The sequence below is a fragment of the Yersinia sp. 1252 StPb PI genome, assembly GCF_048593885.1.
Taxonomy (GTDB): Bacteria; Pseudomonadota; Gammaproteobacteria; order Enterobacterales; family Enterobacteriaceae; genus Yersinia; species Yersinia enterocolitica_E.
Window position 1 is genome coordinate 1 of the sequence record NZ_JAZGQE010000011.1, and the last position, 52,637, is coordinate 52,637.

Genomic DNA, 52,637 nt, shown 5'->3' on the forward strand with positions numbered 1-52,637 from the left:
CTCATTATTTAGTGGTAATTAAATTGGAGAGAAATAAGATGACTGAATTAATTCATGAAAAAAGTAAGTTTTTTCTGCATGGAGTTAATGACAAGGTATTGATTAATATCTTGTTAATATATGGACTGATAGTGACAGGCTTTGGTGTGTTACTCATTCTCGATGTATTAACTTTTTCTCTGACGACGCACATTGATACTGTTCAACCAGTAACCCGTAATATAATAGATTATCACCCAGTTGAAGTTAAAATGCCTACACTTCCTATGGGGCCAAGTTGGAATGGTAGTAGTGGTGGTGATATTCCACAGAATGTGGAAATATCAGAATTGCTTTATACCGTTAATCGGCATTAAATTAATTAAGCGCATTAAACCTCTGGGCTTTAATTTATAACCACCTCCAGTGTTTTGGCGGTGGTTATAGTATCTATAGATATTAAAGTTTGGCAAAACACCGGCGGGCAGCATCGACGGTTCTCTGGATATCGTCTTTGCTATGTGCGACGGACATAAAACCGGCTTCAAACGCAGAAGGGGCCAGATAGACGCCTTCTGCCAGCATCAAATGGAAGAAACGTTTAAAGCGTTCGACATCACAATTCATGACATCCTGATAGCAGGTGACAGTTGGTGAATTGCTAAAGAAGATACCAAACATGCCACCCACGTGGTTAACCACCAGCGGGATGTTCTCTGCTTGTGCCGCATTGAGCAGGCCAGTTGCCAGTAAATCGGTTAACTCGGTCAGGGTTTCATGAATACCTACCTGTGCCACTTCAGTCAAACAGGCATAACCCGCCGCCATAGCGATAGGGTTCCCGGAGAGAGTACCCGCCTGATAAACTGGTCCAGTCGGTGCCAGTGCCTCCATGACATCACGGCGACCACCGAAAGCACCCACCGGCATACCACCACCGATAATTTTCCCCAGACAGGTTAAGTCAGGAATGACATGGTAGTAATCCTGCGCCCCGGCTAATGCCACCCGGAAACCCGTCATGACCTCATCAATAATCAGCAATGCACCAAATTCATCACATAGATCACGCAGCCCCGGCAGGAATTCTGGCTGCGGTAATATGCAGTTCATATTGCCAGCGACAGGCTCAACAATGATACAGGCGATTTCTTGTGGGTATTGCTCAAAGGCTTCGCGTACAGAGGCTAGATCGTTATAAATACAGGTCAGCGTGTGCTTAGCGAAGTCAGCCGGTACCCCCGGAGAGTTTGGCTGACCGAGGGTCAATGCGCCAGAGCCCGCTTTTACTAATAGGCAGTCGGCGTGGCCGTGATAGCAGCCTTCAAACTTGATGATTTTATCGCGCGCAGTGAAACCTCGGGCTAGACGAATGGCGCTCATGGTGGCTTCGGTACCGGAGTTAACCATCCGTACCATATCCATGGTTGGCACTAATTCTGTCACCAACTCAGCCATTTTGACTTCCATCGCTGTCGGTGCGCCAAAGCTTAGGCCGCGCTCGACAGCTTCAATTACGGCCTGACGAATAGCGGGATGATTGTGACCAAGCACCATCGGACCCCAGGAGCCGACATAATCGATGTAGGCTTTACCATCGACATCAAATAGATAAGCGCCGTCAGCACGTTCGATAAACAATGGAACGCCACCGACACCGGTGAATGCACGCACCGGAGAGTTAACCCCGCCTGGGATCACCTGCTGTGCCTGGGCATACAGACTTTCGGACTTACTCATAAACTGGCTCCTGAATTGGGCTTGGTGACATTGGCTGAGATGATATTATATTAAATAACAGTGAGTTATATAACATCAATATTGTTAACATCAGCTATAACAATAGACAATGGTGCCTATTCTAAAGAACTGGCCGCGGTTATCAAATGATTGGGCATAATTAACTGCTAGCTTGCGCGACGTGCCGCATATTCGAAACTTTCATCGCTAAACTTACGTTCTAAGCCAGAGCGTTTCATCGACGTTTAAGCAGGCACATCATGATGATGTAGTCTAAACTCAGACTACTGTTCATTTGTATTACTTATTACTCAATTGATAAATAGACTAATCATGACTGATTCAACGCAACCAATGCCTGCTGAAGGCGTTACTGAACTCAAACGGGGTCGTTTTATTCGAGCATTGGTTAATCGTGATAAAACGCCGTTGGTTATTCTTATCATGGCTGGTGTGGTCGGGGTTGTTACCGGTTTGCTGGCTGTGGCTTTTGATCGCGGCGTCGATTGGATCCAACAACAAAGGTTGGCAACGCTGGCCAAAGTCGCGGATTACGCAATTTTGGTATGGCCGTTGGCTTTCGTTATGTCGGCGCTGCTGGCGATGGTAGGTTATTTTTTGGTGCGTCGTTTTGCTCCTGAGGCTGGTGGTTCAGGTATTCCTGAAATCGAAGGGGCAATGGAGGAGATGCGGCCAGTGCGCTGGTGGCGGGTTATTCCGGTTAAATTTATTGGCGGCCTTGGAACATTAGGGGCGGGCATGGTGTTAGGCCGGGAAGGGCCGATGGTACAGATGGGGGGTAATAGCGGGCGGATGATTGTCGATATCTTTCGTCTGCACAGCCCTGAAGCACGTCATTCATTGCTGGCAACCGGTGCAGCTGCCGGGTTGTCTGCGGCCTTCAATGCCCCGCTGGCGGGGATTTTGTTCGTTATTGAAGAGATGCGCTCTCAGTTCCGCTACAGTCTGGTATCAATCAAAGCCGTATTTGTCGGGGTGATAACATCTACTATCGTCTACCGCTATTTTAACGGTGAACATGCGGTTATTAATGTCGGTAAAATGAGCGAAGTGCCACTGGACACATTATGGCTTTACCTTGTGCTAGGGATTATTTTCGGTGCCATCGGTGTAATGTTCAATGCGTTAATATTCCGCACGCAGGATATGTTCATGCGTTTCCATGGTGGTGATTGGCGCAAGTTAGTTTTGCTTGGCGGCCTGCTGGGAGGAATGTGTGGTTTATTGGCATTGTTTCATGGCGAGGCTGTGGGGGGCGGTTTTGCATTAATTCCTATTGCGGTAGCCGGTAACTTCAGTATCGGCATGTTGCTATTCATTTTTATTGCTCGAGTTATTACGACACTATTGTGCTTTGGTTCTGGTGCACCTGGCGGGATATTTGCCCCAATGTTGGCTTTAGGAACTATTTTGGGCACCGCTTTCGGCTTGTCCTGTGCGTATTTTTTCCCCGAATACGGCATTGAGGCCGGGACTTTTGCTATTGCCGGGATGGGGGCGCTGTTTGCTGCATCGGTACGTGCACCACTGACTGGGATAGTTTTGGTGTTGGAGATGACCGATAATTATCAGCTTATTTTACCGATGATAGTGACCTGCTTGGGCGCCACATTAATAGCACAATTTATGGGGGGTAAGCCCTTGTATTCAGCTATTTTAGCCCGCACATTACAAAGACAAGAGCAGGCTGCATCTGCGAGTGAACAACAACAACCGGTGGTTGAAAATGATACTCAAACAGGTAGATAATATATAACATTAGCCAGCAATACTTGAATGAATTACTCAGGTATTAGATAATTGATGATTAGATCAGGCTGCCATTGTAGTAACCTGCAACTCGAACACCGGTTGGGAGTGATGAGTATGAGCGATGAAACAGTACTGCCCCTACAGTTTACTGAGGCAGCAGCTAAGAAAGTTAAACTGCTGATTTCTGATGAGGAAAATCCGAATCTGAAGCTGCGGGTCTATATTACCGGTGGCGGATGCAGCGGGTTCCAGTATGGTTTTACTTTCGATGATCAAATCAACGATGGGGATATGACCATCGAAAAGCAAGGCGTGGAATTGGTTGTTGATCCGATGAGCCTGCAATATCTGGTCGGCGGTGCGGTGGATTATACCGAAGGGTTGGAAGGTTCACGCTTTATTGTGACGAACCCGAATGCGAAAAGTACTTGTGGTTGCGGTTCTTCTTTCAGCATTTAATTTATCCTGTGTCCTTGATGCTACAGCGACGTTAGCTGTATTCACTTACCCGAACCACTGAATTGGGCCAGCTCATCGGGATTAGTGAGCCTCATTTTGAAGGTACACTCTACGGGCTAGCATCAATGCTGTTCAAATCGCTTCTGACTGATTTGTCGTTCGTTTGCTGCCCTGCTGTAACACCAATGACTTTGGCTATAATTAGTCCACTAAATTTCCGATAAAAAACCGCAACTTTAACAGTTGCGGTTTTTTTCATCTGAATATTACCATTCTACAGTGATCAACTGTGTCATCTGGCTGTTACTGGTTTGGCTGAGTAATGAGCCATCTGTCGCAATAAAAGAATGGCTGATTTTAGGTTCGCTAACCAAGCCACCTCCTCGTTGGCAGTGTATTTGTGGATAATTTACTTTTGCATCATTCGCTATGTGTTCATTTTGATTCGGTGATTGCACCTGACAAGATGGCACGATAGTTAAGCTTAATTCTATTGTGCCGCTTAGCCCCTGAGCCAGCGACGGACTGGCAATAAATGCCAGCCAAAACGTAAACAAAAAATATTTCATGATTTATGACTGCATTTTTATCTGTCGGTGTCCCATTCAGCCAGCTAAATGGGGATATCCTGCTTATTGACGCCGCAGCGTTGTTAGCTATCAGGGCCAATTATTTTGGATAGATATATCGGCTAATTATTTAAAAACTTGAAGATTTAGATCATACAAATTAGACCAATCACTCTATTAGTGCTCTATTTCAAATGTGGGTAGTTTTAAACGCCAGCGGATAGCTGCAAGCCGGATACCGAGCGTAATCACCATGCCCAGCATCATTGCTTGTTGTAAGGGCATACCAAAAGTATAGAACGCGGTAGCATGAACGATACCACCAATAATGCAGGCGGTAGCATAAATTTCAGTGCGCAGGATCATTGGGATCTCGCGGGCTAATACATCGCGGATAATCCCACCGCCGACTCCGGTTATAACACCCATACAGATAGCCACTAGCGGGCTGGCACCAGCAGCAAAGGCTTTATTGACGCCGATACCGACGAACACTGCCAGACCAATAGCATCAAGCACCGGCAGGATCCATTTCGGTGTTCGACGAGGTTGACGCACCAACAAAATGGTTGCCAGACAGGTCACCATTGCAACCACCAAGTCAGTAGGATCTTTCACCCAAAAAACCGGGCCATTGGCCAAGGCCATATCGCGGATTGTTCCGCCACCGACAGCCGTCACCACCCCTAAAACCAGCACACCAAACGGGTCCATACGCAACTTCCCCGCTAGCAATACACCAGAGATAGCAAATACCGCAGTACCTAAAATATCCAGCCAATAAACCAGCATTAATGTGACTCCGCCACGGGGGATTGAACGCTGGCCATTTGTTGGCACAACTGTTCAGCGGCCAGCAGGATACGCGGACCCGAACGATTAAACCAGTCCTCATTCAGCGTTATAACAGGAATTGCAAGCTGAGGTTGCCAGAAGTCTCTGACATTATCAGCCTGTGGCTGGTCACCGCTGACTACGATCACCTGTGGTTGGCGTGTCATGACTTGTTCCCGACTGACTTGAGGCCAAGGAACACGACTGCCAGCAAAAATATTTTCTCCACCACACAGGGAAATAACCTCACTTTGTAACGTATGCCCAGAGCTGGTAAACAGCGGCTGAGTACCAAACTGTAAAAAGGTACGCAAGGGCGTGTTACGGGCATTGTGGCGACGTAATTCAGTAACCTTCTGACGGAGTTGAGCTGCGGCTTGGTGGGCCTGTTCAGGATGCTGGCTGTATTGCGCCAATTTATCCAGATCACCAGCAATTTGATCAATATTTACCGGATCAGAATAGAAAATTGGAATACCAAAGGCGGCGAGTTGATCAAGCGGGCGTTGTGGATTACCGCCACGCCACGCGAGGATCAAGTCTGGCTTTAATGCCAAAATACGTTCGACATTCACGCCTTGCCAGGATGCAACTTGCTCAAGCTTTTTAGCCGCTTCCGGGTAATCAGAGTAAGCACTTACTGCAACCAGTTTATCGCCTAATCCCGCGGCATAAGCCAGTTCGGTGGTGCTGGGGGATAAGCTGATAATCCGCTCTACTGCCACTGCGTATGGTGCAAACAGGGCAAACGAAAACAGGCCGAGCAACAACGTTATTGCTGCTCGTGATAGGGAGAAAATACGGGAACGGACCATTAATTGCGATTAGCCAGTGTGGTTAACATGGCTTCGATCATAAGCGTCGACTGCTGAGCGGCGACCACTAAGAACTCTTCAAAGCTCAGGTGAGACTCCTGATCAGCCACATCAGAAATCGCACGAACCACAACGAAAGGTGTCTTGAACAGATGGCAAACATGGCCGATAGCGGCGGCTTCCATCTCGACTGCTGCCACCGACGGGAAGGCCGCGCGGATACGGGCCAGGGGGGCTGAACCATTAATAAAGGCATCGCCGCTGCAAATCAGGCCGCGTACTGCATGTAAGTTCAATTGATTAATGCAGCTTTCTGCCAGTGCAATCAACTCAGCATCAGCAATGAAAGCGGGAGGGCAACCGGCCATTTGGCCTGCTTCATAGCCGAATGCGGTCACATCAGCATCGTGATAGCGAACTTCGTTAGAAACAACGATATCACCCACTTTCAAACTGGAGGCTAAGCCACCCGCAGAGCCGGTATTGATTACCACGTCTGGCTGGCAATGCTCTAACAGCAATGTTGTTCCCATGGCCGCAGAGACTTTACCAATGCCGGATTTTAGTAATGCGACATCAACGCCATTGAGTTTACCAGTGTAAATTTCGCAACCTGCTCGCGCCAAGGTTTGGCGATTTTCAATTTTATCACGCAGCAACGTAACTTCTTGCTCCATTGCACCAATAATGCCTACTTTCATATGGATACCCGCTGATTTTAAAGAGTGGATTAAGTTGTAATTATCAACGCACAGTTTATCAGTTAAGTGAGATATCCGGGTAGCTCAGCAAAGATAATGCGTAATGTGCCGCAGTTCATGCGTAATCAATTGCATCTGTTGGCGGGAGTCGGTATCACTGTTTATATTAAATGATCAGGGGGATAACATGTCCGGGATCGACTTTAAGCAGAAAATCAGTTTTCAGCGGCCGTTTGGTAAATCCAGTTCGGCGGAAGATGAATATGAGATTACCCGAGTATTTGAAAGTGATCGGGGTCGGATTGTGAATTCTGCGGCCATTCGGCGTTTGCAGCAAAAAACGCAGGTCTTCCCACTGGAACGTAATGCCGCTGTTCGTAGCCGTTTAACCCATTCGTTGGAAGTGCAACAAGTGGGGCGTTACATTGCCAAAGAGATCCTTAATCGGTTTAAGCAGGATAAAAAAATCACAGCTTATGGGCTGGATAAGCTGCTTGATCCCTTTGAAAGCATAGTGGAAATGGCTTGCCTGATGCATGACATCGGTAATCCTCCCTTTGGTCATTTTGGTGAATCAGCTATCAATAACTGGTTTACAAAACAGATGGACCCTAACGGCGGTGGTGCGGAACCTCGTGGTAAGGATCATTGCCAGGTTAATGCATTAAGGCTGCGGGAAGGGGAAACAGAACTTAATATCCTACGCAGTAAAATCCGCCATGACCTAAGCCAGTTTGAAGGTAACGCACAAGCCATTCGGTTGGTTTACAGTTTATTAAAACTGAATCTGACTTATGCTCAGGTGGGATGCATTCTTAAATATACCAAACCGGCGTATTGGTCAGGCGATATTCCTGCTTCTCATCACTATTTGATGAAGAAACCAGGGTTTTATCTGGCTGAAGAAGACTATGTTAAAGATTTACGTCGTGAACTCAATATGGGAGAGTTCAATCGTTTCCCTCTGACATATATTATGGAAGCTGCTGATGATATTTCTTATTGTATTGCTGACTTAGAAGATGCAGTAGAAAAAAGTATTTTCAGTGTCGAGCAACTTTACGATCATATGATGCAAGAGTGGGGCGAAGTTACCCATGGTGACTTGTTTGATAAAGTTGTTGGTGGCGCATTTCGGCAATTAGGTCGCGGGCAAGGCCGGCGCAGTTCGGAAGATCAATTCTTTATGTATTTACGGGTAAATACTGTCGGGAAGTTAGTTCCCCATGCAGCACAACGGTTTATTGAAAATTTACCCACGGTATTTTCTGGCTCGTTTAATCAGGCATTATTAGAAGACTCCAGCCCCGCGTGTAAATTACTGCAAATTTTTAAAAAGGTGGCAGTAAAACATGTGTTTAATCATCCTGAAGTAGAACAGCTTGAATTACAAGGATATAGAGTTATTAGTGGGCTACTTGATATTTATAGCCCACTATTATCTATGCCGCAAACGGCCTTTACACAGTTAGTGGCAGAAGACAGCCACCGCCAGTATCCTATTGAGACGCGGTTATTCCATAAATTGTCTACTAAGCATCGCTTGGCTTATGCAGAATCGACAGAGCGGTTACGTAATTTATCGTCAGAACAACATGAGATCTATGAATATTATTATCGTGCTCGCTTAATTCAGGATTATATCAGTGGGATGACGGATCTTTATGCTTATGATGAATATCGGCGATTGATGGCTGCGGAATAGTATCCAAGCAAAGTAAGTTGTCCGTTTAATTAACTGTAGTTTTGTAAAGACGGACAATATTTTTTACTATTCCGATTATTGGTTCTATGAACTTCATCCCCCATATTTAATCTTACTATGCAAGACGGCTATATCCTTCTCTTGGCGTTGCCGCGTAGTGAGTGGCTTTCGTTACTCGACCCATCCCTACCGTTGAGCTTTAGTTCGCTCATTAGGATTCGCGCGATTGCTCACTGACTGCTACGTCAATTATTTTGGATATAAGTCAGTTATACCCTTTGTCTCTGAAGCTGCCAGGTTGTTAGCTGCAACTTCAATTTCTTTGGGTATATATACCATTTATTGACCCCTTATTAATTGTACAGCGAGAACCAGAATACATGAAAAAAACAACTTTAGTGTTAAGTGCATTGGCATTGAGCATCGGTTTAGCCATGGGGCCGGTTTCTTCTGCTATTTCGGCAGAGACGGCCTCTTCTAGCAGCCAGCAGCTCCCTAGCCTGGCGCCAATGCTAGAGAAAGTGATGCCTTCTGTTGTGAGCATCAACGTGGAGGGTAGCACCCAGGTTAGCAACTCCGGTGCTGGTGGTGTGCCACCACAGTTCCAGCAGTTCTTTGGTGATGACTCGCCGTTCTGTCAAGACGGTTCACCGTTCCAAGGCTCCCCGATGTGTCAGGGCGGGCAGGGTGGCAAAGGGGGATCACCTAGCAAGCAGGATTTCCGGGCGCTCGGTTCAGGTGTCATTATTGACGCTGCCAAAGGTTATGTCGTTACCAATAACCACGTGGTAGATAATGCGACTAAAATCAGCGTTAAACTGAGCGATGGCCGTAGCTATGAAGCAAAAGTGATCGGTAAAGATCCGCGAACTGATATCGCGTTATTGCAGTTAAAAGATTTTAAAAATCTGACTGCAATTAAAATCGCAGATTCTGATCAATTGCGTGTGGGTGATTATACCGTTGCTATCGGTAACCCATATGGTCTGGGTGAAACCGTAACATCCGGTATCGTGTCTGCTTTGGGGCGCAGTGGTCTGAACGTGGAAAACTACGAAAACTTTATCCAGACTGATGCCGCGATTAACCGTGGTAACTCCGGTGGCGCATTGATCAACCTGAACGGTGAGCTGATTGGTATCAACACTGCGATCCTGGCACCAGATGGCGGTAACATCGGTATTGGTTTCGCTATCCCAAGTAACATGGTGAAAAACCTGACATCTCAAATGGTTGAATTTGGTCAGGTGAAACGTGGTGAATTGGGCATTATGGGCACCGAGCTGAACTCTGAGCTGGCCAAAGCCATGAATGTCGATGCACAGAAAGGTGCCTTTATCAGTCAGGTCTTGCCAAAATCTGCGGCGGCCAAAGCCGGGATCAAAGCTGGTGACGTGATTGTCAGCATGAATGGTAAAGCAATCAATAGCTTCGCAGGTTTCCGTGCTGAGATTGGTACTCTGCCAGTGGGCAGTAAAATGACCTTAGGTCTGCTACGTGACGGTAAACCTGTCAATGTGGAAGTGACCTTAGAGCAGAGCAGCCAAACTCAGGTTGATTCCGGTAATCTCTATACTGGAATTGAAGGTGCGGAGCTGAGCAACTCTGATGTTAATGGTAAAAAAGGTGTGAAAGTTGATAGCGTGAAAGCCGGCACTGCCGCTGCACGTATTGGCCTGAAAAAAGGCGATATCATCATGGGGATTAACCAGCAGTCAGTTCAAAATCTGGGTGAGCTGCGGAAGATTCTCGATACCAAACCATCAGTGCTGGCGCTGAATATTCAGCGTGGTGACACTTCACTCTATTTATTAATGCAGTAATCGGCATTAATAACGCCAAAAGGGCGCAGTTCATTATGACTGTGCCCTTTTTTTATGCTGAAGCGGAGGTGTGCTAAGCAGTACCTAAATAGCTTTTGGCAGCATAGCGAACATTCTCTATCTCATCTAATAATTCAAGCCATTCAGGTTGCAAGTCTTGTAAATCTGTTTGCTGGCGCAATTGCTGCTCAATTGTCATGCACAATTGCTTCAGTCGCGGCACACCGCTACATGCACAACTGCCATGGAACTTATGAATTAGGTTCAGAATATCGTTGTCATGACTGCCTGCCAATATAGCCTGCACGCGACCTATCACTTGCGGCATAAATTCTAATAACATAGTTAACAGGTCTCTGGCGAGAGCCTCTTTATTGGCTGCTTGCCTGACTGCCAGTGGCCAATCTATCGCCCCATCACATTCAGATTGCAGTACCGGCAGGTGAGTAGCCTGCGCCAGAAGGGGGGCTGAACTATCATGCTGAAAGCGGGAAAGTGCCTGAATTAATCGAGCTTCATCAATCGGTTTTGCCAGATAGTCAGCCATCCCCAGTTTTAACAACTGTTCTTGCTGGCCTCTTACGGCGTGGGCGGTGACTGCAATAATGGGTGTATCCAGATGATGGGACATCTGATGAATGACTTCGCTGGCACGGATACCATCAATTTCAGGCATTTGAATATCCATTAAGATGATATCCAGCGTGTTTTCTCGGGCATAGGCAATGGCTTTCGCGCCACTGTCACACAACACGGTCTCTTCGACCTGTTCTTCAAGCAGGGTGCCAATGAGTTTTAGGTTAGCTGGATTGTCGTCAACTGCCATTACCTTAAACGGTAATTTAGCCAGCTTGTCCGCTTGCTCCACTACGGGTAATTCACTGTGAGGTTCTTCAGATAACAGTAATGGAATCAATCTATTCGATGACAAAGGTTTGACCAGACATGCTTTGGCACCGAGCTGTTTAAGTTGCTCTGCCTCCACCTGTGACTGGCTTGGTAGGGCCAGAATTACGCGCTCGGAAATTTTCAGCGCCGCTACCAGTTTATCTTGATGAACCGCCATATTATTACGGAACGGAATGGGTACCCCAACCAGCAGGAAATCATAATGTTGGCGCGGTAATTGCGCTAACGACGGACTATGAGTGACCTGCAAGGGCGTGACACTCAGAATATCTAGCGCGGCCCTTGCTGCACAAGTATTGCGCTCAACATAGGCGAGTGTTTTCCCCTCTAAGTACGACATATCAGGATGGCGATAAGAGAGGGTTTCGTTAAGATCCAGTGTGAGATGGAACCTAAAGGTTGAGCCGCGATCCACTTGGCTGTGAAAGCTAATATCGCCCCCCATCTCTTTGACCAATCTTTCGGTAATGACCAATCCAAGACCGGTCCCTCCGTGTCGACGCGAGATACTGGCATCCGCCTGACGAAAAGCCTGGAATAGCTGAGCCTGTTGGGATTCAGAAATACCAATGCCCGTATCGTGAATCTCTACCACCAGAGTGACTTGTTGTGCCGTCTTCGCCTGCACAGCAACCAGAATATCGATATTGCCCTGTTCGGTGAATTTAATCGCATTACCGAGCAAGTTCGTGACAATTTGCTGCAAACGCATCGCATCCCCGACTACCTGCTCGGGGACATCATTATTAACATGCAGTGTCAGCTCCAGCCCTTTCTCATGTGCGGTGTGTGCCAGTAAGATAATGACTTCATCCAGTGCACCACGTAGTGGGAAGGGAATGTGTTCAAGAATGAGTTTTTCGGCCTCCAGTTTGGAGAAGTCGAGAACATCATTAATGATACATAACAGGTTGTTGGCTGAACGTTGGATAGTCTGCAAATAGTCAGTTTGTGTGGGGGTTAGCGACGTTTTCAACGTTTGGCGCGTAAAACCAATGACACCATTTAGCGGAGTTCGTAGCTCGTGAGACATGTTAGCCAGAAACTCCGACTTAATGCGTGCCGCTTCCTGTGCCCGTTTTTTTGCCAGCCCCAGCTCGACATTTTGTATCTCCATCTGTTCCAGTGTTTCGCGTAAATCAGATGTTGCTTGATCGATATTTTGCTGCATCTCTTCGTGATAGGCCGCCAACGACATCGCCATCGAATTGATACCATTTTTCAGAATATTCAGCTCGCCGAGCATATGTCCTTCGACCCGGCTATCCAATTGCCCTCGACGAATACGGTCAACAGCATTCACCATGTTACGGATTGGGCCGGTAACATCGCGCATCAAACGATAAGCAAACAAAATCGCCACACACATGCAAAACAGCAACAGCAGGGTTGAAATAAAGATCTCTTTGTATTGCTGCAAACGCACCGATTGTAAATCCAAATCTATGGCGATATAGCCTAGTGGCTGATGGGTTATATCCGAATCCGAGACTCTGTCACTGGATAAGTTGGATTCCGAGACAATAGGCATTCGCATAATCAGCGAGTCGCCGCGATAAGAGAGCATCAGCGACTCAGGGATAGCATCACCTTTAGGTAACCTTAATTGTGAGGAATTGTAATTATAGTTAGATGTGACAAAAAGATTGTTATCTGCGTCGAAAACGGATATTGACCGAACAATATTCGAGTGACGGCGATGAAGCAGGTTAATCAACTGACGGACAGTATCGCGGTTGCGAAAGGTCATGCCATATTCACTGGCAACCGCCAACGGTTCGATAATATTAGTGCCTGCATTAACTATTTGTTTTTGAAGCTCATTATAACGATTTACCATAAAGGAAGTACTGAGTAACAGCCCAAGAAGCAGCGTGGGGGCCAGGATTAAAATCATCATGCGCGCGCGAAGACTGTATTTGGTCATGGTATTCCAATGTGGGAGAATCGGCAGCTTACAAAACCAGTGCTTGATCAATCAATATGGCGCAATTCTACTCTCCAAACCGACGTGTGACGACCCGACAAACGATAACTGTGACAGTAAATTCTCTTGATCCCTTTGGTCAGGGGGTTGCACGCGATAAAGGCAAAGCTATTTTTATCCCCGGGGTTCTACCGGGAGAGCAAGCTGAAATTGAGCTGATCGAGCAAAAACGCCAGTATGGTCGCGGTAAACTTAAACGTTTGTTGAACCAATGTAGCGAAAGAGTGGCTCCTCCTTGCCCTCACTTTGGAATTTGTGGAGGCTGTCAGCAGCAGCACGCTTGTAGCCAGTTGCAACAAGATAGCAAAGTAGATTCGCTCAGGCGACTGCTGGTGCAGGCCACGGGGGGCTGCCCTGCATTAGACTCGGTTATCTGTGGGCCAGAGTATGGTTATCGGCGGCGGGCGAGGTTGGGGTTGCTCTATCAGCCAAAACAGCAGCGATTACAAATGGGCTTCCATCAAACTGAATCTCACGACTTGGTTAGCATAAAACATTGTCCCGTCCTGCGGCCTGAATTGGAGCGTCTGCTACATCCGCTCTATCAATGTTTATCTGCCTTACAGGCTGTGCGCCGGTTAGGGCATGTGGAACTGGTACTGGCTGATAATGGGCCGTTGCTGGTTTTACGTCACCTTGATACCCTTAATGAGGTAGATCGTGCAGCGCTTACAGATTTTGCCCTGCGGGAGGGGGTTGCCGTTTATCTGGCTGCCGACAGCGAGAATCTGGAAAAACTCTTTGGTGAGGACCCCTATTACCAGATAGACGGTCTACGCTTAGCATTTCATCCACGGGATTTTATTCAGGTCAATGATACGGTCAACCAACAAATGGTGGCTCAGGCTCTGGCATGGCTTGATGTACAACCTGACGAGCGGGTACTGGATCTCTTCTGCGGCATGGGTAATTTTACATTGCCGCTAGCAAAGCGTGCGCGTGAAGTCGTCGGGGTGGAAGGAGTTGCGGAGCTGGTGGCTAATGGGCAGTATAATGCGCAGAACAATGCATTAGCCAACGTGTCATTTTTTCATGAAAATCTGGAATCCGATATCAGTCGTCAGCCGTGGGCGATACAAGGATTCGATAAAGTATTATTAGACCCCGCTCGCGCAGGTGCTGCCGGGGTGATGTCACATATAGTCAAACTGGCGCCAAAGCGGGTGGTGTATGTTTCGTGTAATCCCACCACGCTGGCACGGGATAGTCAGGTGTTGTTAGCCGCCGGTTACCGTCTTGCTCAGGTGCGAATGTTGGATATGTTTCCCCACACCGGGCATCTTGAATCTATGGCGCTGTTCATGCAGGAGCCAGGGGTCGCAAAGTAGGGAGAAGTTATGGTTGCGGTACGAAGTGCACATTTGAATCCGGCGGGTGAGTTTGCTCTCGACGACTGGATCGCCAGCTTGGGGCTTCCTAATCCGCAGTCAGGTGAGCGATTGGCCGAAACCTGGCGTTACTGTGAGCAACAGACGCAAAACCATCCTGATGCCTCGTTATTGTTGTGGCGCGGTCTCGAAATGGTTGAGATTCTTTCCACTCTGAGCATGGATAACGACAGTATGCGCGCGGCGCTACTGTTCCCGCTGGTGGATGCCAATGTGGTGGATGAAACCACCCTGACTGAGCAATTTGGCAAGGGTATCACCTATCTGGTGCATGGCGTGCGTGACATGGACGCTATCCGCCAATTAAAAGCCACTCACAACGATTCCATGAGCTCTGAGCAAGTGGATAACGTGCGCCGTATGCTGCTGGCGATGGTGGAAGATTTTCGCTGCGTGGTCATCAAACTGGCTGAGCGTATTGCTCATTTGCGTGAAGTGAAAGATGCACCGGAAGACGAACGCGTGCTGGCGGCCAAAGAGTGTTCCAATATTTATGCCCCGCTGGCTAACCGCTTGGGTATTGGCCAGATTAAGTGGGAGTTGGAAGACTTCTGCTTCCGCTATCTGCATCCCGATGAATATAAACAAATTGCTAAATTGCTTCATGAACGTCGTATTGATCGTGAACAATTCATTGATGATTTTGTCGCTTCATTGCACAAAGCAATGGCGGATGAAGGTATCAAAGCTGATATTTATGGCCGACCAAAGCATATCTACAGTATTTGGCGCAAGATGCAGAAAAAGTCGTTGGCCTTCGATGAGTTATTCGATGTGCGCGCTGTGCGAGTGGTCGTCGAGCGTTTGCAGGACTGTTATGCCGCATTGGGGATTGTGCATACTCATTTCCGTCATTTGCCTGATGAGTTTGATGATTACGTCGCTAACCCTAAACCCAATGGCTATCAGTCAATTCATACTGTAGTCCTCGGGCCGCGTGGGAAAACGCTGGAGATTCAAATTCGTACCCGCCAGATGCATGAAGATGCTGAACTGGGGGTTGCTGCCCACTGGAAGTACAAAGAAGGTGCTGTGGCGGCGGGGCGTTCTGGCTATGAAGGGCGCATTGCCTGGTTACGTAAGCTGATTGCCTGGCAGGAAGAGATGGCAGATTCTGGCGAGATGCTGGATGAAGTGCGCAGTCAGGTATTTGACGACCGGGTCTATGTGTTTACCCCGAAAGGCGATGTTATTGATTTACCTGCCGGTTCTACCCCACTCGACTTTGCTTATCATATTCACAGTGATGTGGGGCACCGCTGCATAGGTGCTAAAATCAGTGGCCGAATTGTGCCGTTTACCTATCAGTTACAGATGGGTGACCAGATTGAAATTATCACCCAGAAGCAGCCCAACCCAAGCCGTGACTGGCTGAATCCTAACCTCGGTTATGTCACTACCAGTCGTGGGCGATCCAAGATCCATAACTGGTTTAGAAAACAAGATAGAGACAAGAATATTCTTGCTGGCCGGCAGATGCTGGACGACGAATTGGAACATATGGATATCAGCCTAAAAGAGGCTGAGAAGCTGCTGGTTCCGCGCTATAACATGAATTCGATGGATGAAGTGTTGGCGGCCATTGGCGGTGGTGATATCCGTCTGAATCAGATGGTCAACTTCCTGCAAGGCAAGCTGAACAAGCCAACAGCGGAAGAGGCTGATTTAGAGGCATTGCGCCATCTGAATAATAAGCATCAGCCACCACCACGCAACGCCAGCAAAGACAGCGGGCGCATTGTGGTCGAAGGTGTTGGCAATCTGATGCACCATATTGCCCGCTGCTGCCAACCGATTCCCGGTGATGAGATTATTGGTTTTATTACCCAGGGGCGGGGGATATCCATTCATCGTGCTGATTGTGAACAACTGGCTGAATTGCAGTCTCATGCACCAGAGCGGATTGTTGATGCGGTTTGGGGGGAAAGCTACTCCAGTGGCTATTCATTAGTGGTGCGGGTGACCGCCAATGATCGCAGTGGTTTGTTACGTGATATCACCACCATACTGGCGAACGAAAAGGTCAATGTATTGGGGGTTGCCAGCCGCAGCGATACCAAAAAGATGCTCGCCACCATCGATATGGATATCGAGATTTACAACTTGCAGGTGCTGGGGAGGGTGTTAGCCAAGCTGAATCAGTTGCCGGATGTGATAGATGCCCGTCGGCTCCACGGCAATTAGTGAACTTTAAACGGCTACTGCGCTTTGGCATCTTGATATTGGGCAGTGCTCGCCCTCCTCACGTACTGCGTGTACGCTCCGGGGGCTGTGCGCTGGCCGCAATCTGCCTGCGCCCGCTACGCCTCGAATTTTAAACAGCAAAAAGTGAATAAATTGAGATGATCCAGCCAGTAACTACCCCTGATATCAACGCCTTAGCTTTGCAACGTTTGTTGGATATTATGCGTACCTTACGTGACCCGGAACACGGCTGCTCGTGGGATCGTAAACAGACGTTTGACACCATCGCTCCCTATACATTAGAAGAAACCTATGAGGTGCTTGACGCGATTGCGCGCAAGGATTTTGACGATTTACGTGATGAGCTGGGCGATTTGCTGTTTCAGGTGGTGTTTTATGCCCAAATGGGGCAGGAACAGGGGCTGTTTGCGTTTGATGATGTTTGTCATGCCATCAGCGACAAACTGGAGCGTCGTCACCCTCATGTATTCCCTAATGCTGCGCTAAACGCCACTGACGTAGCGATTGGCAGTGAAGCGGCGCTGGCGGGTTGGGAATCGCGTAAAGCCGAGGAAAGAGCGGAGAAAGCCCTGTATTCGGCACTGGATGATATTCCCGATGCACTACCAGCATTGATGAAAGCCCATAAAATCCAAAAGCGCTGCGCAGCGGTTGGTTTTGATTGGGACACACTTGGTCCGGTTTTGGACAAAGTCTATGAAGAGATCGATGAAGTGATGTTCGAAGCTCGCCAGGCGGTGGTGGATGAAGAAAAACTGGGGGAAGAAATTGGCGATTTGCTGTTTGCTACGGTTAACTTATCTCGTCATTTAGGCCATAAAGCTGAAAATGCCTTACAGGCAGCTAACCGCAAGTTTGAACGTCGTTTTCGTCAGGTAGAACAAATAGTTACGGCATCAGGGAAGAGCATGGAGCGCGCGACGCTGGAAGAAATGGAAGCCGCCTGGCAGCAAGTTAAAAAGCAAGAAACTGAAATTTAAGGTGTTTTAATTCATTCGGCGGATGGTTGTTGGATTTTAATTACGTTAATATATTGAATTATAACGGATAGCAAGACGATGTTCCGTGCGGTTTTGGTCGCGAAAATGGCCACTGGCGCGGAGATAGTTTGTAGCGAAACCAAGGTTCGAGTATACTACTTTCCCGTCTTGGTTCTTCCATCGTCTTTAAACCTAAACTCTCAGGTTCAGCATGACAACTAATTATATTTTTGTGACCGGCGGGGTCGTATCCTCTCTGGGTAAAGGCATTGCCGCAGCCTCTCTGGCGGCTATACTTGAAGCCCGTGGCCTCAACGTTACCATCATGAAACTGGACCCGTACATCAACGTGGATCCGGGCACCATGAGCCCGACTCAACACGGGGAAGTTTTCGTCACCGAAGATGGTGCTGAAACCGATCTGGATTTAGGGCATTACGAGCGTTTCATTCGCACCAAAATGACCCGTCGTAACAACTTCACCACTGGCCGTATCTATTCTGAAGTTCTGCGTAAAGAACGCCGTGGCGACTATCTGGGTGCGACTATCCAGGTTATCCCTCATATTACCAATGCTATCAAAGAGCGCATCATCGAAGGCGGCGAAGGCCACGATGTGGTTTTGGTTGAAATTGGTGGCACCGTGGGCGATATCGAATCCTTGCCATTCCTGGAAGCTATTCGCCAGATGGCAGTTGATGTTGGCCGCGAGCACACGCTTTATATGCATCTGACGTTGGTTCCTTACCTGGCGGCTGCCGGTGAAGTGAAAACTAAGCCAACGCAACATTCGGTAAAAGAGCTGCTTTCCATTGGTATTCAGCCAGATGTGCTAATTTGCCGTTCTGATCGCGCAGTTCCTGCTAATGAACGGGCCAAAATTGCCTTGTTCTGTAATGTGCCAGAAAAAGCGGTTATCTCCCTAAAAGATGTTGATTCCATTTATAAAATCCCAGGGCTATTGAAATCACAGGGCCTTGACGATTATATTTGTAAACGATTCAGCTTAACTTGTCCTGAAGCAAATCTTGCTGAATGGGAACAGGTATTATACGAAGAGTCGAATCCAGGTGGCGAAGTGACCATCGGGATGATCGGTAAATACGTAGAATTGCCGGATGCTTATAAATCTGTGATTGAAGCGCTCAAACACGGTGGGCTGAAAAATCGCCTGACGGTGAACATCAAGCTGATTGATTCGCAAGATGTTGAGACACGCGGCGAAGAGATGCTGAAAGGACTGGATGCTATTCTGATCCCAGGTGGCTTTGGTTACCGTGGTGTGGAAGGCAAGGTTCTGGCAGCGCGTTATGCCCGTGAACACAATATTCCTTATCTGGGTATTTGCCTGGGTATGCAAGTTGCACTGATGGAGTTTGCCCGCAACGTAGCGGGGATGGAAAACGCAAACTCCACCGAATTTGTGCCAGACTGTAAGTATCCGGTGGTTGCATTAATCACCGAATGGCGTGATGAAGACGGCAACGTTGAAGTACGCACGGAAGAGAGCGATTTGGGCGGTACCATGCGGGTGGGTGGGCAACAATGTCACCTGACCGAAGGTAGCCTGGTACGTCAGATGTATGGCGAACCTACCATCGTTGAGCGCCATCGTCATCGCTATGAAGTAAACAACATGTTGTTGAAGCAGATTGAAGCCGCCGGGTTACGTGTAGCAGGGCGTTCTGCGGATAACAAACTGGTGGAAATTATTGAGTTACCAAACCACCCGTGGTTTGTAGCTTGTCAGTTCCATCCAGAATTTACTTCGACGCCACGTGATGGTCACCCGTTGTTCGCCGGCTTTGTTAAAGCGGCTGGTGATTATCAGAAGCGCCAGGTGAAATAAAATATTTGGTAGAAGGGGCGGCAGCGATGTCGCCCCCTCTGTCTGGAGTTTTAGTTTAACTTGTACTGAGGAAAATCTAATGTCCAAAATCGTTAAAGTCATCGGTCGCGAAATCATCGACTCCCGTGGTAACCCAACTGTAGAAGCTGAAGTTCATCTGGAAGGCGGTTTTGTTGGTTTGGCTGCGGCACCATCAGGTGCTTCTACCGGTTCCCGTGAAGCACTGGAACTGCGTGACGGTGACAAATCCCGTTTCCTGGGCAAAGGCGTTCTGAAAGCCGTTGCAGCAGTAAATGGCCCAATTGCTCAGGCAGTTATGGGTAAAGATGCTAAAGACCAGGCTAACATCGATAAAATCATGATCGATCTGGATGGTACTGAGAACAAATCCCAGTTTGGTGCTAACGCCATCCTGGCTGTTTCTCTGGCAGCAGCGAAAGCAGCAGCAGCGTCTAAAGGCATGCCTTTGTACGAGCACATTGCTGAACTGAACGGCACCCCAGGCAAATTCTCTATGCCACTGCCTATGATGAACATCATCAACGGCGGCGAACATGCTGATAACAACGTTGATATTCAAGAGTTTATGATTCAGCCAGTAGGCGCGAAAACTCTGAAAGAAGCGGTTCGCATCGGTTCAGAAGTGTTCCATACTTTGGCTAAAGTTCTGAAGTCTAAAGGCATGAGCACTGCGGTAGGCGACGAAGGCGGTTATGCACCAAATCTGGGTTCTAACGCCGAAGCACTGGCTGTTATCGCTGAAGCGGTAAAACAAGCAGGCTACGTGTTGGGCAAAGACGTTACTCTGGCTATGGACTGTGCGGCATCTGAGTTCTACAAAGATGGCAAATATGTTTTGGCTGGCGAAGGCAACAAAGCGTTCACTTCTGAAGAGTTCACTCACTTCCTGGAAGACCTGACCAAACAGTACCCAATCGTCTCCATCGAAGATGGCTTGGACGAATCTGACTGGGCTGGCTTCAAATACCAGACTGAAGTTTTGGGTGACAAAATCCAGCTGGTTGGTGACGACCTGTTTGTAACCAACACCAAGATCCTGAAAGAAGGTATCGAGAAAGGTGTTGCTAACTCTATCTTGATCAAATTCAACCAGATCGGTTCTCTGACCGAAACTCTGGCTGCTATCAAGATGGCGAAAGATGCAGGTTACACCGCGGTTATCTCTCACCGTTCAGGCGAAACCGAAGATGCTACCATTGCCGACCTGGCAGTAGGTACCGCAGCAGGCCAAATCAAAACTGGTTCAATGAGCCGTTCTGACCGTGTTGCTAAATACAACCAGCTTATTCGGATTGAGGAAGCGCTGGGCGACCGCGCACCATTCAACGGTCTGAAAGAAGTGAAAGGCCAGTAATTACTGCGCTTTACCTTCAGTAAAACAGTTTGTTGATAAAGCCCGCCTTAATAGGCGGGTTTTTTTATGGGATATGGCGGGGCAAGCTTCGGTAATATGCGGATCGTGAGCTGTCATTGTTACAAATTAGCCTGTTATTACCACTTACTTACCTCTGCGGGATTAATCTGAATCTCACCCGCCCCACACATCGGCTTCACATCTCTTACACCGCTGCCGTGCAGATAATTCATCACCCGTTATCATTAATGTGTACCCGAATGATTCGACAATAATGCATAAAGGAAGATAACGGATGAAACTGAAATACTTAATGTTGCCAGCGATGCTTTTTACCAGCAGTGTGCTGGCTGCGGGCGTTACTGTGACCATGAACGAAGCACTCCCTGAAGGTAATGGTAAAGCTCTGGGCACGGTGACAGTGACTGAAACACCTTATGGTTTACTGTTCACGCCCAATTTGACCGGGCTGGTGGCGGGGATTCATGGATTCCATCTGCATGAATTCCCAAGTTGTGCACCAGGGCAGAAAGACGGCAAACCCGTGCCAGCCCTTGCCGCTGGCGGCCATTTGGACCCACAAAAAACGGCCGTACACCTTGGCCCTTATAATGACAAAGGGCATCTGGGGGATTTGCCGGGGCTGGTAGTGAATGCTGATGGCAGTGCGACTTATCAGGTATTGGCTCCGCGGCTGAAATCACTCTCTGAACTGAAGCAGCATGCCTTGATGATTCATGCCGGTGGTGACAACTATGCCGATCATCCAATGCCGTTAGGCGGTGGCGGTGCGCGCATGGCTTGTGGTGTGATTGAGTAATACTCTGATACAGACAAACTGGCAGCATAAGCGTTGCCAGTTTGGTCACAGTCAGAGAATCTGCGATAATCGCCGATTGGCTTGAATGAATATAGAGAAACTGATGCTGTACCCGATTAATGAGATGTTCCAAACCTTGCAAGGCGAGGGTTACTTCACCGGTGTACCGGCGATCTTTGTGCGTTTGCAGGGCTGCCCGGTAGGTTGTAGCTGGTGCGATACCAAACACACTTGGGAAAAGGAAGCCGATCGGGAAGTTGATATGCAGCGTATTATGGTGAAAACTGCCGAAAGTGATGCCTGGGGGGAAGCCTGCGCACAACAGCTACTGGAAATTTTCTCTCAGCAGGGATATACCGCTCGCCATGTTGTTATCACTGGCGGAGAACCCGCTATTTACGACTTATTCCCCTTAACCTCATTGTTGGAGCAGGCCGGTTATAGCTGTCAGATTGAAACCAGCGGCACGCATGATGTGCGGTGTTCAGCGACGACCTGGGTGACGGTTTCGCCAAAAGTAAATATGCGCGGTGGCCTGAAAGTATTGCCTCAGGCATTGCAACGCGCCGATGAAATCAAACATCCGGTTGGCCGCATGCGTGATATCGAGGCATTAGAGGCACTGCTTGCCACGCTGGATGACGACAAAAAGCGGATTATTGCGTTACAACCCATCAGCCAGAAAGACGACGCTACTAAGCTCTGTATCGAAACTTGTATTGCCAAGAATTGGCGGTTGTCGATGCAGACGCATAAGTATTTAAATATCGCTTAATCCCCTTCGTCCTTGCCGCCGCAGCGGTGTTGCGGCGCTCATTACTCGGCCCATCCATGGGCCTCGCCTCTGTGAGGCCGCTGCAAGCAGCGTTCAAATCTGCTCCCGACAGATTTGTCACCCAAATCACTTACTCATGTAAGCTCATTGGGATTATGAGCCTTATAAGAGGCTCACCCTGCGGGCCAGCGCAAGCGCTGCAACATCAATGACTTTGGGTATCGATTTGTTAGTCGCGATTTATTATCCGCGATAAACGCAGCCCGCAGAACAGGTCTCTTTCACCATTACTGCGCTCAGTTCTGGTAACTGCGGTTTAAGCTGTTGCCAAATCCAACTGGCCAGTACTTCACTGGTCGGGTTTTCCAAACCGGGAATATCATTCAGATAGTAGTGATCCAGTCGTTCCCAAATAGGTTTAAATGCCGCTTTTAGATCAGCAAAATCCATCACCCAGCCGGAGTGAGCATCGACTTCACCGGTAACCTCGATACGGACCATAAATGAATGACCGTGCAAACGGCCACACTTATGACCTTCCGCAACATGGGGCAGCCGGTGAGCGGCTTCAAATTGAAAATCTTTAAATAGGGTGGTGCTCATAGTCCTGACCTTATTGACTCAAAAAACCGCCGCATAGTACCGGAAAGCACCTCTGCTGGCTATGAAAGCGCACAACGGGGAGCGCTTCCTGGCCCCTGGCAAACCGGCCTTTTACCCGTAGCTTACTGATTTATATGTAGACGTGGCAAATTAATAGCTTGATATGGGTTAGTGAAAATTTTCTTAATAAGTTGAACACTTTAACTCATATCCATTACCTGAAAAACTGCTTAGTCGTTTTGGTTATTTATTATTTCTATCGCTTCTTTAATTGTTATTATCGGGATGGTTAACCTTACAAACATTAAGAAATATGTGCTGAAAATAGATCGACTGACACTGGCTAAAGCTTAAGGGAATGCGTACTGCAATGACGACTCAGGTTCCTCCTACTTCTTTACTTCCGCTATCGCCGGAGCAGTTAGCCCGCTTACAGGCGGCGGTTGGTGAGTTTTCCCCAACCCAAATGGCATGGTTGTCCGGTTATTTCTGGGGCATGGTTAATCAACAGCCAGGTGTGGCTGCAACCCCAGCGGCAGTGGCTCCGCCAGCGCTGACGATTACCCTTATCTCTGCCTCTCAGACCGGTAATGCACGCCGCTTGGCGGAACAGCTACGTGATGACCTTCTGGCGGCTAAATTTAATGTCAATTTGGTCAATGCGGGTGATTATAAGTTTAAGCAAATTGCACAAGAACGCCTATTAATTGTCGTTGCCTCCACTCAGGGCGAAGGTGAACCCGCGGAAGAAGCGGTTGCATTGCACAAATACTTATTCTCTAAAAAAGCGCCTAAGTTGCCGGAAACCGCCTTTGCTGTGTTTGGATTAGGGGACACCTCTTACGAGCACTTTTGCCAGGCAGGTAAAGATTTCGACAGTAAATTGGCGGAACTTGGTGCTCAGCGCTTATTGGATCGTGTCGATGCGGATGTGGAATATCAGGAATCGGCACAGCAGTGGCGTCAGCAGATCGTTGCAGTGTTACAGGCTCGGGTGCCGGCACAATCGGCAACTGCGGCGGCGGTAACTCAAAGTGGTGTCGTGGATGAAATCACATCCAGCCCATACAGCAAAACGGCACCACTGACCGCGCAATTATCGGTACAGCAGAAAGTGATAGGCCGTAACTCCGAAAAAGATGTCCGCCACATTGAAATAGATTTAGCCGATTCAGGTCTGCGTTACCAACCCGGTGATGCACTGGGGGTCTGGTTTGATAATGACCCGGCCCTGGTAGACGAGCTGCTCGCTCTGTTGTGGCTTAAAGGTGACGAACAGGTCAGTGTCGACGGGCAGAATCTGCCACTGGCACAGGCATTGCGCAGCCATTTTGAACTGACACAAAATACGACGCTGATCGTTGATAAGTATGCGGCACTTTCCCGTGATGAGAAGCTGATTGCGCTGCTGGCAGATAAACCGGCGCTGCAACAATATGCCAAAAATACCCCGATCGTTGATATGGTTAGACAGGCTCCGTCTGATCTCAATGCTGATCAGCTGATTGCGCTGTTACGGCCACTGACGCCGCGCTTGTACTCCATTGCTTCCTCACAGGCTGAGACTGAAAACGAAGTACATATCACTGTGGGTGTGGTGCGCTATGACATTGATGGGCGGCCACGTACCGGAGGGGCGTCAGGGTATTTGGCTGATCGGCTGGAAGTGGAGGGTGATATTCGAGTCTTTATCGAACATAACGATAACTTCCGCCTGCCTGCTAACCCGGAAACGCCAGTTATCATGATTGGTCCCGGTACCGGTATTGCACCTTTCCGCGCCTTTATGCAACAGCGTGAGGCCGATGGTGCGAGTGGCAAGAATTGGTTGTTCTTTGGCAACCCTCATTTCACCGAGGATTTCCTCTATCAGGTTGAATGGCAGCGCTATGTTAAAGACGGCTTGCTGACCCGCATTGATCTGGCTTGGTCGCGCGATCAGGCCCATAAAATATACGTACAAGACAAACTGCGCGCACAGGGCGCAGAACTGTGGAACTGGATACAACAAGGTGCCCACATTTACGTCTGTGGCGATGCTAACCGCATGGCCAAAGACGTTGAGCAGGTTTTACTGGACGTGGTGGCTCTGCACGGTGCAATGGATACCGAGCAGGCTGATGAATATTTAAGTGAGCTGCGCCTGGCGCGCCGTTATCAGCGGGATGTGTACTGATGAATGAAAAACACCCAGGGCCATTAGTCGTTACTGGAAAACTGTCTGATGGCGAACGTATGAAGTCGGAAAGCAATTTCCTGCGTGGGACCATTGCCAAAGACTTGAATGACGGTCTAACGGGTGGTTTCAATGGCGACAACTTCCTGTTAATCCGCTTCCACGGTATGTACCAGCAGGATGACCGTGATATCCGCGCCGAACGCGCCGAGCAGAAGCTGGAACCACGTCATGCCATGATGCTACGTTGCCGCTTGCCAGGGGGGATTATTACCCCACAGCAATGGTTGGGAATTGATAAGTTTGCGGCGGATAACACCTTATACGGCAGCATCCGTATCACCAATCGCCAGACATTCCAGTTCCATGGCATTCTGAAAGGTAATGTTAAACCGGCCCATCAGTTGCTTAATCAATTGGGGCTGGATGCGTTGGCGACGGCAAACGATGTAAACCGTAATGTACTGTGTACGTCGAACCCGGTGGAATCGGTGCTACATCAGGAAGCCTACGAATGGGCGAAAAAGATTTCTGAGCATTTGCTGCCACGTACTCGCGCTTATGCCGAAATTTGGTTGGATGCGGAAAAAGTGGCGACCACCGATGAGGAGCCGATTCTCGGCGCGACCTATTTACCGCGTAAATTTAAAACTACAGTTGTTATTCCTCCGCAAAATGATGTGGATCTACACGCCAACGATCTCAACTTTGTGGCTGTCGCCGATAAAGGCAAACTGATTGGCTTTAACGTGTTGGTAGGCGGTGGGCTATCCATTGCTCATGGTGATAAGAATACCTATCCCCGTAAAGCGAGTGAATTTGGCTACATTCCGCTACAGCACACGCTGGCTATCGCTGAAGCGGTTGTTACCACGCAGCGGGATTGGGGCAATCGTACCGATCGCAAAAATGCTAAAACCAAATATACGCTGGAGCGAGTAGGGGTAGAAACCTTCAAAGCGGAAGTTGAAAAGCGCGCAGGCGTCAGTTTCGGCGCTATTAAGCCTTATCAATTTACTGGTCGTGGCGATCGTATTGGCTGGGTGAAAGGCATTGATAAAAAATGGCATTTAACCCTGTTTATCGAAAATGGCCGTTTGCTAGATTATCCTGGCCGTAGCCTGAAAACCGGTGTGGCAGAAATTGCTAAAATCCATCAGGGTGATTTCCGCTTAACTGCGAATCAGAACCTGATTGTGGCAGGGGTGCCGGAAAAAGATAAAGCCCGTATTGAGGCGCTGGCCCGTGAGCATGGCTTGATGGATGACAGTGTCAGCCCGCAGCGTGAGAACTCCATGGCGTGTGTTTCATTCCCAACCTGCCCATTGGCTATGGCCGAAGCTGAACGCTTCCTGCCAGAGTTTGTTACCCGTATTGAAGGTATTTTGCAGCAACACGGTTTGCCCAATGAACATATTGTGATGCGAGTTACCGGCTGCCCGAACGGCTGTGGCCGGGCTTTACTGGCAGAAGTAGGGCTGGTGGGTAAAGCCGTTGGTCGTTATAACCTGCATCTGGGTGGCAACCGGGAAGGCACTCGGATACCGCGGATGTATCGTGAAAACATCACCGAAGATGAAATTCTGGCAATTACCGATCAGTTGGTTGGGCGCTGGGCAAAAGAGCGCCATGCTGATGAAGGTTTCGGTGACTTTGTGATTCGCGTTGGTGTGATTGCTCCAGTGATTGATTCAGCCCGTGATTTTTATGACGTACAGGAGGCGGTGTGAGCCAATTTAACTTGAGTGAACTTAATGCCCTGCCGAAAGCAGAACAAGCGGCGGCACTGGCACTGGTTAACGGTCAACTTGAGCATTTAACCGCGCAAGAGCGGGTGAGCTGGGCATTGGAAAATCTACCGGGCGAGTTTGTACTTTCTTCCAGCTTTGGTATTCAGGCCGCCGTTTGTTTGCATCTTGTTACGCGGCAACGTTCTGATATTCCAGTAATTCTTACTGATACCGGTTACCTATTCCCAGAAACTTATCAGTTTATTGATGACTTGACCGAGAAGCTTCAACTTAACTTACAGGTATTTCGTGCCCCTCATAGCCCGGCTTGGCAGGAAGCCCGTTACGGTAAATTGTGGCAGCAAGGAGTCGAGGGTATTGAACGTTACAATGACCTGAACAAAGTGGAACCTATGAATCGGGCGTTGGAAACGCTGGGGGCTCAAACGTGGTTTGCTGGTCTTCGCCGTGAACAATCAGGCAGCCGGGCACAGCTACCGGTGTTAGCCATTCAGCGCGGCGTTTTCAAATTGCTACCGATTATCGATTGGGATAATCGGCAGATTTATCAATATCTGACCCAAAATGGCCTGAGCTATCACCCTCTTTGGGAACAGGGTTACTTATCGGTCGGGGATACTCACACTACCCGTAAATGGGAACCGGGAATGAGCGAAGAGGAAACTCGCTTCTTTGGGTTGAAACGCGAATGCGGCCTGCATGAAGGTTGAAGCTAATATCAACGCTATTTATAGCCCTGTGAGTGTTACAGCTCAGTGAATGAAGAGTGGACCATCCCCGATGGGCGTTCCGGCGACTGATGCGTAACGCCTACACCCAACCGCACGTTCTCCCTTTATTTGAATTTGTCTGTGGTCTGAGGGCGCTGCCTGCGCCCTTATTTTCATTATCTATTAGCTGATGATTCTCTCACGTGCCAATTCAGCCAGAAATTGGCTACGGTTCTTATAACCCCGGTGTGTGGCGATAAACTTATCAATGGCGGTCAGCAGATTTTGCGACATGGTCAGATTGAATTTGACCGCCTTACTTTCATATTTGGCCGGATCAATCTCAACAAACCCCAAAATCCCCGCTTCTTCTTTTAACCGGGGATCCCCAATGTAACGCTGTGGATCTTTCGGGGGCGTGGGTAATGGAAAACCTTCATCCATCAGTGCTTCAATATGAACAGCAAAGGCTTCTTCGGCATTTTTACTGATATCGGCAAAGGTATTGCCAGCAAAGAAACAACCGTCAAGATCGGGAAAATATCCATCGAATCCTTCAGTAGTACTGAAAATAAAAATAGGGTAGATCATGGTTAACTCCCTAAGCGTTTATACCCGTCATCATTCAAACCCTATGTGTGGAGGCGGTTCCCAGTGGGTGACTTCACACCTTCCTGCAATCGCTTTATTAATTCGCCACTCTCCATGTGATCTCCTGGTGAGTCGCTGGTGGGCATTATACCCACCAGCGAGATTGAGTCAATTAATTATGGGTGCTATACCCACCAGGAGTTATACGTGAAAAGCACGAAAAAGGGCGATCATAATGATCACCCTGACGTTGAATTAGTTGGTTTTTATCTGTATTTTGCGCGAAGTTACGCAAAGCCAATATTATTTTTTATCAGCAGCGAGCGCTTGTATCAGGGGCAACAATATTTTCACACTATCGTGTGAACGTTTACTGATACGACCCGGTAAGTACTTATCCAGATAATTTAAGTTATCTAGCTGGCTTTGATGACGGGTTATACCTTGAGGAAAGTGGCTACTGATGGCCCGTTGCTGACAACCCTCTTTGTTACCCAGGCTGTAGTTGCTTGCTTCGACAGATAACACCGGTAATCCGGCGTTATAGAAGATATTTTTATCCGCCCTACAGGGGGAGCTAATCTGGTTTTTAACTGTGGCGGCAGTAATGCCATACCGACGTGCCAACGCAAGTGCCTGATCCCTTGCCGCAATGGCTGTGGGCTGGTTACTGGCATTAAAATAGAGCCGGTCACCGGTTATCAGACTATCTAAGTTGATCACCAGCAGTGTGTTGGCTTTCTCCGTTTTACTCATTCGTTGCAGATAGTTCTCGGCACCTTGTGCACCTATCTCCTCGGCGCTGAGTGCCACAAAACGCAAATCATAGCGCAATGGTGTGTCTTTCAGATGTTCAGCCAGTTCCAGCATAACGCCGACCCCTGCCGCATTGTCATCGACCCCTTGTAGCGTCAGCCCACCCAGATTCTTATCTAAATCTTTATCACTTTGCGGTGTGTAGGTATCAAAGTGCGCCATGATAATTATCTGTTTCTGGTCATCCGCTTTGCCAGTCGCCTGCTTTTTATCGAGAGTTGTTATGTTGCGAGCGGCAATCACCGAGGTGGCAGTCAGTGTGTGCCAGCTTGGTTTACCGTTTTTACTGGTATACAGATAGCGGGTATTAAAACCCCGCAGGTTGCTTTGATAACCCATTTGCTGAAAACGGTGGTTGATATACTCAGCAGCCAGTAATTCTGCCGGGCTACCCGCCATACGGCCGGGAAAGTAGGTGCTGATATGGCGGATTTGTTGTTCAGCGATTCGACCAACGGCCTGAGTCGTAGCGGCATGCAACGGTAAGACGGTACTGAAACACAGGGTGAATAGTGCCCACTTTAGGCGACGGCGGGAAAACATACCGAAATATCCTTGTTATAGTCTGGGCCATGCCTCGCAGCATGGACAATACAACTCTTTCCGGTGCTTAGTATGAAACTGTCTACACCAATAGACAATTTGTATACTTCCTAAAGTGTAGAAATTTTATGTCAGTAAGTAAGAAAATCGCCCTGAGTGCGAATTGGCTAACTTAGCTGCAAGCCATGCTGTTACGCCTATATATCATTATGGAACTTGTAATTACTTTTCGTCATTTCATAAGGCCATGCCCCCCCCCTATAGTCACCCTACGCTTTATCATGTAATTGAAGGACGTTGTGGACTATCTACCTCTATTTGCCGACTTGAAACAGCGCCCAGTATTGGTTGTTGGCGGCGGCGAAGTCGCTGCGCGAAAAATTGATTTACTCCACCGCGCGGGTGCACAGGTGAGGGTAGTGGCACAGGCTCTTTCATCTGAACTGGAACAACAGCATCAGGATGGCCGCATTAACTGGCTTGCAAAGGTTTTCTTGCCGGAACAGTTGGATGATGTTTTTTTGGTGATTGCCGCCACCAACGATACCGTGCTGAATGCCGCTGTTTTTACCGCTGCGGATCAGCGACATCTTTTGGCTAACGTGGTTGATGACCAACCCCGCTGCTCGTTTATCTTCCCGTCGATTGTCGATCGCTCCCCTCTGGTGGTGGCTATCTCCTCTGCCGGTCAAGCTCCGGTGCTGGCGCGTTTACTGCGTGAGAAGTTAGAGGCTCTGCTACCTGCCAGCCTGAGTGATATGGCAGCCGTTGCCGGGCGCTGGCGTGGTCGGGTTAAACAGCATATCGCCTCGATGGGAGAGCGCCGTCGCTTTTGGGAAAATGCGTTTAGTGGCCGCTTTGCGAGTCTGATTAGCCGTGGTCAGTTAGCACAAGCCGAAGAGGAATTACAACGGGAGCTGGAGGGGCAGCGCAGCACTCAGGGTGAGGTTGCTTTGGTGGGGGCGGGGCCTGGTTGTCCAGGTTTGCTGACATTACGTGGCCTGCAAGTGATTCAGCAGGCTGATGTGGTGTTATATGACCATTTAGTCAGCCCGGAAGTGTTGGATCTGGTACGGCGTGACGCTGAACGTATCTGTGTCGGCAAACGGGCGGGAGCACACTCGGTAGCACAGGAAGAAACCAATCAATTACTTGTCTCGCTGGCGCAGCAGGGGAAACGGGTAGTGCGGCTGAAAGGCGGTGATCCGTTTATCTTTGGCCGTGGTGGTGAAGAGCTGCAAATGGTGGCGCGTGCGGGCATCGCGTTTCAGGTGGTGCCGGGAGTGACGGCGGCAAGTGGGGCGACAGCCTATGCGGGTATCCCCCTGACGCATCGTGACTATGCTCAGAGCGTGACCTTTATTACCGGGCATTGCCGCGCCGATGGCGATGATTTGGATTGGCCGGCACTGGCTCGAGGCCGCCAAACTTTGGCGATTTATATGGGAACAGTGAAAGCCGCCGAGATTAGCCGTCAGCTCATAGCCCATGGTCGGGCAAGCACCACCCCTGTAGCGGTAATTGGCCGGGGAACCCGTGCTGACCAACAAGTTTTGACGGGCACACTGGCCCAACTGGAATCATTAGCACATCAGGCGCCGACCCCAGCACTGCTGGTTATCGGTGAAGTGGTGGATTTACATCACCAAATCGCCTGGTTTGGGCAACAACCACAGACTGAACAGGCTATCAGCCCGTCAGTCGTGAATTTGGCATAAAGGATCTGTTATGGACGAAAAACGACTCACTCATTTGCGGCAATTGGAGGCGGAGAGTATCCATATCATCCGTGAAGTGGCCGCTGAATTCGGTAATCCGGTGATGCTCTATTCTATCGGTAAGGATTCCTCTGTGATGCTGCATTTGGCGCGCAAGGCCTTCTTCCCCGGTAATTTGCCATTCCCGTTATTGCATGTGGATACCGGTTGGAAATTCCGCGAAATGTATGAATTTCGCGACCGTACCGCTAAAGCATTTGGCTGCGAGCTACTGGTCCACCGCAACCCGGAAGGGGTAGCGATGGGCATTAACCCGTTTGTTCACGGCAGCGCCAAACACACCGATATCATGAAAACCGAAGGCTTGAAGCAAGCGCTGAACAAATATGGTTTTGATGCTGCATTTGGTGGCGCACGGCGTGACGAAGAGAAATCCCGCGCCAAAGAGCGTATTTATTCGTTCCGTGACCGCTTCCATCGCTGGGATCCAAAAAATCAGCGCCCGGAACTGTGGCACAACTACAACGGCCAAATTAACAAAGGCGAAAGTATCCGCGTGTTCCCGCTGTCCAACTGGACTGAGCTGGATATTTGGCAATATATCTTCTTGGAAAAAATCGACATTGTTCCACTGTATCTGGCAAAGCCTCGCCCGGTGGTTGAGCGTGATGGCATGTTACTGATGGTGGATGACGACCGAATTGATTTACAACCGGGTGAGGTCATTACTCAGAAGATGGTGCGTTTTCGCACCTTGGGCTGCTGGCCATTGACTGGCGCGGTAGAGTCCGAGGCTGAAACTTTACCGGCCATCATCGAAGAGATGCTTATCTCTACCACCAGTGAGCGTCAGGGGCGAATGATCGACCGTGACCAATCCGGCTCGATGGAGCTTAAAAAGCGTCAGGGATATTTCTGAGGAGCGCCCAATGAGCACGAAATTACAAGATCAGCCCGTTGTCGATGAGCTGTCAGTTTCAGAGAACAAATCGATGATTTTACAAAATACCTCTATCGCCCAGCAGATTGCCAACGAGGGTGGAGTAGAAGCTTACCTGCATGCCCAACAGCATAAAACGATGTTGCGTTTTCTGACCTGTGGCAGTGTGGATGACGGTAAGAGCACCCTGATTGGGCGTTTACTGCATGATACTCGCCAAATCTATGAAGATCAGTTATCAACGCTGCACACTGACAGTAAACGTATTGGCACTCAGGGTGAAAAATTGGATTTGGCGTTATTGGTTGATGGCTTGCAGGCCGAGCGTGAGCAGGGCATCACCATTGATGTGGCTTATCGCTATTTCTCAACCGAGAAACGCAAATTTATCATCGCGGATACACCGGGGCATGAGCAATATACCCGCAATATGGCGACCGGGGCTTCTACCTGCGATCTGGCGATTTTGTTGATCGATGCCCGCAAAGGGGTATTGGATCAAACTCGCCGTCACAGCTTTATCGCTACATTGCTGGGGATCCGCCATTTGGTAGTGGCGGTGAATAAGATGGATTTGGTGGAATATCAGGAAAGCGTCTTCGAACAATTTAAAGAAGATTACCTGAGTTTTGCCGAGCAATTACCCACGGATCTCGACATCAAGTTTGTCCCTCTATCTGCGCTGGATGGCGATAATGTGGCATCACCGAGCGAGAAAATGAATTGGTATTCCGGCCCGACACTCCTGGAAGTGCTGGAAAGTGTTGATGTGGTCAATGCCAGCCGGCAGCAGCCGCTGCGCTTCCCGGTGCAGTATGTTAACCGGCCAAACCTGGATTTTCGTGGTTATTCTGGCACCTTGTCTGCCGGTGTGGTGCGCGTTGGGCAGAGAGTAAAAGTGCTGCCGTCCGGTATGGAATCAAGTGTGGCGCGCATTGTTACTTTTGATGGTGACTTGGAGCAAGCCATCCCCGGCGAAGCCATAACCTTGGTGCTGACTGATGAAGTGGATATCAGCCGTGGCGATTTATTGGTTGATGCCAGTGAGACCTTAACAGCGGCGCAAAATGCGCTGGTGGATGTGGTGTGGATGGCGGAACAGCCGTTAGTGGCTGGACAAAGTTATGACATCAAAGTAGCGGGGAAAAAGACCCGTGCGCGGGTGGAAAATATTCAATATCAGGTGGAAATCAACTCATTGACCCAGCGGGTAGTTGACAGCCTGCCGCTTAATGGCATTGGTTTGGTTGAACTGGCATTTGATGAACCGCTGGTGCTCGACAGCTATCAACGCAATCGGGATACCGGTGGCATGATCTTTATTGATCGGCTGACTAATGTCACTGTTGGTGCAGGGTTAATTCGCGAAACGCTGGCGTCGGTTTATCAGGAAAATACTGAATTCAGTACGTTTGAGTTAGAACTGAATGCTTTGGTTCGCCGCCATTTCCCACACTGGGGCGCGCGTGATCTGTTAGGGGGTAAATAACTTGTACGCCGATCCGTTGAAAACGCATGATGTTAATGAATCGGGCGCTCTGCCGGCTGATGAGAATATCATCTGGCATCCCCATGCGGTGACCCGAGAGGATCGGGAGCAACAGCATGGGCACCAAGGGGTGGTGCTGTGGTTTACCGGTTTATCTGGCTCAGGGAAATCTACCCTTGCCGGTGCGCTGGAACAGGCACTGTTTGCTCGCGGTGTTAGCACTTACTTACTGGATGGCGACAATGTGCGCCATGGTTTATGCCGTGATTTGGGTTTTTCTGATACTGACCGGCGCGAGAATATTCGTCGCGTCGGGGAGGTGGCCAAACTGATGGTAGATGCCGGGTTGGTGGTGCTGACGGCGTTTATCTCACCTCATCGGGCTGAGCGGGAAATGGTGCGCAATATGTTGGCATCAGGCCAGTTTATTGAGGTATTTGTCGATACACCGTTGGCTATTTGTGAGGCCCGTGACCCTAAAGGTTTGTACAAAAAAGCCCGTGCTGGCGAGCTGAAAAATTTTACTGGCATTGACTCTATTTATGAATCACCCGAACACGCTGATATTCATTTGCCGGGTGAACAATTAGTAACAAATTTGATTGAACAATTGTTAGACGTACTGCGTGGTCGAGCTATTATCAAATCCTAAATGATACCCTTTGTACTTGAAGCTACAGGGCCGTTAGCTGCACGCATTCACCCGAATCACTTGACTGTGTAAGCGCATCGGGATGTATTAGCTTGCTGCCTACCTGTAACGCTAATTACGCTGGGTATCTATACTAATGGCTACCGGCAAAACGCCCTTAGAGCGTGCTGGTAAACTGTGCCCACAGGATTGCTATGCAGAATATCACCCAAATTATTATCGACGAACAGCGGGAAAGGGAGGAGCCGTCATACTCCTTTCTCGGTGGTGTTACAGGCTTTGTTTTCTATTGGCTGGCGTTTGCGATACCTTTCTTTGTCTATGGTCCCAATACCGTCTTCTTCCTGCTGTACACTTGGCCGTTCTTTCTGGCGCTGATGCCGGTTTCAGTGTTGGTAGGTATTGCTTTGAGTGTGTTATCGCGCGGTAATCTCTTATTTACCATTGGTGGGAGTGGTATTGCCGTATTGTGTTTATTCTGGATGCTGTTTTCATTTCTTACTGGTTGGTGAGCAAATCGGCGGGCTATTCGGTTTCACCCGATAATAACCCGCTTCAATTTGTAACATCTTCAATGGGTAACCGTTTACCCTTGCGCTGAAAGCACCTTACTGAGAAATGCCTGAGTTCGCGGGTTAGTCGGGGCGGTAAAGATTTTTTCCGGTTGCCCCTCTTCCTGTATCACCCCTTGATCAATAAACAACACCCGGTCGGCAACATCTCGGGCAAAGCCCATTTCATGAGTCACTACCACCATGGTCATCCCTTCCAGTGCTAATGCTTTCATCACCGCCAGCACTTCACCGACTAACTCCGGGTCCAGCGCTGAAGTCGGTTCGTCAAACAACATGATTTTAGGTTCCATTGCCAAGGCTCGGGCAATGGCGACGCGTTGCTGTTGACCGCCAGAAAGACTGCTGGGATAGGCATCAATCTTATCGAGCAATCCCACCTTGCGTAACAACAATTCAGCCCGTTCTATGGCTTGCGCTCGTGGCAGCTTTTTAACATCCATAGGTGCCATGGTTAGGTTTTCCAACACCGTCATATGAGGGAATAGATTAAAACGTTGGAACACCATGCCGACACTTTCGCGCATCCGGTTGAGATCGGTTTTCGGGTTATGGATCTCAAAACCATTAACGGTTATTTCCCCCCCGGATAACGTCTCCAACGCATTAATACAGCGCAAAAAGGTGCTTTTACCCGAACCGGATGGGCCAATGATGCAAACCACTTCTTTTGGCTGAATGTCGCAAGAAATGCCACGCAACACATGGGTTTCGCCAAATTGTTTTTGTAGGTTATGTACGTGAATCACTTTTACCGAACCTCTTTTCCATATGCCGCACTAATAGCGAAAGTAAGAATGTGATAACCCAATAAACCAGTGAGATGGTCAGGTAGGGTTCCCAATAAGTCGCATAGGCACCAGAAACAGTGCGAGCAGCATAGGCTAAGTCAGCCAGGCCAATCGCAGAGGCCAGCGATGAATCTTTTACGATAGCGATGGCATTGTTACCCAGTGGCGGTAACATCCGGCGGAAAGCCTGAGGCAGAATGACCTTGCGCATCGTTTTGCCGTAGCTCATTCCCAATGAGCGCGAGGCTTCCATCTGGCCGCGATCAATTGACTGAATACCCGCACGGAAAATCTCAGAAACATAAGCACCCGCGTTCAGCGTGATAGCCACGACGCAGGATAAAAAAGCACCGTAATCTGAGCGCAGCATTCTGGCAAAATCAGAAGACATAATGCCATTGGTGACCAGAATGCCATCCCGTGGGTTAATAAACAGTGGCACCAGCGCGAAATGCACCACCATTATTTGCACAAATAAGGGTGTGCCACGAATAGCACTAATATAGATGCGCACTGGCCATTGAACGAAATAGTACAATACTGGCTTCCAGATACCGTGAGGCGCTTGCGCCAGACGGCCCAGACCGAGGGTTAACCCCCAGGTTGTGCCCAAAATCACACAGATAATGGTGCACTTAATTGTCATCCAGGCACCGTCCATAAACAGTGGGGCGTATTCCTGAATGATTTCCCAACGAAATCCTGACATAGGGTGATCCGGTCAATCAAGCCACCGCGCATTCACGCAGCGGTGGCGTATATAAGAAAGGGTTATTTTGCTGGCTGGGTTGCGGCTGGCAGTGTTGGTACCTGTGCATCAAACCATTTTTCATAGATTTTGGCGTAAGTGCCGTCAGCAATGATTTTCTGTAAACCACTGTTGATTTTGGTGCGTAATTCTTCATTACCTTTCGCCACCGCAATACCGAAATATTGGCGCTCAAACTTGGTATCGGAAACCAGTTCAAAGGCTTTTTCCGGGTGGGTTTTCAGGTAGAACTTGGCGACACCTACATCACCTACGGCGGCAGCGATGCCATCTTCGTAGAGTTCTTGCAGCATCAGTGGCGTGTTATCAAAGCGTTTGATCGCAGTGCTGTTTTTACCCAGAACATCGGATACCACGATGTCGCCGGTGCTTGAGTTCACCACGCCAACATTCAGATCTTTCAGTGCCGCAATGGAATCAACTTTAGAGCCTTTAGCCACGACGATAGTTTGTTCGGCAGGGAAATAAGGATCTGAAAAATCAACCATTTGTTTACGTTTATCCGTAATGGTGATACCCGAAATGATGATATCGCGATCACCGGAGCCTAATGTGGCAAAAATCCCTTCCCACGGCGTATTCACCAATTTGACCTGAAAACCTTCAGCTTTACCGATAGCTTTGATGATATCTATATCAAAACCTTCCAGTTGTTTTTGGCTATTTTCATACTCAAATGGGCGGTAGGTACCACCGGAACCGACAACATAAGTCGGCTCGGCTGCAACAACGCTACCCGCAGACAATACGGCGGCCAGACAAGTTCCGACCAGCATTAAACGTTTAAACATGTGAATCTCCCGGTAAAAGTAGCAACGAGTTAAGGTAAATTTTTTATTTATGCAGTTTGAGTGCATAAAAATAAACTTTTATACCTATAAACTCAACTGTAATGGGGTTTATTTGTTTTAGGCGAGATTAAATATGCATTTTTAACTTGAGTGTTGGTATAAGCTAATGCCAAAAACAGTTTTTGCAGTGTTTATCTCTGCATGATTTGCAGGGGGGCAATAAGAGGTAGTGACAGCAGGGCTTACCGTGCACTCAAAACCAGCAATTAATGACATTTTGTAGATTTGCATGGTATTTTTGCCGGAAATCATCCTTAATCTGAGCTTTATGACCTATTTCCTTCACAGAGTGGAGTCCGACGAAAAGTTGTGGGATGATTAGGCAGTTTTTCAGGGGGCGGGAATGGGAAAACTTACACTACTATTGCTGATTTTACTTGGCTGGCTACAGTATTCACTGTGGTTGGGCAAGAATGGTGTTCATGATTTTGTTCGGGTTAAGGATGACGTGGCGCTGCAAGAGGCCAATAACGGCAAACTTAAAGCTCGGAACGATCAGCTATTTGCTGAAATTGATGATTTAAATGGTGGTCAAGAGGCTATCGAAGAACGCGCACGTAACGAACTGGGCATGATCAAGCCTGGCGAAAGTTTCTATCGTCTGGTTCCTGACCAATCCAGACGTAATGCGGGTATCCCTTCGTCGTCCAATAACGCGCAATAATAAATAATGAGTAATTTTGCAGTTTCCCTTCCTGACGTCATTGCGGTATTACCGGCTGCAGGTATTGGCAGCCGTATGCAGGTTGATTGCCCTAAACAGTATTTAACTGTGGCAGGCAAGACAATCATTGAACATGCTATTTTTTCTTTGCTTCGGCATCCACGCGTTCAGCGGATTATTGTGGCAATACATCCGCAGGACACGCAGTTTTCAACGTTACCTATTGCGCAGGACCCGCGGATCACGCTTGTTCACGGTGGTGAGCAGCGGGCTGATTCGGTGATGGCGGGCTTACAATGTGCAGGGCAGACTGAGTGGGTGCTGGTCCATGATGCGGCTCGTCCTTGTTTACATCTCGATGACCTTGAAAGGTTGCTGTCGATTATCGACCATAGCCATGTCGGGGGCATTCTGGCAGCACCAGTACGTGACACCATGAAGCGCAGTGAGGCCGTTGTCCAAATTGGCGATCATCCAGCCATTGCCCATACTGTAGATCGTCAAGCGTTGTGGCATGCCCTGACACCTCAACTTTTCCCGCTTGAGTTATTAAAAACATGCTTGGCCCGCGCCTTGCGCGAAGGGGCGGTGGTCACTGATGAAGCTTCTGCATTAGAACATTGCGGCTATCATCCGATATTAGTGTCTGGTCGTTCGGATAATATCAAAGTGACGCGCCCTGAAGATCTGGCCTTGGCCGAGTTTTATTTAACCCAACGTCAATAGCCCAACTAATGGGTGTTGCCGCCAGTAAATTCCAGCAGGCCTGGCCCAGTCATTGTGATTCTGGTGAGTAACAGCGGCTAATGCTGCTGCAACCTCAAGTAATAAAGGCATTATAAGGAGTGCAATTAATGCGAATTGGTCATGGTTTCGATGTTCATAAATTTGGCGGAGCTGGCCCACTTATTATCGGCGGTGTGCGTATCCCATATGAGATGGGCCTATTGGCACATTCCGACGGTGATGTCGCATTACATGCTGCTACCGATGCAATATTGGGGGCGGCTGCGTTAGGGGATATCGGCAAATTATTCCCTGATACCGATCCGGCATTTAAAGGTGCTGATAGCCGTGCTTTGCTGCGTGAAGCTTATCGCCGTATTCTGGCGAAAGGCTACCGGCTGGGTAATCTGGACATTACCATTATTGCCCAGGCGCCTAAAATGGCCCCCCATATCCCGCAAATGCGCGTGCATTTGGCGGAAGACCTACAATGTCATATGGATGATATCAACGTAAAAGCCACCACCACGGAACAACTTGGTTTTACTGGCCGTGGTGAAGGTATTGCATGTGAAGCCGTGGCGCTTTTGGTTAAAGCATAACAGGGTTAAGGCATAACGATGGACATGGAAAATCTAACCTGGCTGCACGGCAAACCCAAAGCGAGTGGCATTTTAAAAGCCAATCCCGAAGATTTTGTGGTGGTTGAGGACTTAGGCTTTGAACCTGATGGTGAAGGCGAACATTTGCTGATCCGTATTCGCAAAAATGGCTGTAATACGCAATTTGTTGCTGACTATCTGGCGCGTTTTGCCAAGCTTCATCCGCGTTTAGTAAGCTATGCGGGTTTGAAAGATCGCCACGCAGTCACAGAGCAGTGGTTCTGCTTGCACCTACCGGGCAAAGAAGCACCGGATCTCGCTACGTTCGAGCTGGAAGGGTGTGAAGTGCTGGAAGCAGTGCGGCAGAAACGTAAGCTGCGTATCGGTTCACTGAAAGGCAATGCTTTTACCCTGGTGTTGCGTCATATCACTGATCGTCAGGATGTAGAACAACGGTTGCAGCAGATTGCCGCACAGGGAGTGCCCAACTATTTTGGCAGCCAACGGTTTGGCCGTGGTGGTAATAATCTGGTGCAGGCTCGTCTGTGGGCGAATAATGAGATTCGGGTCAAAGAGCGCAGTAAACGCAGCTTTTACTTGTCCGCTAGCCGTAGTGCGATGTTCAACCTGATTAGCAGTTGCCGTCTGGCGCAACAGCAAGCAACCACGGTGCTGACAGGCGATGCTTTACAGTTATCTGGTCGTGGCAGTTGGTTTGTGGCCAGTGCTGATGAATTGGTGGCGTTACAGCAGCGTGTTGATGCGGGTGAATTGAATGTGACGGCCCCACTGCCAGGCGACGGCGAACTGGGAACGCAGGACGAAGCATTGGCTTTTGAACAGTCATGTATCGCGGATCAAAGTGAATTACTGGCGTTGATTAAGCGTGAACGTGTTGAGGCTGCTCGCCGGGCTGTACTGCTAAAGCCACAGAATATGGTGTGGAGCTGGTGGGATGACGTAACCCTTGAACTCAGCTTCTGGCTACCCGCGGGCAGTTTTGCCACCAGTGTGGTAAGAGAAATAATGAATCAGGATAATGCCGATGCTGCGGATATTGCTGAGTAACGACGACGGTATTTCTGCGCCAGGGATACAAGCGCTCGCCGCTGCATTGCGCGAGTTTGCGCAGGTACAAATCGTCGCCCCAGATCGTAATCGCAGCGGTTCTTCCAATGCACTGACTTTGGACTGTGCATTACGCATTACCACATTATCCAATGGCGATATTGCCGTGCAGCAAGGTACTCCGACAGATTGTGTCTATCTTGGGGTAAATGCGTTAATGCGCCCCCGGCCTGACATTGTGGTTTCCGGTATCAACGCAGGCCCGAACCTGGGGGATGATGTTATCTATTCCGGCACGGTGGCCGCCGCAATGGAAGGGCGGCATTTAGGCTTTCCTGCTCTGGCGGTGTCACTCAACGGCCATCAGCATTATGCTACGGCAGCAGCAGTCACTTGCCGTTTATTGCGTGCTTTACAACAAAAGCCGTTGCGTACCGGTAAGATACTTAATATTAATGTACCTGACTTACCCTTATCTGAAATTAAAGGTATTCGAGTTACACGTTGTGGTAGTCGCCATCCAGCAGAGCAGGTATTTTGTCAGCAGGACCCACGGGGGCAAGATCTCTATTGGATTGGACCGCCGGGGGAGAAATTTGATGTAGCACCGGACACTGATTTTGCTGCGATTGAACAAGGTTATGTTTCTATAACACCACTTCAAGTTGATTTAACCGCCTATGCGGCGCAAGACGTGGTTGAAAACTGGTTAGCCAACATTACTGGTTAAAACACCTAGGGTGACGAGGAATGGTAAATAAACGCATGCAGACATTGTTGATGCTGTTACGTCAGCAAGGTATTCACGACGAGCGCTTGTTACAAGCGATCGAAGCGGTGCCGCGCGAGCGTTTTGTTGATGAGGCGTTGTCCCATAAGGCATATGAGAATACAGCTCTACCTATAGGTTCAGGGCAAACTATTTCTCAGCCGTACATGGTGGCACGGATGACCGAATTGTTGCAATTGACACCGACTTCTCGGGTATTAGAGATAGGTACCGGTTCTGGCTATCAGACCGCAATTTTGGCGCATTTAGTCGAACATGTCTGTTCAGTTGAACGAATCAAAGGGTTACAGTGGCAGGCAAAACGTCGCCTAAAGCAACTGGATCTGCATAATGTCTCTACCCGCCATGGTGATGGCTGGTTAGGTTGGGCATCACGCGGGCCATTTGATGCGATCATTGTCACAGCAGCTCCGCCAGAAATTCCAAGTGCCTTACTTGAACAATTGGATGAAGGTGGGATATTAGTTCTTCCCGTTGGGGAGCAGGCTCAAACCTTGAAATGTGTGCAACGCCGTAACAATGAATTCCAAATTGAGACGGTAGAGGCCGTGCGTTTTGTTCCTTTGGTTAAAGGTGAATTGGCCTGAATAAATGCCTTTAGACCCATCATACTTCAAGCTGCATGTGCGTTGGCTGCGCTCAATTGCCGCCTTCCTGCAACTTGAATTATTTAGGGTATATTTCAGTCTTAATCTTTAACTAAAGTCGAAGTGCAGTTTTTTTGTGCTAAAGATTGGCCGAAAATCAGTAATATAAATTTTATGGTATGGCAGGCGCGGTATTGATAGCATGCGCGCTTCTGTATCTTGTTTCTTCAGTGCGAGTCAGCATGTGTCTTGCCTGCGCTGTGGAACCTTTTAATACTCGAAAATGAGTGGAATAGTCGTATTCGGCATGGCGTTTTAACAGTCGTTAACTGACCACTTTAACTACAGTGTAAAAGGTATTTTGGATATATCGCTTATTATTGCTGTCATGGGGGAAGCATGAGCACGGGAAGCCCAATGATTACATTACGCCGGGTAGCGGCATGTACGGTTATGAGTTTATGGTTGGTAGGTTGTAGTAATGACTCCTCAACATCTGCGCCAATCAGCAGTGTTGGCGGTGATCGTTCAGGGACCATGCTAAGTGGCTCGGATACGAATAGTTCCGGTAGCCGCATCGTTTATAACCGTAGTTACAACAGTATCCCCAAAGGAAGTTACAACGGTAATACCTATACCGTTAAGCGTGGTGACACGCTGTTTTATATTGCCTGGATAACCGGGAATGACTTCCGTGACCTGGCAGCAAAAAACAATATTGCTGAGCCATATAGCCTGAATGTTGGACAATCTATCCAGTTGGGTAATGGGTCGGGTGGTGGAATGTTAGCCGCGACCGATGCCACATCAGGTGGAATGACAAAACCGCCGGCAAATATTCAGAACACAACTACAACGGTTGATTCTCAATCAACTAGCGCGTATTCTGGAAACTCGGGTAAACAGAATGTTGGTAAAATGTTACCAGCGTCAGGGGCAGTTGTCGCTACGACCGCACCTGTTACCGCGCCAAGCAGTACCATCAGTGATCCAACCAGTAATGGTGGTCCAGTCAGTAGCTGGAAATGGCCAACTGAGGGTAAAACGATCGATAGCTTCTCGGCTTCCGAAGGGGGCAATAAAGGGATAGATATCGCCGGTTCTCGTGGGCAACCCATCTTCGCTACAGCAAACGGGCGAGTTGTGTATGCTGGGAACGCACTGCGTGGTTACGGTAATCTTATTATCATCAAACATAATGATGATTACCTGAGCGCCTACGCTCATAACGATACAATGCTGGTCCGGGAACAAGAAGAAGTGAAGGCGGGTCAAAAAATAGCAACCATGGGTAGCACCGGAACCAGTTCAGTTAGATTGCATTTTGAAATTCGTTACAAGGGGAAATCCGTAAACCCGCTGCGTTACCTTCCGCAGCGATAGATTGGGCAGAATACGCTGTATTCTGCTCGCCGGATTCACGGGTAGGAGCAGCATATGAGCCAAAATACGCTGAAAGTTAACGAGTTGCATGAAGATGCTGATTTTGATGAAAACAGTACGGAAACTGAAATTTTCGACGAAAAAGCATTAGTAGAGGATGAACCTACTGAAAGCGAGTTAGCAGAAGATGAGCTGTTGGCGCAAGGTGTTACCCAGCGAGTGCTGGACGCGACGCAGCTCTATCTTGGTGAGATTGGTTATTCGCCGCTGTTAACCGCAGAAGAAGAGGTTTATTTTGCCCGGCGTGCATTGCGCGGTGATGTGCCTTCACGTCGACGTATGATTGAAAGTAACTTGCGGTTGGTGGTGAAGATCGCCCGCCGTTACAGTAATCGCGGTTTAGCACTGCTGGATTTGATTGAAGAGGGAAACCTCGGTCTTATTCGGGCGGTGGAAAAATTTGATCCTGAACGCGGTTTCCGTTTCTCCACTTATGCCACTTGGTGGATTCGTCAAACGATTGAACGGGCGATAATGAACCAAACCCGGACCATCCGTTTACCTATCCATATCGTTAAAGAATTAAACGTTTATTTGCGTACTGCACGAGAACTTTCTCATAAATTGGATCATGAACCGAGCGCTGAAGAGATTGCTGAGCAACTCGACAAACCGGTTGATGACGTGAGCCGTATGTTACGTCTGAACGAACGTATCACTTCTGTTGATACACCGTTAGGCGGCGACTCAGAGAAAGCTTTGTTAGATATTCTGTCCGACGAAAATGAAAATGGTCCAGAAGATACAACGCAAGATGACGATATGAAGCAAAGTATCGTTAAATGGCTGTTTGAATTGAATGCTAAACAGCGCGAAGTGCTGGCCCGTCGTTTTGGTCTTTTAGGATATGAAGCAGCAACGCTGGAAGATGTTGGCCGTGAAATTGGTTTGACGCGTGAGCGTGTCCGCCAGATTCAGGTTGAAGGCTTACGTCGTTTGCGGGAAATTTTGCAAACACAAGGCTTGAGCATTGAGGCGTTGTTCCGTGAATAAATTTACCCGCCTTTCTGCAACACGAAATAGTTAGGGTATAGATAGTTATTCTTATAAAACACAAAAACGGTGAACAGATGTTCACCGTTTTTTTATGCCCGTTTACACCATATTCTTCAGGCGATAAATCCATTCCAATGCCTGACGTGGTGATAGTGAGTCTGGATCCAGTGCTTCCAATGCTTCAACCGCAGGTGGTGTCTCTTCATTTAACAACGTCAGTTGTGAGCCATCAATCTTACTGGCTGCGGCATTATTAGACAGGGACTCCAGCTCTTTCAGTTTTTGCCGTGCCCGCTTAATCACATCACGTGGTACACCGGCCAGGGCTGCGACTGCCAGACCATAACTTTTACTGGCTGCCCCATCCTGCACACTGTGCATGAAGGCGATAGTTTCGCCATGTTCCAGAGCATCAAGGTGGACGTTTACCACACCTTCCATTTTTTCCGGTAGGGTGGTTAACTCAAAGTAATGAGTGGCGAACAGCGTCATCGCTTTAATACGGCTCGCCAGATTTTCAGCACAAGCCCAGGCCAATGAAAGGCCATCATAAGTGGATGTACCGCGACCAATCTCATCCATCAGCACCAGACTTTGCTCCGTGGCGTTATGCAGGATATTGGCTGTTTCCGTCATTTCGACCATGAAGGTGGAACGGCCTGAAGCCAGATCGTCAGCGGCACCTACGCGGGTAAATATGCGATCAACCGGGCCAATGATTGCGCTTTCCGCCGGAACATAACTCCCCATGTGTGCCAACAAAACTATTAAGGCTGTTTGGCGCATATAGGTACTTTTACCCCCCATATTTGGGCCGGTAATGATCAGCATCCGCCGCTGAGGTGATAACGTCAGCGGGTTAGAAATAAAGGGCTCACTGAGAACCTGCTCGACGACCGGGTGGCGGCCAGCGGTAATTTTAATCCCCGGTTTATCACTCAGGGTTGGGCAGTTGTAGTTGAGTGTTTCCGCTCTTTCAGCCAGATTCGCCAGTACATCCAGTTCCGCCAACGCATTAGCACTGATTTGCAATTCAGGCAGATGTGGCAACAGAAGATCGAAAATCTCTTCATATAACCCTTTTTCAATCGCCAGCGCTTTGCCTTTAGAGGTCAGAACCTTGTCTTCATACTCTTTCAGTTCTGGAATGATATAGCGCTCAGCATTCTTCAGGGTTTGTCTACGGACATAATGAATCGGAACCAAGTGGCTCTGACCACGACTTACCTGAATGTAATAGCCGTGGACGCCATTAAAACCGACCTTCAGTGTATCCAGGCCCAGCTTTTCACGCTCACGGATCTCCAACCGATCCAGATAATCGGTAGCACCATCGGCCAGAGCTCGCCATTCATCGAGTTCAGCATTATAACCCGGCGCAATGACACCACCATCACGTACTAACACTGGCGGTGCTTCTACAATTGCCCGTACCAACAGATCCTGTAATTCATCAAACTGACCGACTTGTGACAGCAAATTTTGCACGTGGGGAACATCCACCGATTGCAGTAGACGGTGAATCTCCGGCAATTGCTGGAAAGCATGGCGCATCCGCGCTAAATCTCTTGGGCGCGCAGTGCGCAGCGCCAAACGAGCCAGAATACGTTCTAAGTCGCCTACCTGACGCAACGGCGTTTGCAGTTCGGCGGTGATATCTTGCAAGCCGCCGATTGCTTGTTGGCGATCGCTTAATATCTTGATATCGCGCACCGGCATATGCAGCCAGCGTTTTAGCATGCGGCTGCCCATTGCGGTCACACTGCAATCGAGAATAGCAGCTAACGTATTTTCAGACCCACCAGACAGGTTCTGGGTCAGTTCAAGGTTACGACGGGTCGCGGCATCCATCACAATGCCATCTTGCTGGCGCTCCATGGTTAAACCGCGGATATGGGGTAGAGAGGTACGTTGGGTATCTTTGACATATTGCAGTAGGCAACCCGCAGCGCGCAGTGCCTGATGGGCCTGCTCTACACCAAACCCGATTAAATCACGGGTGCCGAATTGCAGATTAAGCTGCTGGCGGGCGGTTTCTAGCTCAAACTCCCATAATGGACGGCGGCGCAAGCCATGCCGGTGTTCTATCAACGACATCTGCTCAAAGTTTTCTGGGTAAAGTAACTCTGCGGGATGCGTTCGCTGCAACTCGGCAGCCATGGTTTCAAGATCTGCGGGTTCCGCAACCCTAAAGCGACCGGAACTGATATCTAACGTCGCATAGCCAAAACCGCGCGCATCCTGCCAGATAGCCGCCAGCAGATTATCCTGACGTTCTTGTAGCAGAGCTTCATCACTGACAGTACCTGGTGTCACGATACGCACTACTTTACGCTCAACTGGCCCTTTACTGGTGGCGGGATCACCGATTTGCTCGCAAATTGCGGCAGATTCACCTAACTGGACCAGCTTCGCCAGATAGTTTTCTATCGAATGATAAGGTACCCCAGCCATCGGAATAGGCTCACCAGCGGAGGCTCCGCGTTTAGTGAGTGAGATATCCAGTAGCTGTGAAGCTCGCTTGGCATCACTGTAGAACAGTTCGTAAAAATCCCCCATCCGGTAGAACAATAGAATGTCAGGATGCTGGGCCTTGAGCCGAAGATACTGCTGCATCATTGGGGTGTGTGAATCTAAATTCTTATTGTCAATCATAGACATAATTTGTTTATTCCATTGAATTTAAAGTGAATTGTGATTTTAGTTATTATCATTAAGTATCACGTTGTCTCATAAGAAATCACCAAAACCCGCTTGTAAGTGTAGGTCAAAGTGTAGGTTGTTATGTAGGTTATGGTATAATTATACTCAATAAACGCACAACCTACACTTGGTAAGAAAAGCTGGATTTTAGCCTAATTAAGTCAAGTGGTTAGCCATAAAATGGATCTTATATGACGGATAAACCAGCAGGCAAACCTTTGTCATCCAAAGCTATCGAAATGATGAAGCCCACGGACAAAAACAAAGCCGATACGGGTGAATACCGGGGCTTGCGTGTGACTTGCGGCGCTTCTGGTATCAAGACCTTTTTCTACCGCTATACTAGCCCAGTGACCAATAAGCTGTCACAGGTAAAAATTGGAAGCTTCCCGCAAACCTCGCTCGCAATGGCCCGCATAAAGTTGCAAGAACTCAAACTAATCAGAAGTGAAGGGCGCTGTCCGGCGTCTGAGTTGAAAGATGAGAAGCAACGATTATTAGAAGAGAGTAAAAAACCTAAAGCGGCAGTGCTGACGGTTGAAGGGTTGGTTGAGCTGTACCTGACTGAACGTATAGAAGACCGTAAAAGTAATGACGGAAAAATCATTCCAGGAGCGCGTAAAAAGAAAGGGCAAAAGGAGGTGCGGCGTACATTGGAAAATGATGCAGTTACCAAACTAGGGACGCGTGTTGCAGCAGAAATCACCCGTCAAGATATCGTCGAACTTATTAATGGAGTGATTGAACGCGGTGCCAAAGTTCAAGCAGGAAACCTGTTGCGTGAACTTTCCTCTGCGTATGAATTTGCAATTGGTTTAGGGCGTTTCGATGACAACTTTGCGAACCCTGCACTTTTAGCTAAATCCAGTCTACGCCAGACCAATATCAAACTGACCTGTGAACGCGGCACTCGAATACTGAGTGAGAAGGAATTAGCTAAATTCCTCCATTGGCTTCCTGGCTCAGCTTATACGCCAACGATCAAAAACGTGCTGCGGTTGACGCTTTGGACTGGGTGTCGAACAGGAGAGGTCTGCAACATGGCATGGGATGATGTAGATCTTGATAAGGGCACTATTCATCTACGAGAAACCAAGACAGGGGTAGAGCGTTATGTCCAGTTATCTACCCAGGCTATCGACTTCCTTAAAGTTCTACGTCTCACCTCAGACAAATATCTATTCCCTTCGCAGGCAACTAAGAAGCCGATCCAGCAGAAGTACCTGACCGAAAATTCATGGCGTTTACGTGAAAGCGGTCAAATGCTTGATATACCTCATTGGACGCCTCACGATCTGCGTCGTACAGTGCGTACAGGGCTATCTCGTTTGCAATGTCCTAATGAGGTTGCAGAGGCTGTGTTGGGGCATACGCGCGGCGGTGTTGAGGGGATTTATAACTTGTATAAATATGATGCCGAGTGCCGGAAATGGTTGCAGGCATGGGCGGATTATTTGGATAGTTTGAATTAAGGAGATATAATTCGTGTCAATACAAAGACAAAGTAAAAATCATCATTACCTTCCAAAATGCTATTTAAGATCTTTCTCTCCAAATGGTTCTGAAAGTGTATTTCATATTGATTTGATCGGTAAAGGGAAAAAAGATCCAAACATACCAGAATATATTCCACCCAAAGTATGTATATTAAGGAATATTGAGAAGTTTGGGTTTGAGATGCATAGGAATACTGTTTTAGATTTAGAAACAGAAAAAAATGACACACGATTGGTTGAAGATTTATTTGGCAAGATCGAAGAGATTTACCCCGATATTTTGGATCAAATTAATGATATTGTAATCGATGAGACATTCATAAATGAGGTTTATGATGATGATTTGATTCGAATGATAAATATTCTATGTTCGATAATGCTATCTAGATTGCCTACTGTAGATGCTAGGTTTTCAAATCTGAACAATGAACTTTCTGAGTGTATGGGTTATCTAAATAAACATGGTGAAGAGTTTTATCGTTATATAGGAGATTCAGAGGGTTTTTCTCCAATTTTGTTTGATGAAAAAACTTCAGAATTAGTCGAATTCCTTTCTGATGCTGATGCTGATGCTGATGCTGATGCTATTCGTAATCTTATTGATAAGTCAGTAGTGAAACTAGTTAAAAGAGTGGCTGGTTTTATGCCTATATTAAATGAAATAAAAATGGATGGGTTTAATATGTTTATATTGAAATCTGATCCAACATTACCATTCATTAGCTGTGATTTTCCATTTATAACTGAAGGTGATGAATATACATTATCCAATGGTTTTATCTTTGTCTTGTCACCTTCATTAGCTTTATGTTGTTCAATGACTCCCCCTGAGGATTTTAATTCTTTGAGTTTTGCTAGTTATGTTAATGATAAAATGAGGTTGTCTGCAAACCGCTTTATGATATCAAATAATAAAGCGGTTCTTGATGAAGTTATTAAGGCATGGCATTCATGTAATACAGTATCTAGCGTATAAAATAAATCAGTTTAGTCATGGTGTTCTTATTGGAAGAACACCATGATACTTTAGTATTACAATCTGTAAATATAATTACAACTTGCAATATACGATGCCAATATTCATATCCCTAACATCGGCTGTAGCCTCAGTAGTGGCGATGAGTGTACCTTGCTAATTTGTTTAATAAAGGGGTGTTAATATAGAGACCTTTTTCTAATTCAGCTGCCGGATGTATAATGGGAAAATCAATGTATTAATGGCTATAGTGGTAAATATAATGATGTTTTCGTGGGATTTCCTTTCGGGTTAAAGTATCAATGGCTTTACCCAAAAGGATCCCTTGTGTGGGCTGAAAATGTTACAAACCAAATACGTTAATGTAAAACTGCCCGTTACTATCATCCGTTTTCTGGATGTTATATGTTATCGGTAGTTCATTTGTTTTCTCGGGTAAAGTCATTCTCAAGTCAGCAGAGCATGAGTAGGCATCTAGCGAGGAGTCATGCTTTATAGTTCTGACATTAATAATCGCTAATTGAATATTATCTGCATCCTTAGGCACCATTCCTGCCATCTGTGAGTTCCTGAGTTGGTCAAATTGTTTCTTAATTTGCTTTTTCGAAATATCAACCACAAGGCTTTTAGCATCATCACTATTACATTTTGGCGTGCTATCTCCGCAACCAACCAGTAAACTTGCAGCTATAAATAATAAAGCCATGTTCAATTTCATTTTATCAATCCTTGTTTATCTTATTATTTAATGTTCTTTTCCAGACGTAGACGTTCAACTATTCGGGCTGCGCGGCTATAGCCCACTCGAAAATGAAGTTGTACAGCTTTGACTTTAATTTCAGTTAACCCTTCCTGAATAATCAGTCGACGTGTTTTATCGTAAAGATTTGCGTCCATTTTATGGTTAAGATCATCCTGCTCTTGTTCACTCACAGTCCTTTTTCCTGCATTTCCTCGCTATTTCTTCCGGTAAATCCCATCCATTGCTCCAACAGCTGTCATGCCGCAATAACCTTCACACCCCTTGGTCATTACCGTCACCTTACCGCTGTTCTGTTCGCTGATTACCGCCACACACTGGCTTGACGTATCATTATAAACCCATCGATGTTTCTGACTTTCACCGGCACCAATAGATTGCGCTGAGCCGGCCATATTGCAGATGCCAGAAGCATCTTTACTCGCTGCGTTAATACTGAATTCAACACTATTGCTGCCTGCTGCCAATGATAGTGATCCGTTTTGTTTGACGTAATCTGCGGCGGTTGCCAGTGTTGATGCACCCAATAGTAGGGTGGCTAAAATGACTCTTTTCATTGTTACTCCTTGTCAGTTAATACGAATGTTTTTAGTGATTTTCCCGAATGTTAGCGGCCTGCGCTTTTCAACATAGAAATAGGCGACGTTGAATGCAGACTTTTTATGATTACCTTTCCCGAGCGAAGGCCAGTCCCGAAAAGCCTCTATTTGGGCTTCTGAATAGGGTGTGAAAGAGAAATCGAACAGTACCAGCAACGCCTTGCCGTCGAACTTCATCAACTTCTTCATTTCCGTGCTATTGACCGTTGCTGAAACCGTTGACTTGGCTGCGGTGGGCTTACGGACGGCGAATTCTACAGCCACGTCATCAATCACAAAATCGATATAGCCGTTCCCCGTAATAGAACCTGGGAGCTTCCCTTTCACTTCCGGCGAAACATCATCCGAAAAACACCCTAAAAGGTAGCAACGTACCAGTGGAAGTAGTTCCCTTTCACTGCACTCATTTAATCGTAATGTTTTTACAAACGCAGTGCGGTAAAGGGAATGAAAGAAATATTCAAAACTTTCCATTACCGAGGTGATGGTGGTTGCCATGGCTATTCCTTGCCGGATTGTATTGAAGGTATTTTGTTAAAATATCGGCTGGGCCATATCTGCTCGGGCATCATGTCCAGCGCCGCCGCTATCAAGCGTTCTGCCTTCGGGTAGTGCTGGCTGAAGGCATTATTCAGTGTGCGGGAGCCTAATCCCTGATCGCGAGATAACTGCGCCAAACTCAATCCACGCTTGTGCAATGCAGCCACAATGTCAGCCCTGTGCCAGTCCTTAGCCCTTCCTTTAGTTCGCTTTTTTTGCGATGCTACGTGGTTATTCACAGTGTTAACTCCTCTGTATCAGTACAGGGATATTAAATGCGAATAAAAGGAACTTATCAAGTTCTCTTTGTGGTCTTTATTTGAGTTCTTTTTTAACGTATTGATATTCTGGATTAAGTTTATGAAAAATATTTTGGATGTTGCTTCTCATCAAGAGAACCAAAATGATAGCGTTCATGATGATGAACAGTGGCTAACAGCACAGGATTTTGCAGGTAAACCGGGGATGCCGGGGACTGCAAAGGGTTGTCGCTTGCGTCTGGAAAAGCTGGCGGCAATGCATCCAGAAATCAGGAGAAAGAGAACAGGGCATAAGGGCTTTGAGTACCATATCCGCGCTGCGGGGATGTCGCTGAAAAGTGAGCGGGCAGAGCAAGCAACCCAATCCACCGTCTCTCCATACGGCACTGACGAACAACTCAATCTCTGGGTGCAACTGTTCAAAACGATGAAGCCCCATTCCCGTGACAGATTATTGAAGCAGGCGCTTGAACAAGTGGCTGACGATCTTGCTTTGAACAAGCCCGCTTTGCCAACAGAAGTGATTTCATTGGCCCATCAGTTATTAACTTTTTCGGAAGAGCAGCGCAAACAATTGCTGGAGACTATTTCTAAGCAATAGCGCGCGTGAAGTTATTATTTATCCTACGTTAATCCCCGCTTTGTTAATTCAGCTAATAATGGTTTCTTTATGAAACTATTTGCTCACCACGTGTCATATTTGGTATAATGTCATTATTGGAAAGTGCTAATTACTAGCGTCCAGTCACTCAAGTCATCATTTAATTAA

Annotated in this window: 49 protein-coding genes; 31 read left to right on the forward strand and 18 right to left on the reverse strand. The window is 47.9% G+C overall.

The features are described from left to right. Positions 1-356: hypothetical protein (locus V2A85_RS03150; RefSeq protein WP_420070872.1), on the forward strand; the 356-nt coding region annotated here is incomplete at its 5' end. A gap of 82 nt (positions 357-438) precedes the next feature. Here the strand turns inward: V2A85_RS03150 and hemL are convergent. Beyond that, positions 439-1,719: a glutamate-1-semialdehyde 2,1-aminomutase gene (hemL, locus tag V2A85_RS03155; protein WP_372558043.1), complete on the reverse strand. Its 1,281-nt coding sequence runs from the start codon at positions 1,717-1,719 to the stop codon at positions 439-441. Between the two features lie 333 nt (positions 1,720-2,052). Between hemL and clcA the strand changes: the two genes are divergently transcribed. Continuing rightward, the gene (clcA, locus tag V2A85_RS03160; protein ID WP_420070873.1) at positions 2,053-3,489 is read left to right on the forward strand and encodes a H(+)/Cl(-) exchange transporter ClcA; all 1,437 of its coding nucleotides are present in this window, start codon (positions 2,053-2,055) and stop codon (positions 3,487-3,489) included. A gap of 117 nt (positions 3,490-3,606) precedes the next feature. Next, complete coding sequence (gene erpA / locus V2A85_RS03165; RefSeq protein WP_004706254.1) at positions 3,607-3,951, forward strand: iron-sulfur cluster insertion protein ErpA; 345 nt, start codon at positions 3,607-3,609, stop codon at positions 3,949-3,951. A gap of 266 nt (positions 3,952-4,217) precedes the next feature. Here the strand turns inward: erpA and V2A85_RS03170 are convergent, their stop codons facing one another. From V2A85_RS03170 to mtnN, 4 genes are all read right to left on the reverse strand, one after another. Continuing rightward, the gene (locus V2A85_RS03170; RefSeq protein ID WP_372568694.1) at positions 4,218-4,520 is read right to left on the reverse strand and encodes a hypothetical protein; all 303 of its coding nucleotides are present in this window, start codon (positions 4,518-4,520) and stop codon (positions 4,218-4,220) included. Between the two features lie 177 nt (positions 4,521-4,697). Further along, positions 4,698-5,312: a TRIC cation channel family protein gene (locus V2A85_RS03175; RefSeq protein WP_019211026.1), complete on the reverse strand. Its 615-nt coding sequence runs from the start codon at positions 5,310-5,312 to the stop codon at positions 4,698-4,700. Then, entirely contained in the window at positions 5,312-6,169 is an 858-nt protein-coding gene (btuF, locus tag V2A85_RS03180; protein ID WP_420070874.1) for a vitamin B12 ABC transporter substrate-binding protein BtuF, read from the reverse strand. The genes V2A85_RS03175 and btuF overlap by 1 nt, the downstream gene beginning before the upstream one ends. Beyond that, positions 6,169-6,870, reverse strand: coding sequence for a 5'-methylthioadenosine/S-adenosylhomocysteine nucleosidase (gene mtnN / locus V2A85_RS03185; protein ID WP_372558047.1), 702 nt, complete (start codon positions 6,868-6,870; stop codon positions 6,169-6,171). The genes btuF and mtnN overlap by 1 nt, the downstream gene beginning before the upstream one ends. 187 nt (positions 6,871-7,057) lie before the next feature. On the opposite strand from mtnN, the gene dgt reads away from it, so the two are divergent. Continuing rightward, on the forward strand, positions 7,058-8,575 hold the full coding sequence (gene dgt / locus V2A85_RS03190) for a dGTPase (RefSeq protein WP_083160434.1): 1,518 nt from the start codon (positions 7,058-7,060) through the stop codon (positions 8,573-8,575). 380 nt (positions 8,576-8,955) lie between these two features. After that, positions 8,956-10,398, forward strand: a complete 1,443-nt coding sequence (gene degP / locus V2A85_RS03195) for a serine endoprotease DegP (protein ID WP_083160432.1) — start codon at positions 8,956-8,958, stop codon at positions 10,396-10,398. Between the two features lie 73 nt (positions 10,399-10,471). On the opposite strand, the gene barA is transcribed toward degP, so the two are convergent. Further along, entirely contained in the window at positions 10,472-13,234 is a 2,763-nt protein-coding gene (barA, locus tag V2A85_RS03200; protein ID WP_420070875.1) for a two-component sensor histidine kinase BarA, read from the reverse strand. A gap of 56 nt (positions 13,235-13,290) precedes the next feature. Between barA and rlmD the strand changes: the two genes are divergently transcribed. From rlmD to queE, 7 genes are all read left to right on the forward strand, one after another. Further along, positions 13,291-14,622, forward strand: coding sequence for a 23S rRNA (uracil(1939)-C(5))-methyltransferase RlmD (gene rlmD / locus V2A85_RS03205; RefSeq protein WP_420070876.1), 1,332 nt, complete (start codon positions 13,291-13,293; stop codon positions 14,620-14,622). Between the two features lie 9 nt (positions 14,623-14,631). Further along, positions 14,632-16,866, forward strand: coding sequence for a GTP diphosphokinase (relA, locus tag V2A85_RS03210; RefSeq protein WP_372558050.1), 2,235 nt, complete (start codon positions 14,632-14,634; stop codon positions 16,864-16,866). Between the two features lie 158 nt (positions 16,867-17,024). Further along, on the forward strand, positions 17,025-17,867 hold the full coding sequence (gene mazG / locus V2A85_RS03215) for a nucleoside triphosphate pyrophosphohydrolase (RefSeq protein ID WP_420070877.1): 843 nt from the start codon (positions 17,025-17,027) through the stop codon (positions 17,865-17,867). Positions 17,868-18,078: 211 nt separating this feature from the next. Beyond that, positions 18,079-19,716 carry a glutamine hydrolyzing CTP synthase gene (gene pyrG, locus V2A85_RS03220; protein ID WP_004701112.1) on the forward strand — a complete coding sequence of 546 codons (1,638 nt, stop codon included), beginning with the start codon at positions 18,079-18,081 and terminating at the stop codon, positions 19,714-19,716. Positions 19,717-19,795: 79 nt separating this feature from the next. After that, positions 19,796-21,091 (forward strand): phosphopyruvate hydratase, encoded by a 1,296-nt coding sequence (gene eno, locus V2A85_RS03225; protein WP_050086475.1) that lies wholly within the window; start codon positions 19,796-19,798, stop codon positions 21,089-21,091. 295 nt (positions 21,092-21,386) lie between these two features. After that, complete coding sequence (gene sodC / locus V2A85_RS03230; protein ID WP_372558052.1) at positions 21,387-21,911, forward strand: superoxide dismutase [Cu-Zn] SodC; 525 nt, start codon at positions 21,387-21,389, stop codon at positions 21,909-21,911. Between the two features lie 103 nt (positions 21,912-22,014). After that, on the forward strand, positions 22,015-22,686 hold the full coding sequence (gene queE / locus V2A85_RS03235) for a 7-carboxy-7-deazaguanine synthase QueE (RefSeq protein ID WP_372558053.1): 672 nt from the start codon (positions 22,015-22,017) through the stop codon (positions 22,684-22,686). 243 nt (positions 22,687-22,929) lie between these two features. Here the strand turns inward: queE and queD are convergent, their stop codons facing one another. Beyond that, positions 22,930-23,289 (reverse strand): 6-carboxytetrahydropterin synthase QueD, encoded by a 360-nt coding sequence (gene queD, locus V2A85_RS03240; RefSeq protein ID WP_372558054.1) that lies wholly within the window; start codon positions 23,287-23,289, stop codon positions 22,930-22,932. Positions 23,290-23,659: 370 nt separating this feature from the next. On the opposite strand from queD, the gene cysJ reads away from it, so the two are divergent. The 3 genes from cysJ to V2A85_RS03255 are packed head-to-tail and all read left to right on the forward strand — an operon-like array spanning position 23,660 to position 27,926. Next, positions 23,660-25,465, forward strand: a complete 1,806-nt coding sequence (cysJ, locus tag V2A85_RS03245) for an NADPH-dependent assimilatory sulfite reductase flavoprotein subunit (protein WP_420070882.1) — start codon at positions 23,660-23,662, stop codon at positions 25,463-25,465. Beyond that, positions 25,465-27,195, forward strand: coding sequence for an assimilatory sulfite reductase (NADPH) hemoprotein subunit (gene cysI / locus V2A85_RS03250; RefSeq protein ID WP_372558055.1), 1,731 nt, complete (start codon positions 25,465-25,467; stop codon positions 27,193-27,195). The genes cysJ and cysI overlap by 1 nt, the downstream gene beginning before the upstream one ends. After that, positions 27,192-27,926, forward strand: a complete 735-nt coding sequence (locus V2A85_RS03255) for a phosphoadenylyl-sulfate reductase (RefSeq protein WP_420070878.1) — start codon at positions 27,192-27,194, stop codon at positions 27,924-27,926. Before cysI ends, V2A85_RS03255 begins: the two co-directional genes overlap by 4 nt. 183 nt (positions 27,927-28,109) lie before the next feature. Here V2A85_RS03255 and V2A85_RS03260 read toward each other — a convergent pair whose 3' ends face one another. Together V2A85_RS03260 and V2A85_RS03265 are read right to left on the reverse strand one after the other, a co-directional pair. Then, the gene (locus V2A85_RS03260; protein ID WP_372558057.1) at positions 28,110-28,517 is read right to left on the reverse strand and encodes a type II toxin-antitoxin system HicB family antitoxin; all 408 of its coding nucleotides are present in this window, start codon (positions 28,515-28,517) and stop codon (positions 28,110-28,112) included. 303 nt (positions 28,518-28,820) lie between these two features. Next, positions 28,821-29,876: an aminopeptidase gene (locus V2A85_RS03265; protein WP_372558058.1), complete on the reverse strand. Its 1,056-nt coding sequence runs from the start codon at positions 29,874-29,876 to the stop codon at positions 28,821-28,823. Positions 29,877-30,175: 299 nt separating this feature from the next. Here V2A85_RS03265 and cysG point away from each other — a divergent pair, with 299 nt between their 5' ends. The 5 genes from cysG (at position 30,176) to V2A85_RS03290 (ending at position 35,187) form a co-directional block, all read left to right on the forward strand. Continuing rightward, complete coding sequence (gene cysG / locus V2A85_RS03270) at positions 30,176-31,594, forward strand: siroheme synthase CysG (RefSeq protein WP_372558059.1); 1,419 nt, start codon at positions 30,176-30,178, stop codon at positions 31,592-31,594. Between the two features lie 10 nt (positions 31,595-31,604). Further along, a complete protein-coding gene (gene cysD / locus V2A85_RS03275) occupies positions 31,605-32,513 on the forward strand; it encodes a sulfate adenylyltransferase subunit CysD (protein ID WP_004706274.1) in 909 nt (302 codons plus the stop codon). 10 nt (positions 32,514-32,523) lie between these two features. Further along, complete coding sequence (gene cysN, locus V2A85_RS03280) at positions 32,524-34,023, forward strand: sulfate adenylyltransferase subunit CysN (protein ID WP_420070879.1); 1,500 nt, start codon at positions 32,524-32,526, stop codon at positions 34,021-34,023. Between the two features lies 1 nt (position 34,024). Beyond that, positions 34,025-34,675, forward strand: a complete 651-nt coding sequence (gene cysC / locus V2A85_RS03285; RefSeq protein ID WP_372558061.1) for an adenylyl-sulfate kinase — start codon at positions 34,025-34,027, stop codon at positions 34,673-34,675. Positions 34,676-34,869: 194 nt separating this feature from the next. Then, positions 34,870-35,187: a DUF3561 family protein gene (locus tag V2A85_RS03290; RefSeq protein ID WP_083160403.1), complete on the forward strand. Its 318-nt coding sequence runs from the start codon at positions 34,870-34,872 to the stop codon at positions 35,185-35,187. A 74-nt stretch (positions 35,188-35,261) separates the two neighbouring features. Here V2A85_RS03290 and V2A85_RS03295 read toward each other — a convergent pair whose 3' ends face one another. The 3 genes from V2A85_RS03295 to V2A85_RS03305 all read right to left on the reverse strand — a co-directional run bounded on the left by V2A85_RS03295 (position 35,262) and on the right by V2A85_RS03305 (position 37,598). After that, complete coding sequence (locus tag V2A85_RS03295) at positions 35,262-35,996, reverse strand: amino acid ABC transporter ATP-binding protein (RefSeq protein WP_372558062.1); 735 nt, start codon at positions 35,994-35,996, stop codon at positions 35,262-35,264. Then, positions 35,980-36,747: an amino acid ABC transporter permease gene (locus tag V2A85_RS03300; protein WP_005181636.1), complete on the reverse strand. Its 768-nt coding sequence runs from the start codon at positions 36,745-36,747 to the stop codon at positions 35,980-35,982. Before V2A85_RS03300 ends, V2A85_RS03295 begins: the two co-directional genes overlap by 17 nt. Before the next feature lie 62 nt (positions 36,748-36,809). Continuing rightward, positions 36,810-37,598: a basic amino acid ABC transporter substrate-binding protein gene (locus tag V2A85_RS03305; protein WP_372558063.1), complete on the reverse strand. Its 789-nt coding sequence runs from the start codon at positions 37,596-37,598 to the stop codon at positions 36,810-36,812. A gap of 403 nt (positions 37,599-38,001) precedes the next feature. Between V2A85_RS03305 and ftsB the strand changes: the two genes are divergently transcribed. The 8 genes from ftsB (at position 38,002) to rpoS (ending at position 44,531) form a co-directional block, all read left to right on the forward strand. Beyond that, a complete protein-coding gene (ftsB, locus tag V2A85_RS03310) occupies positions 38,002-38,322 on the forward strand; it encodes a cell division protein FtsB (protein WP_083160397.1) in 321 nt (106 codons plus the stop codon). 6 nt (positions 38,323-38,328) lie between these two features. Beyond that, positions 38,329-39,048, forward strand: a complete 720-nt coding sequence (ispD, locus tag V2A85_RS03315) for a 2-C-methyl-D-erythritol 4-phosphate cytidylyltransferase (protein WP_420070880.1) — start codon at positions 38,329-38,331, stop codon at positions 39,046-39,048. A 128-nt stretch (positions 39,049-39,176) separates the two neighbouring features. Then, positions 39,177-39,650 (forward strand): 2-C-methyl-D-erythritol 2,4-cyclodiphosphate synthase, encoded by a 474-nt coding sequence (gene ispF / locus V2A85_RS03320; RefSeq protein WP_083160395.1) that lies wholly within the window; start codon positions 39,177-39,179, stop codon positions 39,648-39,650. Positions 39,651-39,668: 18 nt separating this feature from the next. Continuing rightward, positions 39,669-40,718 (forward strand): tRNA pseudouridine(13) synthase TruD, encoded by a 1,050-nt coding sequence (gene truD / locus V2A85_RS03325; protein WP_420070881.1) that lies wholly within the window; start codon positions 39,669-39,671, stop codon positions 40,716-40,718. Continuing rightward, complete coding sequence (gene surE / locus V2A85_RS03330; protein ID WP_083160391.1) at positions 40,696-41,448, forward strand: 5'/3'-nucleotidase SurE; 753 nt, start codon at positions 40,696-40,698, stop codon at positions 41,446-41,448. The genes truD and surE overlap by 23 nt, the downstream gene beginning before the upstream one ends. A 20-nt stretch (positions 41,449-41,468) precedes the next feature. Further along, positions 41,469-42,095, forward strand: a complete 627-nt coding sequence (locus tag V2A85_RS03335) for a protein-L-isoaspartate(D-aspartate) O-methyltransferase (RefSeq protein WP_050086457.1) — start codon at positions 41,469-41,471, stop codon at positions 42,093-42,095. Positions 42,096-42,512: 417 nt separating this feature from the next. Then, positions 42,513-43,478 (forward strand): murein hydrolase activator NlpD, encoded by a 966-nt coding sequence (gene nlpD / locus V2A85_RS03340; protein WP_372559824.1) that lies wholly within the window; start codon positions 42,513-42,515, stop codon positions 43,476-43,478. Between the two features lie 54 nt (positions 43,479-43,532). Next, positions 43,533-44,531: an RNA polymerase sigma factor RpoS gene (gene rpoS / locus V2A85_RS03345; RefSeq protein WP_019210991.1), complete on the forward strand. Its 999-nt coding sequence runs from the start codon at positions 43,533-43,535 to the stop codon at positions 44,529-44,531. A gap of 102 nt (positions 44,532-44,633) precedes the next feature. Here the strand turns inward: rpoS and mutS are convergent, their stop codons facing one another. Continuing rightward, entirely contained in the window at positions 44,634-47,189 is a 2,556-nt protein-coding gene (gene mutS, locus V2A85_RS03350; RefSeq protein WP_420070883.1) for a DNA mismatch repair protein MutS, read from the reverse strand. A 239-nt stretch (positions 47,190-47,428) separates the two neighbouring features. Here mutS and V2A85_RS03355 point away from each other — a divergent pair, with 239 nt between their 5' ends. Together V2A85_RS03355 and V2A85_RS03360 are read left to right on the forward strand one after the other, a co-directional pair. Beyond that, complete coding sequence (locus tag V2A85_RS03355) at positions 47,429-48,709, forward strand: tyrosine-type recombinase/integrase (protein WP_057532314.1); 1,281 nt, start codon at positions 47,429-47,431, stop codon at positions 48,707-48,709. Positions 48,710-48,722: 13 nt separating this feature from the next. After that, positions 48,723-49,709 (forward strand): DUF4238 domain-containing protein, encoded by a 987-nt coding sequence (locus V2A85_RS03360; protein ID WP_057532315.1) that lies wholly within the window; start codon positions 48,723-48,725, stop codon positions 49,707-49,709. A gap of 343 nt (positions 49,710-50,052) precedes the next feature. On the opposite strand, the gene V2A85_RS03365 is transcribed toward V2A85_RS03360, so the two are convergent. The 5 genes from V2A85_RS03365 to V2A85_RS03385 are packed head-to-tail and all read right to left on the reverse strand — an operon-like array spanning position 50,053 to position 51,847. Beyond that, positions 50,053-50,427, reverse strand: coding sequence for a hypothetical protein (locus V2A85_RS03365; protein ID WP_057532316.1), 375 nt, complete (start codon positions 50,425-50,427; stop codon positions 50,053-50,055). A 23-nt stretch (positions 50,428-50,450) separates the two neighbouring features. Beyond that, positions 50,451-50,642, reverse strand: a complete 192-nt coding sequence (locus V2A85_RS03370) for a hypothetical protein (RefSeq protein WP_057532317.1) — start codon at positions 50,640-50,642, stop codon at positions 50,451-50,453. A 24-nt stretch (positions 50,643-50,666) separates the two neighbouring features. After that, the gene (locus V2A85_RS03375; RefSeq protein WP_057532318.1) at positions 50,667-51,026 is read right to left on the reverse strand and encodes a hypothetical protein; all 360 of its coding nucleotides are present in this window, start codon (positions 51,024-51,026) and stop codon (positions 50,667-50,669) included. 12 nt (positions 51,027-51,038) lie between these two features. Next, a complete protein-coding gene (locus V2A85_RS03380) occupies positions 51,039-51,566 on the reverse strand; it encodes a hypothetical protein (protein ID WP_057532319.1) in 528 nt (175 codons plus the stop codon). A gap of 2 nt (positions 51,567-51,568) precedes the next feature. Continuing rightward, complete coding sequence (locus tag V2A85_RS03385; RefSeq protein WP_050105265.1) at positions 51,569-51,847, reverse strand: helix-turn-helix domain-containing protein; 279 nt, start codon at positions 51,845-51,847, stop codon at positions 51,569-51,571. 121 nt (positions 51,848-51,968) lie between these two features. Between V2A85_RS03385 and V2A85_RS03390 the strand changes: the two genes are divergently transcribed. Then, positions 51,969-52,469: a hypothetical protein gene (locus tag V2A85_RS03390; protein ID WP_230675954.1), complete on the forward strand. Its 501-nt coding sequence runs from the start codon at positions 51,969-51,971 to the stop codon at positions 52,467-52,469. Positions 52,470-52,637: the final 168 nt, after the last annotated feature.

Bases quoted from the DNA above. Each gene is read 5' to 3' on its own strand.
- V2A85_RS03380 (WP_057532319.1), bottom strand. From the start codon at position 51,566: ATGGCAACCACCATCACCTCGGTAATGGAAAGTTTTGAATATTTCTTT.
- V2A85_RS03390 (WP_230675954.1), top strand. From the start codon at position 51,969: ATGAAAAATATTTTGGATGTTGCTTCTCATCAAGAGAACCAAAATGAT.
- V2A85_RS03265 (WP_372558058.1), bottom strand. From the start codon at position 29,876: ATGTTTTCCCGCCGTCGCCTAAAGTGGGCACTATTCACCCTGTGTTTC.
- nlpD (WP_372559824.1), top strand. From the start codon at position 42,513: ATGATTACATTACGCCGGGTAGCGGCATGTACGGTTATGAGTTTATGG.
- cysD (WP_004706274.1), top strand. From the start codon at position 31,605: ATGGACGAAAAACGACTCACTCATTTGCGGCAATTGGAGGCGGAGAGT.
- relA (WP_372558050.1), top strand. From the start codon at position 14,632: ATGGTTGCGGTACGAAGTGCACATTTGAATCCGGCGGGTGAGTTTGCT.
- V2A85_RS03175 (WP_019211026.1), bottom strand. From the start codon at position 5,312: ATGCTGGTTTATTGGCTGGATATTTTAGGTACTGCGGTATTTGCTATC.
- cysJ (WP_420070882.1), top strand. From the start codon at position 23,660: ATGACGACTCAGGTTCCTCCTACTTCTTTACTTCCGCTATCGCCGGAG.
- degP (WP_083160432.1), top strand. From the start codon at position 8,956: ATGAAAAAAACAACTTTAGTGTTAAGTGCATTGGCATTGAGCATCGGT.
- mutS (WP_420070883.1), bottom strand. From the start codon at position 47,189: ATGATTGACAATAAGAATTTAGATTCACACACCCCAATGATGCAGCAG.
- rpoS (WP_019210991.1), top strand. From the start codon at position 43,533: ATGAGCCAAAATACGCTGAAAGTTAACGAGTTGCATGAAGATGCTGAT.
- V2A85_RS03170 (WP_372568694.1), bottom strand. From the start codon at position 4,520: ATGAAATATTTTTTGTTTACGTTTTGGCTGGCATTTATTGCCAGTCCG.
- queE (WP_372558053.1), top strand. From the start codon at position 22,015: ATGCTGTACCCGATTAATGAGATGTTCCAAACCTTGCAAGGCGAGGGT.
- hemL (WP_372558043.1), bottom strand. From the start codon at position 1,719: ATGAGTAAGTCCGAAAGTCTGTATGCCCAGGCACAGCAGGTGATCCCA.
- sodC (WP_372558052.1), top strand. From the start codon at position 21,387: ATGAAACTGAAATACTTAATGTTGCCAGCGATGCTTTTTACCAGCAGT.
- ispD (WP_420070880.1), top strand. From the start codon at position 38,329: ATGAGTAATTTTGCAGTTTCCCTTCCTGACGTCATTGCGGTATTACCG.
- barA (WP_420070875.1), bottom strand. From the start codon at position 13,234: ATGACCAAATACAGTCTTCGCGCGCGCATGATGATTTTAATCCTGGCC.
- V2A85_RS03375 (WP_057532318.1), bottom strand. From the start codon at position 51,026: ATGAAAAGAGTCATTTTAGCCACCCTACTATTGGGTGCATCAACACTG.
- cysN (WP_420070879.1), top strand. From the start codon at position 32,524: ATGAGCACGAAATTACAAGATCAGCCCGTTGTCGATGAGCTGTCAGTT.
- queD (WP_372558054.1), bottom strand. From the start codon at position 23,289: ATGAGCACCACCCTATTTAAAGATTTTCAATTTGAAGCCGCTCACCGG.
- rlmD (WP_420070876.1), top strand. From the start codon at position 13,291: ATGGCGCAATTCTACTCTCCAAACCGACGTGTGACGACCCGACAAACG.
- btuF (WP_420070874.1), bottom strand. From the start codon at position 6,169: ATGGTCCGTTCCCGTATTTTCTCCCTATCACGAGCAGCAATAACGTTG.
- truD (WP_420070881.1), top strand. From the start codon at position 39,669: ATGGACATGGAAAATCTAACCTGGCTGCACGGCAAACCCAAAGCGAGT.
- pyrG (WP_004701112.1), top strand. From the start codon at position 18,079: ATGACAACTAATTATATTTTTGTGACCGGCGGGGTCGTATCCTCTCTG.
- surE (WP_083160391.1), top strand. From the start codon at position 40,696: ATGCTGCGGATATTGCTGAGTAACGACGACGGTATTTCTGCGCCAGGG.
- clcA (WP_420070873.1), top strand. From the start codon at position 2,053: ATGACTGATTCAACGCAACCAATGCCTGCTGAAGGCGTTACTGAACTC.
- V2A85_RS03300 (WP_005181636.1), bottom strand. From the start codon at position 36,747: ATGTCAGGATTTCGTTGGGAAATCATTCAGGAATACGCCCCACTGTTT.
- V2A85_RS03305 (WP_372558063.1), bottom strand. From the start codon at position 37,598: ATGTTTAAACGTTTAATGCTGGTCGGAACTTGTCTGGCCGCCGTATTG.
- ispF (WP_083160395.1), top strand. From the start codon at position 39,177: ATGCGAATTGGTCATGGTTTCGATGTTCATAAATTTGGCGGAGCTGGC.
- V2A85_RS03290 (WP_083160403.1), top strand. From the start codon at position 34,870: ATGCAGAATATCACCCAAATTATTATCGACGAACAGCGGGAAAGGGAG.
- mtnN (WP_372558047.1), bottom strand. From the start codon at position 6,870: ATGAAAGTAGGCATTATTGGTGCAATGGAGCAAGAAGTTACGTTGCTG.
- V2A85_RS03355 (WP_057532314.1), top strand. From the start codon at position 47,429: ATGACGGATAAACCAGCAGGCAAACCTTTGTCATCCAAAGCTATCGAA.
- cysI (WP_372558055.1), top strand. From the start codon at position 25,465: ATGAATGAAAAACACCCAGGGCCATTAGTCGTTACTGGAAAACTGTCT.
- erpA (WP_004706254.1), top strand. From the start codon at position 3,607: ATGAGCGATGAAACAGTACTGCCCCTACAGTTTACTGAGGCAGCAGCT.
- V2A85_RS03365 (WP_057532316.1), bottom strand. From the start codon at position 50,427: ATGAAATTGAACATGGCTTTATTATTTATAGCTGCAAGTTTACTGGTT.
- V2A85_RS03335 (WP_050086457.1), top strand. From the start codon at position 41,469: ATGGTAAATAAACGCATGCAGACATTGTTGATGCTGTTACGTCAGCAA.
- ftsB (WP_083160397.1), top strand. From the start codon at position 38,002: ATGGGAAAACTTACACTACTATTGCTGATTTTACTTGGCTGGCTACAG.
- mazG (WP_420070877.1), top strand. From the start codon at position 17,025: ATGATCCAGCCAGTAACTACCCCTGATATCAACGCCTTAGCTTTGCAA.
- dgt (WP_083160434.1), top strand. From the start codon at position 7,058: ATGTCCGGGATCGACTTTAAGCAGAAAATCAGTTTTCAGCGGCCGTTT.
- eno (WP_050086475.1), top strand. From the start codon at position 19,796: ATGTCCAAAATCGTTAAAGTCATCGGTCGCGAAATCATCGACTCCCGT.
- V2A85_RS03260 (WP_372558057.1), bottom strand. From the start codon at position 28,517: ATGATCTACCCTATTTTTATTTTCAGTACTACTGAAGGATTCGATGGA.